The organism is Kurthia gibsonii (assembly GCF_006539985.1).
In the GTDB taxonomy this organism is placed as follows: domain Bacteria; phylum Bacillota; class Bacilli; order Bacillales_A; family Planococcaceae; genus Kurthia; species Kurthia gibsonii.
The window spans coordinates 1-43,700 of sequence record NZ_BJOB01000021.1; the positions used below are offsets into that span (position 1 = coordinate 1).

At 36.5% G+C, this 43,700-nt stretch carries 39 protein-coding genes and 1 pseudogene; 10 read left to right on the forward strand and 30 right to left on the reverse strand.

Annotated features, from left to right (window positions below; all coding sequences use genetic code 11):
- Positions 1–851: 851 nt before the first annotated feature.
- Positions 852–2,624 carry an oleate hydratase gene (locus KGI01_RS07940; protein WP_141274251.1) on the reverse strand — a complete coding sequence of 591 codons (1,773 nt, stop codon included), beginning with the start codon at positions 2,622–2,624 and terminating at the stop codon, positions 852–854.
- A gap of 339 nt (positions 2,625–2,963) precedes the next feature.
- Here KGI01_RS07940 and modA point away from each other — a divergent pair, with 339 nt between their 5' ends.
- Complete coding sequence (gene modA / locus KGI01_RS07945) at positions 2,964–3,752, forward strand: molybdate ABC transporter substrate-binding protein (RefSeq protein WP_141274252.1); 789 nt, start codon at positions 2,964–2,966, stop codon at positions 3,750–3,752.
- Between the two features lie 3 nt (positions 3,753–3,755).
- Positions 3,756–4,418, forward strand: coding sequence for a molybdate ABC transporter permease subunit (modB, locus tag KGI01_RS07950; RefSeq protein WP_068450283.1), 663 nt, complete (start codon positions 3,756–3,758; stop codon positions 4,416–4,418).
- 111 nt (positions 4,419–4,529) lie between these two features.
- On the opposite strand, the gene moaD is transcribed toward modB, so the two are convergent.
- The 5 genes from moaD to KGI01_RS07975 are packed head-to-tail and all read right to left on the reverse strand — an operon-like array spanning position 4,530 to position 8,031.
- A complete protein-coding gene (moaD, locus tag KGI01_RS07955) occupies positions 4,530–4,763 on the reverse strand; it encodes a molybdopterin converting factor subunit 1 (protein ID WP_141274253.1) in 234 nt (77 codons plus the stop codon).
- 1 nt (position 4,764) lies between these two features.
- Complete coding sequence (locus tag KGI01_RS07960; protein ID WP_068450279.1) at positions 4,765–5,229, reverse strand: molybdenum cofactor biosynthesis protein MoaE; 465 nt, start codon at positions 5,227–5,229, stop codon at positions 4,765–4,767.
- Positions 5,216–5,743 carry a molybdopterin-guanine dinucleotide biosynthesis protein B gene (mobB, locus tag KGI01_RS07965; protein WP_141274254.1) on the reverse strand — a complete coding sequence of 176 codons (528 nt, stop codon included), beginning with the start codon at positions 5,741–5,743 and terminating at the stop codon, positions 5,216–5,218. Before mobB ends, KGI01_RS07960 begins: the two co-directional genes overlap by 14 nt.
- Positions 5,710–7,002 (reverse strand): molybdopterin molybdotransferase MoeA, encoded by a 1,293-nt coding sequence (locus tag KGI01_RS07970; RefSeq protein WP_141274255.1) that lies wholly within the window; start codon positions 7,000–7,002, stop codon positions 5,710–5,712. Before KGI01_RS07970 ends, mobB begins: the two co-directional genes overlap by 34 nt.
- A 12-nt stretch (positions 7,003–7,014) precedes the next feature.
- On the reverse strand, positions 7,015–8,031 hold the full coding sequence (locus KGI01_RS07975; RefSeq protein ID WP_141274256.1) for a MoeB/ThiF family adenylyltransferase: 1,017 nt from the start codon (positions 8,029–8,031) through the stop codon (positions 7,015–7,017).
- Between the two features lie 95 nt (positions 8,032–8,126).
- On the opposite strand from KGI01_RS07975, the gene KGI01_RS07980 reads away from it, so the two are divergent.
- The 3 genes from KGI01_RS07980 to moaC are packed head-to-tail and all read left to right on the forward strand — an operon-like array spanning position 8,127 to position 9,676.
- Positions 8,127–8,621: a MogA/MoaB family molybdenum cofactor biosynthesis protein gene (locus tag KGI01_RS07980; RefSeq protein WP_141274257.1), complete on the forward strand. Its 495-nt coding sequence runs from the start codon at positions 8,127–8,129 to the stop codon at positions 8,619–8,621.
- Positions 8,618–9,190, forward strand: coding sequence for a molybdenum cofactor guanylyltransferase (gene mobA, locus KGI01_RS07985; protein WP_141274258.1), 573 nt, complete (start codon positions 8,618–8,620; stop codon positions 9,188–9,190). The genes KGI01_RS07980 and mobA overlap by 4 nt, the downstream gene beginning before the upstream one ends.
- 3 nt (positions 9,191–9,193) lie before the next feature.
- Entirely contained in the window at positions 9,194–9,676 is a 483-nt protein-coding gene (moaC, locus tag KGI01_RS07990) for a cyclic pyranopterin monophosphate synthase MoaC (protein ID WP_121177706.1), read from the forward strand.
- Positions 9,677–9,717: 41 nt separating this feature from the next.
- Here the strand turns inward: moaC and KGI01_RS07995 are convergent, their stop codons facing one another.
- From KGI01_RS07995 to KGI01_RS08010, 4 genes are read right to left on the reverse strand one after another with little or no spacing between them, the layout of a single operon-like run.
- Positions 9,718–10,500 (reverse strand): formate/nitrite transporter family protein, encoded by a 783-nt coding sequence (locus KGI01_RS07995; protein ID WP_141274259.1) that lies wholly within the window; start codon positions 10,498–10,500, stop codon positions 9,718–9,720.
- Positions 10,501–10,529: 29 nt separating this feature from the next.
- Positions 10,530–11,546, reverse strand: coding sequence for a GTP 3',8-cyclase MoaA (gene moaA, locus KGI01_RS08000; RefSeq protein ID WP_141274260.1), 1,017 nt, complete (start codon positions 11,544–11,546; stop codon positions 10,530–10,532).
- A gap of 30 nt (positions 11,547–11,576) precedes the next feature.
- Positions 11,577–12,377 (reverse strand): formate dehydrogenase accessory sulfurtransferase FdhD, encoded by an 801-nt coding sequence (gene fdhD, locus KGI01_RS08005; protein ID WP_141274261.1) that lies wholly within the window; start codon positions 12,375–12,377, stop codon positions 11,577–11,579.
- A gap of 13 nt (positions 12,378–12,390) precedes the next feature.
- On the reverse strand, positions 12,391–12,738 hold the full coding sequence (locus KGI01_RS08010; protein WP_068450260.1) for a Na-translocating system protein MpsC family protein: 348 nt from the start codon (positions 12,736–12,738) through the stop codon (positions 12,391–12,393).
- Positions 12,739–13,308: 570 nt separating this feature from the next.
- Between KGI01_RS08010 and fdhF the strand changes: the two genes are divergently transcribed.
- Genes fdhF through KGI01_RS08025 form a run of 3 tightly spaced genes read left to right on the forward strand, consistent with a single transcriptional unit; the run spans position 13,309 to position 17,789 of the window.
- The gene (fdhF, locus tag KGI01_RS08015; protein ID WP_141274262.1) at positions 13,309–16,245 is read left to right on the forward strand and encodes a formate dehydrogenase subunit alpha; all 2,937 of its coding nucleotides are present in this window, start codon (positions 13,309–13,311) and stop codon (positions 16,243–16,245) included.
- Between the two features lie 2 nt (positions 16,246–16,247).
- Positions 16,248–16,724, forward strand: coding sequence for a helical membrane plugin domain-containing protein (locus KGI01_RS08020; RefSeq protein WP_141274263.1), 477 nt, complete (start codon positions 16,248–16,250; stop codon positions 16,722–16,724).
- 18 nt (positions 16,725–16,742) lie between these two features.
- Complete coding sequence (locus KGI01_RS08025) at positions 16,743–17,789, forward strand: iron-sulfur carrier protein/transcriptional regulator SalA (protein WP_068450254.1); 1,047 nt, start codon at positions 16,743–16,745, stop codon at positions 17,787–17,789.
- A 49-nt stretch (positions 17,790–17,838) separates the two neighbouring features.
- Here the strand turns inward: KGI01_RS08025 and KGI01_RS08030 are convergent, their stop codons facing one another.
- The 6 genes and pseudogenes from KGI01_RS08030 to KGI01_RS08055 all read right to left on the reverse strand — a co-directional run bounded on the left by KGI01_RS08030 (position 17,839) and on the right by KGI01_RS08055 (position 23,644).
- Positions 17,839–18,132, reverse strand: a complete 294-nt coding sequence (locus KGI01_RS08030; RefSeq protein ID WP_141274264.1) for a hypothetical protein — start codon at positions 18,130–18,132, stop codon at positions 17,839–17,841.
- 105 nt (positions 18,133–18,237) lie between these two features.
- Positions 18,238–18,528: pseudogene (locus KGI01_RS08035) on the reverse strand (VOC family protein); the annotation flags it as partial.
- Positions 18,529–18,590: 62 nt separating this feature from the next.
- The gene (locus KGI01_RS08040; RefSeq protein ID WP_141274265.1) at positions 18,591–19,754 is read right to left on the reverse strand and encodes an iron-containing alcohol dehydrogenase; all 1,164 of its coding nucleotides are present in this window, start codon (positions 19,752–19,754) and stop codon (positions 18,591–18,593) included.
- A gap of 357 nt (positions 19,755–20,111) precedes the next feature.
- On the reverse strand, positions 20,112–20,618 hold the full coding sequence (locus tag KGI01_RS08045) for a VanZ family protein (protein ID WP_141274266.1): 507 nt from the start codon (positions 20,616–20,618) through the stop codon (positions 20,112–20,114).
- A gap of 234 nt (positions 20,619–20,852) precedes the next feature.
- The gene (locus KGI01_RS08050; protein ID WP_141274267.1) at positions 20,853–22,031 is read right to left on the reverse strand and encodes a multidrug effflux MFS transporter; all 1,179 of its coding nucleotides are present in this window, start codon (positions 22,029–22,031) and stop codon (positions 20,853–20,855) included.
- Positions 22,032–22,636: 605 nt separating this feature from the next.
- On the reverse strand, positions 22,637–23,644 hold the full coding sequence (locus KGI01_RS08055; protein ID WP_141274268.1) for a type II toxin-antitoxin system antitoxin SocA domain-containing protein: 1,008 nt from the start codon (positions 23,642–23,644) through the stop codon (positions 22,637–22,639).
- Positions 23,645–24,438: 794 nt separating this feature from the next.
- Between KGI01_RS08055 and KGI01_RS08060 the strand changes: the two genes are divergently transcribed.
- Positions 24,439–24,750, forward strand: coding sequence for a PadR family transcriptional regulator (locus tag KGI01_RS08060; protein ID WP_373863125.1), 312 nt, complete (start codon positions 24,439–24,441; stop codon positions 24,748–24,750).
- A gap of 1 nt (position 24,751) precedes the next feature.
- Positions 24,752–25,504, forward strand: coding sequence for a hypothetical protein (locus KGI01_RS08065; protein ID WP_141274270.1), 753 nt, complete (start codon positions 24,752–24,754; stop codon positions 25,502–25,504).
- Between the two features lie 231 nt (positions 25,505–25,735).
- Here the strand turns inward: KGI01_RS08065 and KGI01_RS08070 are convergent, their stop codons facing one another.
- The 14 genes from KGI01_RS08070 to rocF form a co-directional block, all read right to left on the reverse strand.
- On the reverse strand, positions 25,736–25,909 hold the full coding sequence (locus KGI01_RS08070; protein WP_121177751.1) for a Fe3+ hydroxamate ABC transporter substrate-binding protein: 174 nt from the start codon (positions 25,907–25,909) through the stop codon (positions 25,736–25,738).
- Between the two features lie 499 nt (positions 25,910–26,408).
- Complete coding sequence (locus tag KGI01_RS13975; protein ID WP_218026244.1) at positions 26,409–27,620, reverse strand: hypothetical protein; 1,212 nt, start codon at positions 27,618–27,620, stop codon at positions 26,409–26,411.
- A 125-nt stretch (positions 27,621–27,745) separates the two neighbouring features.
- Positions 27,746–28,402 (reverse strand): KwaA family protein, encoded by a 657-nt coding sequence (locus KGI01_RS08080; protein WP_141274271.1) that lies wholly within the window; start codon positions 28,400–28,402, stop codon positions 27,746–27,748.
- Positions 28,403–28,425: 23 nt separating this feature from the next.
- Positions 28,426–29,325 (reverse strand): Kiwa anti-phage protein KwaB-like domain-containing protein, encoded by a 900-nt coding sequence (locus KGI01_RS08085; protein WP_141274272.1) that lies wholly within the window; start codon positions 29,323–29,325, stop codon positions 28,426–28,428.
- Between the two features lie 45 nt (positions 29,326–29,370).
- Positions 29,371–32,481: a type I restriction endonuclease subunit R gene (locus tag KGI01_RS08090; RefSeq protein ID WP_141274273.1), complete on the reverse strand. Its 3,111-nt coding sequence runs from the start codon at positions 32,479–32,481 to the stop codon at positions 29,371–29,373.
- Between the two features lie 3 nt (positions 32,482–32,484).
- Complete coding sequence (locus KGI01_RS08095; RefSeq protein ID WP_141274274.1) at positions 32,485–33,729, reverse strand: restriction endonuclease subunit S; 1,245 nt, start codon at positions 33,727–33,729, stop codon at positions 32,485–32,487.
- Positions 33,719–35,239, reverse strand: a complete 1,521-nt coding sequence (locus tag KGI01_RS08100) for a class I SAM-dependent DNA methyltransferase (RefSeq protein WP_141274275.1) — start codon at positions 35,237–35,239, stop codon at positions 33,719–33,721. Before KGI01_RS08100 ends, KGI01_RS08095 begins: the two co-directional genes overlap by 11 nt.
- A gap of 171 nt (positions 35,240–35,410) precedes the next feature.
- Positions 35,411–37,201 carry a glutamine--fructose-6-phosphate transaminase (isomerizing) gene (glmS, locus tag KGI01_RS08105; RefSeq protein ID WP_141274276.1) on the reverse strand — a complete coding sequence of 597 codons (1,791 nt, stop codon included), beginning with the start codon at positions 37,199–37,201 and terminating at the stop codon, positions 35,411–35,413.
- Positions 37,202–37,664: 463 nt separating this feature from the next.
- Positions 37,665–39,017, reverse strand: a complete 1,353-nt coding sequence (glmM, locus tag KGI01_RS08110; protein WP_141274277.1) for a phosphoglucosamine mutase — start codon at positions 39,015–39,017, stop codon at positions 37,665–37,667.
- Between the two features lie 39 nt (positions 39,018–39,056).
- Positions 39,057–40,355, reverse strand: coding sequence for a CdaR family protein (locus tag KGI01_RS08115; RefSeq protein ID WP_170214758.1), 1,299 nt, complete (start codon positions 40,353–40,355; stop codon positions 39,057–39,059).
- Entirely contained in the window at positions 40,355–41,194 is an 840-nt protein-coding gene (cdaA, locus tag KGI01_RS08120) for a diadenylate cyclase CdaA (RefSeq protein ID WP_141274279.1), read from the reverse strand. The genes KGI01_RS08115 and cdaA overlap by 1 nt, the downstream gene beginning before the upstream one ends.
- Positions 41,195–41,357: 163 nt before the next feature.
- Entirely contained in the window at positions 41,358–41,966 is a 609-nt protein-coding gene (locus KGI01_RS08125; RefSeq protein WP_141274280.1) for a zf-HC2 domain-containing protein, read from the reverse strand.
- A gap of 11 nt (positions 41,967–41,977) precedes the next feature.
- Positions 41,978–42,541, reverse strand: coding sequence for an RNA polymerase sigma factor SigW (sigW, locus tag KGI01_RS08130; RefSeq protein ID WP_141274281.1), 564 nt, complete (start codon positions 42,539–42,541; stop codon positions 41,978–41,980).
- A gap of 116 nt (positions 42,542–42,657) precedes the next feature.
- Complete coding sequence (rocF, locus tag KGI01_RS08135) at positions 42,658–43,560, reverse strand: arginase (protein WP_141274282.1); 903 nt, start codon at positions 43,558–43,560, stop codon at positions 42,658–42,660.
- Positions 43,561–43,700: the final 140 nt, after the last annotated feature.

Below are 43,700 nucleotides of genomic sequence, written 5' to 3' on the forward strand. Positions count from 1 at the left end.
CGCTAAAAGACTTAAACTGATTGTTTTTTTATATAAAAAGCCTTATTTTAAATTACTTTTTAAAAATATCTTTTCTTGCTTATTTTTGAGATGAGATAGTGCATCTTGAAATTTGAGTAATGAATAGATTGCTTCTAATTTTGCTAAACTTATCTCCCCTTTTATTTAAATAGGTGTAAAGTGAATCGAAAAATCGCGAAAATTAGATTCAAGAGAAAACTCAAAAAACCTTGAATAATACCTTCCCAAATCACTTCACGAATTACATTTTTTACATCTCGAAAAAAACGTTGAATTCGTCCTTCTTTTTTCTGCATAGAATCTTCCTTTTTTAGAGATAGTATAACAAAAAGCAGGTGCAAAAGAATATGCACCTGCTTCACTTAACTATTTGTATTCTTCAAATTGCTTGTCAATTTTAGAGCTTCTTCTTTTTCATCATAACAATCATATTTTTGAATTTCATGTAATAAGCGCTTAAATTCATGAATGACTTTCTTCCCCTCATACCATTCCTTCATACGATGTGACTTATCATCTTCTTTATTCGCTTCTAACTTTTAAGTACTTCACCTAATCTCATTAATGTTTCCGCCATTTTATAAATCATTTTGTCTTTTTTTCTTCATAGTTTGTCATCTATAAAACACTCCTTCTAAGGCGGCTGCTTTTACGAAGATACTTAGCTCAGGATGTCCTGTTAAAACTAGTGTTTCAAAAGCCCGCACAACTCTTGCAATAACGAGATAAATCATAATTTTAGGGTAATTCTTCTTCGGATCATCAAGTTGTTTGATATACTGCGTTTTTGTGTCATTCCATCACTCCCGTCTATTTAAATATAAGAAAATCTATAGAAGTCCCGAATCTTCTAAAAGTTCTTCAATGAACGTATTTTTAATTTTCTTTAATTCATGCTTCGCCAACATGCCTTCTAAAATTGGAACTTTCATATCGCGAATACCTTTTTTATCATTTAAATAATAAGAGGCGCGCAGCAACATACGAATGTCATATGAAGAAGCGAATACTTCTGGTACACCGCGTTCAATATCTAAAAATGTGTAAACTGCTTCCATCGCTGTACGAACAGAATATTCTGTTGTAAATACCGTATCGCGTTCTGTTTCTGCAAAGTTACCGATGAACGCTAAGTTTTTAGATCCTTTGGGAACAACGAGTGGACGATCACCTAATGCACGTGGCATGAAGTAAGACGTAATATACGGCATGTAACATGGGACTGTATTACATGAATTACGTGCTAAATCTTCAATTTCATTCATCGGTACACCCATGTGGTATAACCATTCACATGCAATTTCCATACCTGTACATTCTGTAATTGGTTTTTTAATATAATTACCAGGTTGGTCTGAAATTAGTGCATATACCCAAACAACTAATTGGTCTTTTGGCTGTGCTTTAAAATGTGGTTGTCGATTTAATGTATAACTCATTTTCCAATTAGAGTCTCTAGCATGAACAATACCACCTGTTACAACTTTACCTGCATAGGGATCACGTTTACTAATTCTCTCAATATATGGTGCTACTTTATCATCTAATGTTGTAACGGTTGCTGATACAAACCAACTTGCTTTGGGGATATTTTTGTAGAATTTTTCAGGATATCCAAAGTCCGCATCCTGTGCAGCTAAATTTTTCCATAAGTCCCATCCACCGCTTGTTTTATGTGTTGGGGGTGCTGGTTCGTCTTGTGTTCCATATGTTGTACTATCTGTGATTGAACCATTCGTTACAAATACAAGGTCGTCTTCACTTAATTGAACGACTTGCTCTTCACCTTTTACTGTAAGGTGAAGTTCTTTTGCAACCTTCTCTAGACCACCTTTACTCATCATCACATTTTTCACTACTGTGTCATATTGGAAATGAACACCTTGTTCTTTTAAATAATTCATTAACGGTAAAACTAGCGATTCATATTGATTATATTTAGTGAATTTTAATGAGGAGAAATCTGCGAGGGCATCAATATGGTGAATAAAGCGCATGAGGTAGCGACGCATTTCCATTGCAGAGTGCCATTCTTCAAAGGCAAACATTGTGCACCAATACGTCCAGAAGTTTGATTCAAAAAACTCTTTAGAAAAAACATCTGTAATTTTTTTATTTTGTAAGTTTTCTTCTTTTTGAAGGCATAAATGTAAAATCTCTTTAACGGATTTTTCGCTTAACGTGAGTTGACCGTCTGTTGGGTAGCGTTCACCTTTTTTATGAATAATACGGCAATGAGATGAGTTTGGATCATCTTTATTCAACCAGTAGAATTCATCAAGTACAGAAGCATTCTCTACTTCAAGTGAAGGGACAGAGCGGAATAAATCCCATAAACATTCAAAATGCGCTTCCATTTCGCGACCGCCACGAATAACAAATCCAGCGTCAGGACGATCAATGCCATCCAATGAACCTCCTGGTATCGAGAGTTCCTCTAAAATATGAATACGTTCTCCTGGTACCTGACCATCACGCACTAAAAATGCGGCAGCTGCTAAAGATGCTAACCCTGAACCAACTAAATAAGCGGATACGCGATCGGCTCTTTCTGGTTTTCTCGGTCGTGCAAATGCTTCATAGTTACCATTACTTCTATACATAGTTGATTCCTCCCAAATTACATGTGTAGTCTTTTTGTAAAAAAAAACAGTCTACCAACTGCCTCTTCGAGTGACGAACAATCGGGCTGATTTTTGTCATTTAAAAACCAACCACTCTACCACAATCCGTTCCCCCTATTCCATAACTTTAACCATTTTTAGCCGGTTCAATTTTCCATATCCATTAAAAATTCACACCCTATTTAAAAGAAAAGTATTTTAGATTTTTTCATTTTAAAGAACCAAAATAAGAACCTTAAACTTCCTTTCATTTTTAGCGACAAATGATTATAATGGGGTTGTCTTGTTATAACGAGCTATAAAAGGAGTTCATTCATAATGAAAAAGATTTATAGTTTAGTTACAACCTTATTGTTACTCGCACTACTGACCGCTTGTTCGAATACAGAGACTTCGAAAGAATCTTCATCTAAGCAGCCAGTCGACCTTACTGTGTCAGCTGCCGCTAGTTTGCAGGATGCTTTAGTGGAACTTCAAAAAACATATGAGAAGGAACACACAGATGTCAACGTACAGTTCAACTTTGGTGGGTCTGGTGCTTTAAAACAACAAATTGCGCAAGGAGCACCTGTTGATGTATTCTTTTCAGCAGCTTCAGAACCATTCGATGCATTAGTACAGAGTGGTGATATTGAAAAATCCAAGCAAGTGAACTTATTAGCCAATGAATTAGTTTTAATTACACCAAAAGATACAAACAACAATATTCAGTCTTTTAAAGACTTAACAACAGCAAAAAAAATTGCACTCGGTACACCTGAATCTGTACCTGCTGGTCAATACGGTCGCGAAACGCTTGAAGCGCTAAAACTCTGGACACGTGTCGAGGACAAAATCGTCTACACAAAAGATGTACGCCAAGTCTTAACCTATGTAGAATCAGGTAATGTAAATGCTGGTCTTGTTTATGAAACAGATGCGCGTACTTCCGACAAAATTCAATTAGTTGCGACTGCTAAAAGTGATACACACCAGCCGATTATCTATCCTGTTGGCATCATTAAAGACAGTAAACACCCAAAAGAAGCACAAGCTTTTTATGATTTCTTACAAAGTGATGAAGCGATGAAAACATTCGAAAAATATGGGTTCAAAGGAGCGAAATAGTATATGAATACGGACATTTGGACGCCACTCAAGCTGTCGCTACAAGTTGCATGCATCGCGAGTATTGTCGTCCTTATTGTCGGTATTTTGCTAGGCAAATGGATGGCACATCGGCAGTTTCGCGGGAAGGTACTCTTTGAGACACTCCTTCTACTCCCACTTGTGTTACCGCCTACTGTTGTCGGCTTTTTACTCATTGTCATCTTCGGAAAAAATAGTTTTGTCGGTGACGCAATTGAATGGCTCTTTCACGCACCCATTATTTTCACGTTTTGGGCAGCTGTTCTGTCCTCAATTGTCGTCGCATTCCCATTAATGTATCAATCGACAAAAACAGGTTTTGAAGGTGTCAGTCGGGATATTGAAAATGCTGCGCGTGTAGACGGTGCAAGTGAATGGAAAGTCTTGCTATTCATCTCCATTCCACTTGCTGCAAAAGCTATTATATCTGGTGGCATTTTAAGTTTTGCGCGCGCACTCGGCGAATTCGGTGCCACATTAATGTTTGCAGGAAATATTCCTGGTAAAACACAGACTGCACCGCTTGCCATCTATACTGCAATTGACTCAGGGAACATGAGTGTTGCATGGACACTCGTCATTTGTATGGTAGTCATCTCATTCATCATGTTACTCTGTGTTCATCTCATTCGAGTTGATGCATAGATGAAACGTATCACTTTTTTTAGCGTTTGAAACAAAAAAACTGGAACCGCGTCAAAGCGCGATTCCAGTTTTTCTTATGTTTATATACATGCATGTCCTAGACTATTTTATTTAGCCACCACTAATCGGTGGTATAAATGCTACTTGGTCTCCTTCATTGACAATCGTTTGATCGCGCGCAAATTCTTCATTCACAGCTGTCATTACCTGTGCTAACGAGAGTAATGGATACTCTTTCTCTAACCAAGCTTTCACTTCTGCCACTGTTTTCCCTGCTAATGGCACTTCCATCTGTGCTTGCCCCATACTTTCTTGTAATTGTGCAAAGAATAAAATCGAAATCATCTTATTCTGCCTCCTCTGGTCGTCCGTTTGGATACGGTACATTTTCTAGTTGGTCGCCAATCCAAGCAGTCCCGTCTTCCCAATGTTCTTTTTTCCAAATCGGAACAATTTGTTTAATACGCTCAATTGCAAATTCATTCGCTTCATAGGCAACTTTACGATGAGGCGAAGATACTGCAATCACTACTGCAATATCTGAAATCGCTAATAACCCGACACGGTGTGTAATCGCTAATCGTACATCCGGCCACTGCTCTAAAATTTCACGTTCGATTTGTTCGAACATTTTAATCGCCATTGGTGCATAGGCTTCGTATTGCAGTGACAATGTTTTTTTCCCTTTTGTCATCTCTCGAACCGTACCGATAAATAATGTAACTGCTCCTGCATTACGATCCATCACTTTCGCACGCATCGCTTCTACATCGATTGGTTGGTCTACAATCTCAAACTTATTCTCCTGCATGTTCAAACCTCATTTCCTTACATAAAAATGCTAGATAATCCTCTTTTGCGTCAATTGAAAAAGTGGGATAGTTCGTTGGTAATTCACCTGTATAAGTCGGCCAATACAGAACACACATAATCTCATGTAACTCTGTCAATAACTCATAATCTTCTTCCATTTGTAAGATGACGATTTTTGGGTAGGAAGCATGTTTATACCCTTCAATTAAAATCAAATCAATCGGAAAATGCTGATATAAAGCAAGAATCTCCTCTAGATTCCAGTGGTCTCTTTTGGCACTTAACCGCAGAACTCCACCACCTTCTACTGCTGCGACTGCTGCACCTGCTCGTTCATGACGTGTGCTATCTTTTGAACTTTCTACATCAGGAATACCGCCATGACCATGATGTTTGATTGTCGCTACACGTAATTCAGTCGCAGTGGCTTCTCGAATGAGTTGTTCCATCAATGTCGTCTTACCGCTATTTTGATACCCTACAACTTGGAGTATTTTTTGATATTGTCCCATGGCCACTCACTTCCCTGTAAATCTTCTAACAGTAAAACATCTACTGGCATATCTTTTTCATAACCTCTCGAACCACCCGGTAATACGATGAACGCATTCGCAGTTGCTAAAGAAGATACCGCACTTGATTTATTAAAGCCAGATGGTGTCGCTACCAATTGACCATCATTATAATGAAGCGTCGCTCGAATAAAACGCGTGAATGGATTCGCTTTCGTAAAGTCCTCACCTAATATCGCTTTTTCTCTACGTAAATGTGGTGTTGTACTGCCAAAGCTTTTTCGAATAATCGGACGAGTGAATAATTCAAATCCAACATAACAAGCCGATGGATTACCTGATAAACCATAGAGTAGCTGACCATCTAAAGTTGCAACAGTTGTTACACTCCCTGGTCGCATCGCTACTTTATTAAATAGAACAGTTGCACCAATCGCTTCATAAATCGCTGGTAAATAATCGTAATCCCCAACCGATACACCGCCTGTTGTAATTAAGATATCCACTTGTGTTAAAGCTTTTTTCACTTCTTCAATGCATACATCTAAATCATCACTAAACTGCCCGAAGTATTTCGCAGTTGCACCTGCTCGCTCAATTTGCGCCATAATCATGTACGCATTACTATTACGAATTTTTCCTGCTTGAAGCGGTTCGTTTGGTTCAAGTAATTCGCTACCTGTTGCAATTACACCAACAACGGGCTTTTTAAAAACAGGTACTTCCGCATAACCAAATGTCGCGAGTAATGCGATTACACCTGGATTAATAAACTGTCCTTTTTGAATTAATACTTCGCCTTTTCGAACATCTTCACCTTGATATGAAATATTCGTGCCTGCTTCATACGAACGGTTAATCGACATATACGTTTGTCCATCTCGTACTTCATCTTTTGTTAGTTCCAACATCACAACAGCATCACAGCCTTTTGGAATCGGAGCGCCGGTCATAATACGCACTGCTTCAAATGCTTGTACTTCCTGTTCATACACAAAGCCCGCACCAATCTCACCAACTACTTTGAATGATACTGGTGTCTCTTTTGTCGCTTTTTGACTATCTACTGCTCGAATCGCAAAACCATCATAAGGAGAACGGTCAAAAGAAGGGACATCTTGGTCTGCAGCAAGATTTTCTGCCAAGAAGCGTTCATTCGCCTCTATAAGTGGAACCCATTCTACTTTTTCTGTATAGGCGTAGTCCATCACACGTTTAACTGCTTCTGAAACAGCAATCGGATTTCTTTTCTCTACCATATCAAACACTCCTCATCCTAATAATTGATAATAGATTTTTTTTGCTTGTTGCGGATCTTGTACCCCATGAATAACAACGCGACCATCTTGGAATAAGACAAAGCGATATGTATCCGTTTGATACGATAATAAATACGGATTACACTGCACATTCCCTTGTTTTTCAAGTTTAGACTGTAGTGCTTGAAAATCATATTGAATCGCTTTTGGCGGACGAATTTGAACTGCATCGCGCCCACATAAAACATCTAATTTCATTTGATTTTCGTACGCTAAATAAGGATGTGTCGCTTGTTCGCCACAGCATGGACACGCAGTATTTTGCATCTTCTCCACATTAATTTCAAAATGTTGATTTTGCCAAACATCGAATGTTTTATATTTGCGGTTCACTGCTTCTATATTCCCCGTCAATATTTTCAGTGTTTCAGCTACTTGGTATGCTGCTACAATTTGTACTGCTGGACTAATAATTCCTGCTGTATCACAGGTCATCGTTGTTTTAGGAATGACGTCAACTAAACAGTAAAAACAAGGCGTTTCGTCTGGAATAACCGTATAAGTTGCACCGTAACTACTCACACATGAACCATACACCCAAGGAATTTTATATTTAGCACTAATATCATTTAAAATAAAACGAATATCAAAATTATCTGTTGCATCAATTAAGACATCTACTGTTTCAACTAAGGTTGGCAGTAATTCGCTCGTTGCATCCGCAATATACGATTCAATTTCTACATCCGAATTAATCGCTTGTAAACGTGATTTAGCTGCAATCACTTTCGGAAGTTTTTCAGCTGCATCTGCTTCTGTATAAAGTTGTTGTCTTTGTAAATTACTCCACTCTACATAGTCGCGGTCAACTAACGTTAATTTCCCTACACCAGCACGCGTTAATGCCTCTGCACTCGCACTTCCTAATGCGCCCACACCTACAATTAGCACATGTTTTTCACTTAATAATTGTTGTCCTTTTTCACCAATTGGGCGAAATAATTCTTGTCTTGAGTAACGGTCATTCATGACGACTCGCCACCTTTCTCTTACAATTTTTGTTTGACGTTTTTATTTATAGCTTTATAATAAGATTCAAAATACGCACAAGGAGGTCGCTGTCTTTGCACCCTACACATCAAGAAGTAGCGATTCACGCAGCCATTTTAACGGTTAGTGATACGCGAACGAAGGATACCGATACCGGCGGGCAATTAATTCATACACTGTTACAAGATGCAAAATTTGAAGTTGCCGACTATGTAATCGAACGCGACGAACCCATTCAAATACTCGAGCATGTTCGCCAATGGTCTGCTCAAGAACACATCAATACCATTATTATTACAGGTGGTACTGGATTCTCACAACGCGACCAAACATATGATGCGGTTACACCTCTTTTTGAAAAAGAGATGATTGGCTTTGGTGAGTTATTCCGTTCATTAAGCTATGACGAAATTGGTCCAAAAGCGATGTTCAGCCGAGCTACTGCTGGTTGCTTTAAACAGACAGCCATCTATGTCATACCTGGTTCAAAAAATGCAGTCAATCTAGCCATGCAAAAACTGATTTTGCCTACTGTACAACACTTCGTAGGGGAGTTGCACCGGATATGAATATTGCTGGTGTCGTATTAGCTGGCGGACAGTCCTCTCGCTTTGGTCGTCCTAAAATGTTTGAACCCTTACATGATGTACCACTTTATCAATATAGTCTTCAATCCTTGAAAGAAAATCAATTGTCACGTTATATCATCGCAACAAATGATGATCTACTCCCCTTCTTTCAACCAGACGAACAATTGACATTTCTCATTGAAAAAACAAAACATCAAGGACCTCTTTTCGTACTACATGAACTGCTTCAAACATTCAAAGAAGTCGATTGGTTCTTTTTAATCGCGGCAGATATGCCTTATATGACAGCTGATTTTGTTCAAAAAATGTTGCATGAGATAGACGAATCATACGATGCCATCATTCCAAAACAACATGAACGCATCCAACCACTCGCTGGTTTATACCATCGAAAGATTTTAGAAAAAACCGCGGAACTCATCGCACAAGAGCGACGAAGTATGAAGGCTTTGCTCGACCTCATCCATGTCCATTACATCCCATTCTCGGATAACGAGCGTGTATTTACAAACATTAACTACGAACAAGATTTACCAAAAGGAGATTAACTTATGACAAACTTTACACATTGGAACGACGAAGGTAGACCGAAAATGGTCGATATTTCAGATAAAGATATTTCAAAACGCACAGCGATTGCACGCAGTACGATTACACTATCAGACGAAGTGTACGAAGCCATTCAAAATGGTGGTATTAAAAAAGGCGATCCAACACAAGTGGCACAAATCGCTGGAATTATGGGTGCAAAGAAAACGTCCGATATAATCCCGATGTGTCATCCAATTATGTTACAAGGTACAGATTTTACATTCGATTATCAAAAAGCAGAACAAGGCTATGAACTGCATATCGAAGTAGCAGTCAAATGTAGCGGTAAAACAGGTGTTGAGATGGAAGCACTAACAGCTGTTTCGATTGCGGCACTGACATTCTACGATATGTGTAAAGCAGTTGATAAATCGATGGTGATTAAAGAAACCTATTTAGTTCAAAAAACGGGTGGTAAAAGCGGCGTTTATAATCATCAATAAAAAGAGAGAGGCAAAGGTGAAATACCTTGCCCCTTTTTTATTTATTTTGTTGCTGCTTTTTTCTTGTTGTACGCTACAAAGTAGATTGCACCAACAAAGATTGCGCCACCCACTACATTACCTAAGAATGCTGGTACAACATTTGAAACTAAGTCTGCCCATGTTGCATGTCCTGCGAAAATAGCTGCTGGAATAACAAACATATTGGCAACAACGTGTTGGAAACCAAGTGTAACGAATGCCATGACTGGGAACCAAATACCGACAATTTTCCCGATGAAGTCTTGTGCACCGAATGATAGCCATACAGCTAAACATACTAACCAGTTACAACCGATTCCTGATACGAATGTATGTAGGAATGAATCCCCAATTTTAGCGTCTGCGACAGCAATTGTCTTATCTAAAAATGGACCTGTCTCTGTTAATCCTAAAAAATGACCGAAAGCAAATGCCACAAATAAAGCACCTAATAAGTTGGCTAGTGTTACCCAGAACCAGTTAATACATAATTGCGTGAATGTGATTTTTCTTGCGTATAATGCTAAAGGTACGGTCATCATATTACCAGTGATTAAATCAGCCCCTGCTAATAAGACAAGAATCAAACCAAGTGGGAAGACAGAAGCTCCAATTAATGTGATGAAGCTTCCCCACTCTGCTGGCATAGCTGCCATAACACGAATATCTAATAAAAATCCTAATGCGATAAATGCGCCGCCTAAAAAACCAAGAACGAGCATTTTTTTGATTGGTGATGCGACTTTCTCGACACCAACATTTACAGCAATTTCTGCGATTTCTGCAGGTTTATTAAAACTCATAACTTCTTACATCTCCTCAAATTTGTACATTATCCACCGATATGAGACATCTCGATTTTATGTTTCTTTCTCTCTTTCATCGTCTGCTCATTTCGTTCATCTGAATAACGATCGTTTCTGTTTTCCCAAACATGTGAAATCTGTTTTAATACGATTTCATCATCTTCTTCATTGCGAATTAAGTCTCGTAAATCCGTTCCTTTTGTCGCAAATAAACATGTGTATAACTTCCCTTCAGCCGAAATACGCGCACGTGAACATGTAGAGCAAAATGAGTCGGTAACAGATGATATGACACCAATCTCTGTCTTTTGATCTGCGTATTCAAAGCGGGATGCGACCTCCCCTGTATAGTTCGGGTCAATCGGTTGAATGGGCGAAAAAGCATTTACTTTTTCAACAATCTCTTTTTTCGAAACAACATCATCTAAACGCCAGCCATTTGAATTTCCAACATCCATATATTCAATATAGCGAAGAATATGTTGTCTCTCCTTGAAGAAAGCAGCCATCTGTTCAATATCTTGATCATTGACTCCCTTCTTCACCACCATATTAATCTTCACTTGAAGTCCTACTTCAGCGGCTTTTTCAATACCTTCTAAAACAGTTTTCACTCGACCACGTCGACCATTCATCTCAAAGAATCGATCCTCATCTAATGAATCCAAGCTAATCGACACTCTTTGTAAACCTGCATCTTTTAAAGGTTGGGCGAATTTTTTTAATAGTGTCCCGTTCGTCGTCATCGCAATATCTTTCACACCTTCTACAGCGTCAATCATGTGAATAAGTGTAGGTAAGTCTTTTCGTAATAAAGGTTCTCCACCTGTAATCCGAATTTTTTCAACTCCGAGCGATACAAATACTTTTACCAGTCTTTGAATTTCTTCAAAACTGAGGATTTTATCGTGTGGTAAAAAGGCATAATCAGGTCCAAATACTTCTGCTGGCATACAGTAGCTACAACGAAAATTACAACGATCTGTTACGGATATTCGTAAATCCCTAAGCGGTCTTTGAAGTTGGTCTTTAACATGATTCATATGAAATTCCTCCTTCTTTTTTCATCCAAATTAACATTCGTCTTGTAATTGAATGCGTTCTTGATGTGTATATACATTCATTCCCTCTTTTCGAATGAAGCCTACTGTTGTAATACCTAAATGGTCTGCTAATTCTAAAGCCAAAGCGGTTGGTGCAGATTTTGATAAGACGATTTCACAGCCAATTTTAGATACTTTCAGTAAAATTTCTGAAGAGATGCGTCCACTGAATACAATGATTTTATCTTGCATCGAGATTTGATTACGTAGGCAATAACCATAAATTTTATCGAGTGCATTATGACGACCGATATCCATACGACTTAACACGATACCTGAAGCATCACAGAGTGCAGCATTATGCACACCGCCTGTTTCCTGAAAAATTGTCGCATCATTTTGCATGTCATGCATGAGACGATGACATTCTTCTGGTGTAACGCGCACATGTACTTCTTCCATCTTCTTTGCCACTAAAGCGTCATTCGCAAAGACAAATCCTTGACGACTTGCACCACAACACGATGTAATGTAGCGCTTATTTTGCATCTGTTGGAAATATGGATTGACACGTTTTGTTTTCACATGAACGAACCCGTCTTTCTCTTGATGCCAAATTTGTTCAATATCATCAAAATCTCGAATGACACGTTCAGAAGCTAGGTAGCCAATAACCATATCTTCTACATATTCAGGTGTACAAACCATCGTGACAAATTCTTCTTGGTTTACTTTTACAGTAACCGCGTATTCTGTCACAATCGTATCTTCCATTTCTTCCGCATTATTTCTCACAATACGAAGAACATTTCTTTTTACTGTGTTTTCCATCTGGCATCTCCCTCTACTCCGTAATATTGTCCTCAAAGACAAAAACAGAAATGGCAATATCCTCTTCAATTTTAATATCAGAGAAAAGGTGAACAAGCTTAGAACCAACTAACTCCTCCATGCCATCAGGTGTTTTTTCAGCATATAAATCTTGAATCATCGAAGTTCTCGCAGCGTGAACCATTTTAAGTCCTTCTGGCGAATTTGCGATGAATTTTTCCGTTGGTGTGATATTTCCCACCAATGTCGATACTGCCATATTCTCCACAAAAACGGTGTGAATTCGTTCTGGACCTTTACCGAATAAATCCTTTCGTAGCTTACGAATAATATCATTAAACGCATGAATTTTTTGAGACATATTAACCATTCTCCTCACATGTTTTTACTTGATTTTACCATTTCAACGACGAGCCCACCCTTACAATTGGTTAATGATAAAGCAACTCCTCAAAAATTTAAAGAGCTTTTTTTATTGATAATAATTCTCAATAAAGAATATTTCTCGGATGATATTGTGTAATCGGATGAATAGGTCTATAATTGTGTCAGTTATATGGATTTTTCTTTTCGTTATGATTTTTGGGATTTTCTTATTCCATTCGAATGGGTAAATGCTATTTTTCTTAACGATGAGTTAAATCTAACAATTTAAAAAGTAGATTGGATTTTTAGCAAGAGATGCTAAGAATTTTATCCACCATGTCTAATCAACATACAAACATTTTGTGTGTTGATTCATGGTGGATTTTTTTTACAAAGTTTCGATACACAGATCATCACTTGTTTATTTATTTTGTGGAATTTAGGGAATAGAAATACATAACAAGATAAATTTTTAAAAAAAGCTCATTTTTTCTATTCTCTCATTTTTTTCAAAATGAACGCGCTGATGATAACGTATCAAAATACAAAACGGAGGAACTAGCCCATGACACAAATCAAAATTAACGGTTTGCCTTATGACGTTGAACCAGATGCAACGATTCTTGAGACAATCAATAAATACAACATCGAACATCCACAAGTATGTTATGTACCTTCAGTTGATCCCATTAAGACATGTGATACTTGTATCGTCGAAGTAGACGGTCAACTTGTACGCTCATGTTCAACAAAAGCGGTCGACGGTATGAACATTCAACTCGACTCCCCTAATGCTAAAGGTGCACAAACAGAAGCGATGGATCGTTTACTCGAAAACCATATGTTATATTGCACAGTTTGCGATAACAACAATGGCAACTGTACATTGCACAACACAACTGAAATGATGGGTATTGAACATCAAAAATATCCATTCTCTCCAAAAGAAGAACCAGAGAATGCAGTAGATAGCTCTCACCCATTCTACCGTTACGATGCCAACCAATGTATCGCTTGCGGTCAATGTGTTGAAGTATGTCAAAACCTACAAGTTAACGAAACATTATCACTGGATTGGGAAGCTGAACGTCCTCGTGTTATTTGGGATGAAGGCGTCGACATTAACGATTCTTCATGTGTAAGTTGTGGTCAATGTGTAACAGTATGTCCATGTAACGCACTAATGGAAAAATCAATGCTTGGTGAAGCTGGCTTCATGACAAGTATTAAACAAGATACATTAGAACCAATGATTGATTTAATCAAAGAAGTAGAACCAGGTTATAGCGGTATTTTTGCAATTTCTGAAATTGAAGCAGCGATGCGTAGTAAACGTACAAAGAAAACAAAAACAGTTTGTACATTCTGTGGTGTTGGTTGTTCATTCGAAGTTTGGACAAAAGGTCGTAAAATCTTAAAAGTTCAACCTTCTGAAGGACCTGTTAATGCCATCTCAACTTGTGTGAAAGGTAAATTCGGTTGGGACTTCGTCAACTCAGAAGAACGTATTACAAAACCATTAATCCGTAAAAACGATGAATTCGTTGAATCATCTTGGGATGAAGCACTTGATTTAATCGCTACAAAATTGGGCGGTATTCAAAAAGAACATGGTCCTGGCTCTGTTGGATTCATTTCTTCTTCAAAAATTACAAACGAAGAAAACTACTTAATTCAAAAAATGGCGCGCCAATTATTCGAAACGAATGATGTCGATAACTGTTCACGCTATTGTCAATCACCTGCTTCAGACGGTTTACAACGTACAGTTGGTATCGGTGGTGACGCAGGTACGATTAAAGACATTGCAAAAGCAGGCTTAGTTATTATCATTGGTGCAAACCCAGCAGAAGGACACCCTGTTTTAGCAACACGCGTAAAACGTGCACATAAATTACACGGTCAAAAATTAATCGTTTCGGACGTTCGTAAAAACGAAATGGCAGAGCGCTCAGACATTTACATGCATCCAAACCAAGGTACAGACCAAGTATGGTTAATGGCTGTTACAAAATACATCATCGACCAAGGTTGGCATGATGAAGCGTTCATCCAAAACAATGTGAATTTCTATGAAGAATTCAAACAAGTTCTTGATAAATACACACTTGAATACGCTGAAAAAGAAACAGGTATTTCAAAAGAGACATTAATCGAAGTAGCGAAGATGATTAAAGAAGCAGACGGTACATGTGTACTGTGGGGTATGGGTGTTACACAAAATAACGGTGGTTCTTATACTTCAGCAGCTATCTCAAACTTACTACTTGCGACAGGTAACTACCGTCGTCCAGGCGCAGGTGCTTATCCATTACGTGGTCACAATAACGTACAAGGTGCTTGTGATATGGGTACATTACCAAATGTATTACCGGGTTACCAAAAAGTAACGGACGATGCAGCGCGTCAAAAATTCGAAGAAGCATATGGCTCAAAAATCCCAGCTGAACCTGGTCGTACAAACATGGCAATGCTTGATGCGATTACAGATGGCGATATGAAGGCGATGTATTTAGTTGGGGAAGATATGGCATTAGTAGACTGTGATTCAAACCACGTCGATTATGTATTATCACAACTTGAATTCTTCGTTGTACAAGATTGCTTCCTATCACGTACAGCTCAATATGCAGATGTCATCTTACCAGCATCTCCATCACTTGAAAAAGAAGGTACATTCACAAATACAGAACGTCGTGTTCAACGTCTATATCAAGTACTTCCATCTCTTGGAGAATCAAAACCAGACTGGGTTATTCTACAAGATGTAGCACGTCGTTTAGGTGCTGATTGGAACTACAGCCATCCAAGTGAAATCTTCGCTGAAATGGCAAGCTTAACACCATTCTTTGCACAAGCAAACTATGACGTTCTTGAAAACTGGGGTAGCTTCTGTTGGGGTAGCCTAGATGGTAAAGATACACCACTTCTTTACGAAGATGGCTTCAACTTCCCAGACAAAAAAGCACGCTTCGCATTAAATGACTGGATTCCACCAGTAGAATATGAAGCACAATATGATTGCTTAATTAATAACGGACGTATTTTAGAACACTTCCACGAAGGAAATATGACGAATAAATCACAAGGTATTCAATCAAAAGTACCTGAAATTTATGTCGAAGTATCACCTGAACTTGCAAAAGAACGTGGTATTGAAGAAGGTGCATTACTTCGATTAGTATCACCAAATGGCGCACTAAAATTACCAGCGTTAATTACAGACCGTGTACAAGGTAACGAACTATTCTTACCGATGAACTCGACAAGTAAAGATTCAGCAATCAACTTCTTAACAGGTCAAACATTAGATGTGAATACATCTACACCTGCTTATAAACAAACAAAAGTACGTGTGGAAGTTTTAAAATCAAAAGGTAAATCACCGCTTCCAAGAACAAATCCACGTTCTAAAAAACGTCATCCGCAAAACGGTGTTGAAGTACAACGTAAATGGGATCGCCCAGGTTATGTACACTTAACAACGAACGGGGGAGAATAATTATGGCTGCACCAATTAATACGATTAAAAAACAAGTTCTAACAGAAGAACAAGTAACAGAACAAAAGCTAGAAAACTTAAAGCAATTAGTGAGCGAAAACGACAGTGCCATTCAACAAATCATGCAATTGATTGGTGAACTTGATTCAATCGGCGCTTTAGAGGCAGCAAACAAAATGCTTGAAGCAAAAGAAGACGTAGCAAATATCGCATTAGGTCAATTAACAAGTAAACCTGTAACGAACATCATCAATAACATGATGGGCGCTGCAGGGGCACTTGCCTCTTTAGATCCTGCTGTTACAACAAAGTTAGTAGCAGGTTTGATGAGTGGCGTGGACGAAGCGAACAAAGCAATCGCTGAACAAGATAAAATCAGCAAACTAAAACTCATCAAAATGATGAACGATCCAGATGTCAATCGCGCGATGAATTTCGGTATCCATTTCCTTAAAGGGCTTGGCAGTAATTTAAAATAGTAAGGTGGTATACCCCGTATGTTAACAAAAGAAAATGTGGTGAATGCATTAAAAGACGTGCAAGATCCTGAACTTCATAAAAGCGTTGTCGAACTAAATATGGTACGCAATGTTCAAATTGATGGTACGCATGTTTCGTTAGAAGTAGTGCTAACAATTAAAGGTTGTCCGCTAAAAGCTAAAATCCAACAAGACGTGGAAGATGCATTAAAAGCAATCGGCGCAACAGAAGTAGCATTACAATTCGGTACAATGACCGATGAAGAACGCATGGCTTTAACTGCTTCGTTAAAAACACAAAACGTCAACAAGCAAGGTATGCCGAAAATGTTAGAACCCGATTCAGGTGTACAATTTATCGCCATCACAAGTGGTAAAGGTGGCGTAGGTAAATCAACCGTAACGATTAACCTAGCGACTGCACTTGCGAGACTTGGCAAACGTGTTGGGATTGTGGACGCTGATATTTATGGCTTTAGTATTCCTGCTATGATGCGTACACAGCAAAAACCGACGATGATTGACCAAACAGCGATTCCTGTAGAAGTAGCAGGTGTTAAAATTATGTCGATGGGCTTCTATACAAAAGACAATCAACCTGTGATGTGGCGTGGACCAATGCTAAATAAATGGATTCGTAACTTCCTTGTAAACACACATTGGGGCGAACTCGATTATTTACTAATTGACCTACCACCAGGAACAGGAGATGTCGCAATCGATGTCGCGGCGATGATTCCACAAGCAAAAGAAATCATCGTCACAACACCACATAACACCGCATCATACGTTGCATCTCGTGCAGGTATGATGGCCATTCATACAAAACATGAAGTGTTAGGTGTCGTTGAAAACATGGCATACTTTGAAACACCAGATGGTCAAAAGAACTATATTCTAGGTCAAGGTGGCGGCGACAACCTTGCACGCTCACTAAAATGTGAGGTTATCGCACGCGTACCATTCGCAAAACCAGAAGAAAATCTTGGCTCATCGATTTACGATGAAGACTCTGTCGTAGGTGAAGTATTCACAAACCTTGCAGAAGACATCATTTATAGCTAATTTAAAAACAGGTTGGAACATATACACTATGCTTCCAACCTGTTTTTTATTATTGAATGTACCCTGCTTTTCGCAACACTTCCATGAAGTAAAAGCGATATGTGTTTTGAACAAAACTCTCAAGTGATAATCCTACATTCAATTGATATTTTGAAAAGATAAAGAAAAAGCGCTTATCCCATTTTGAACGTAACAGCACGCCCGCTTCCTCTCCGTACTTCTTTGTAAACTCCACAATGAGTGGTTCAATCATATGTGCACAATGCTCTTTTAAATTACCTAATGCATCCGCATCTTTATCTTGTTGGAACTGTTTAATCCATAGTTTTAACTGCTCATCCATACTAAAAAACATCCTTTTCTATCGAGTTTCTTCCTATTTAATATTATACTATTTTTCGATTGAGAAATCTGCTCTCACTGCTGTTTAAGTGTATGCCCATTAACAAACCCCAGTTAATTGCGTCTGTAGCTCTCTTACAAACTCAATCCCCTTTTCGTACATATCACGTACATCACGCTCAAAAGCATCCGTTTGTAAAAATAAAAAGACGCGTCCACCCGACTGTCATCCGATAAAAGCTTGCTGTTTTTCATTCGAATTAGGTGATGATACAACCGCCCAGCGCTTATTCTGCTCTGGTTGTTCTATATCTTCTACCAATGTAAAATGCAGTTTTTTTGTATAAAATGCAATCGCCTCATCATAATCTTTTACGACAAGTACGACATGTACAATCGATTATTTCATCTCGATTTTCCTATTAAAAAAGACTAAGGATTCCTCCTTAGCCTTCTCTCTTATAATGAACGCTTTAAAATTTCTTTTACGTCTTCTTTTGATAGTGGTACATAGCTACCGATTTTTTCAGCAACCATTGAACGCTCTGCCATTAAATCAAGCTGTGCATCATCAATATCAAAATCAGCTAATTTTGTTGGCGCACCAATTGAAGTCCAGAATTCTTGTAAAGCCGCAATCGTTTCTTTCGCAAGCTCTGCATCCGTCTTCCCTGTCGCATCTAAATCAAAGACATTCTTACCTAGTTGCGCTACTTTTTCAGGTTTTTGTTCGCTAACGAATGACATCCAAGAAGGGAATAGAATCGCTAAACCACCACCATGTGGAATATCATACACAGCAGAAACTGCATGTTCAATCATATGTGTCGCCCAGTCTGTTTTCACACCCATTGATAAGACACCATTCAATGCGAATGTACTGTTTAACATCATTACTTCACGATATTCGTATGAATGTAAATCCTTCACAAGTTTTGGACCTACTTCAAGTACTGTACGTAAAATCGACTCGCCAAAACGGTCTTGTAGCGGTGTGTTCGTTGACGCATTGAAATATTGCTCGAATACATGCGACATTGTATCGACAATACCATAAATTGTTTGATTCAATGGTACAGAATACGTCAATTCAGGATCTAAAATACTGAATTTCGGATACGTATAAATCGAACCGAATGAACGCTTATCATTCTCTTCCCAGTTTGTAATAACACCGCCACTATTCATTTCAGAACCTGTTGCTGCGATTGTTAACACTGTTCCAAAAGGTACTGCCGATGTTGGCACTGCTTTTTTAAGAATAATATCCCATACATCTCCATCGTAACGTGAACCAATAGCAATCGCCTTGGCACAGTCAATAACACTACCGCCACCAACAGCTAAAATAAAATCAAGTTCATGCTCTTTTACAAGATCAATCCCCTTTTGAACAGTTGTCAGACGTGGATTTGGTTCTACACCAGCAAGCTCAACTACTTCTTTACCTGCAGCTTGTAGATGTTTTATTACTTCATTATAAACACCATTCTTTTTAATACTACCGCCGCCATATAATAGAAGAACGCGTTTTGCATCCGTTGGTATTTCTTGATCTAATGACTGAATTTGCCCCTTACCAAAAACAATTTTCGTTGGGTTTTGATACTTAAAATTTTCCATGCATGTTCCTCCTTGGATTCATCTATCACTTTGAATGTACTTAGCTTACATTTTTTAACGCATGGATACAATTAATTAGCTCATTTTTTTAAAACGAGTGGTAATACATTTAGTACAATCATACACACCGTAAAAATCCAACACACTATATGCATAGTCGGAACTACATCTGCTAAGGCGCTCATATCATTGTGACTGATCCAATCTACAATCATCGTTATAAACGAACACAGAGTCAACGCAGTTGCTGAAAGTGCAACCCACATCGCTATGTAACCTCTCTTAAACTGTAAAAGCCTGATTACTGTTGCAACAAGCGCTATACTTAAAAAAATTATCCACATGAACAATCACTCCTTAACGTAACGAATGTTGCGTTGTTACACGATTTCTTTTCAATCTCCCTAAATATCGCTTCATAATCCAGTAGCACCCATAGCCGATTGCTCCACCAAGCGTATTTAATAGTAAATCATCCACATCAAATAATCCAAGCGTGAAAATATATTGGACTGTTTCATAGAATAAACTACACATAAAAGTTGTACCAATTACCTTCAGCCATGTTGGACGCTTGAAAATGAGTAGTCCCGCAAAGAAGCCAAATGGTACAAAACCAATAACATTCCCAATAAGATTACGCATCGCACTCAAAAATGTTGTTCCCTCTATTTGTATATACGATTGAATCGTATGGAAAGGCACAAGATTCACTTCTTTCAAAAAGAATAGCCCCTCCTCTTGAAACAACAATAAGCGCCCAATCTGACTGATACTATAATATTTCATCAGTAATTGATACGTTAACAATAGTAAATAGAGCAGAAAAATCCCCCATAAAATCCCCTTCATTGATTTTTGCATCTTACACCTCTTTATCTTTTATCTATACAATAGAACGCTTCACAAATGACAAAGTTACCATAAAAAGGATTATATACAAAAAATAATAGAATATATATGGAGAAAAAATCGTAGCGCTTATAAAGCAGCTTTGGACAAAACATTTCACTTCTTTTTTAGCGTTCGCAAAGAAAAACTGGAACCGCGTCACAGCGCGATTCCAGTTTTTCTTATACTTATATTCTCTTTTTACGCTTAGATTTTTCTCCAAACTTGTAAACTGACTATGAATAAAACGAGACTAATGAATATAAAATAGAAAGGCATTGCAAGTAACGTACCATTATGCCAGATGCTCATGCCATAAACCACTAAGCTAACTACTAGATAATAACCTAGACTGAATAATGCACTTGCTGAACCTAATACATCTTGAAAGTCGACTAATGCGAGACTTAAACAATTCGGTAGAGCTGTTCCCATACCAAATAACAATACAAAAATACTAATGAGCATCGCTGACATCTGAATTGTTGTTGGTAATAAAACAACACTCGCTGAGAGTACCGCACCTAGTAACGTAATCGCTATACCTAACAAAATGATTTTTTCAGGCACAACTTTAGAGACTAAATACTTAGATAGATAAGCACCCGCAATGGTAGCACAGGCTACAAGAATACCCAACAATCCATAAGACATACTCGTCAATTCAAATAACTGTGTAAAAATAAAAGGTGCTTCTGTATAGTAACTAAACAATAAACCATTGATCCCACCAATTAAAACACCATAATACCAGAGACGTGAATTTCTCCACATACGCGTTATGATTGGACGAATTGGTTGTATCGTTAAAGGTAATTGAACCGTTTCTGGCAGACGGAAAAAAACATAACAAAAAACAAAAATGCTCATGAAAATTAATAAAACAAATACCCATTTAAACCCTACGTAATAATCTGTAAAGCCACCAATTAATGGACCGATTGCAGGTGTAAATGCTAAAGCAGCAGAAATTTGTGCAAAGCGCTGATGACGTTGCACCCCTGAAAAACTCTCACGCAAAATCGTTTGCGTAATAACAGAGCCCACGCTTGCTCCAAATGCTTGAACAAAACGCGCAACGAGCAATACATCCATTTCCTTCGCTAACAAACAAAGTACACTACCCACAAAATAGAAAAATAATCCACACAGCATAGCTTTACGTCGTCCAATCCAATCAGACAAACGCCCAAAAAAGAATACACCCAATGCAAAAGCTACAAAATATATACTCATGACTAGCTGCACATCACTCATAGAAACTACAAAAGCACTTGCAACAGCTAGCAATGTCGGACTAAAAATCGTTTCACTAATCTGCGGAAAACCCACTAATATCGTTAATAATACTAAACTCGGTACATGATTTCCGATGTTTTTCTTCAAAATAAATCTCCCCTATAAAATCATTTTTAGGTTGAAAGAAAAACATCGTAACTTGGGAAATGGTGGCTTCACGAGCTTAATTCTCTCTAAATCACTCATGAATTCACTTCCTTTATAATACGGTTATTATAACAGTTATACATTTTATATAGTTATATTCTTTTTTTGCAATACACTTACCGCATGCGATGAATAAACTACTAATAAGAGAATATATTTTTATATTAAAAGATTACTTCTCTTAAATTATTTTCAACATTATATTCATTTGATATGAAGTAACATTTATAAATGGTCTTGAATGATTTTGAATATAAAAAATCCTTTAGACCAATATAGCCTAAAGGGTTTGATGTAGCTTTAGAAGAATGTTTGTTCAAAAACAACCCATAGACCATAATTTAAGCTAAATTAAAAGAGCCCGTTTTGAACAGTTCAACTTTATTTCAAAGCTACAACACTTTCGTTAGGTGACAACATTCGAAAAGATCCAAATAAGAATCCCGCCCAAATTATCATAATAAAAATTATATTTTTCTTCTTACGAAATATTAGATCCTCCATAAAGTTTCACCTTCTTTTTCTTATTAGATTAAATAATTTATTTAGCAGGGGGTTTTTTTAAATAAGTCCATGCTATAGCTTTTCAAATCATTAGGATTTATAAGATTATATTTTTCTTTGACTTCTCTAAAATAGGTTTCTATCAAATCTTTAGAAATCTTATCATAGCTGTATTCATCTGGTTTTAAATTTTTACGTGTTGTAGACCATGGACGTTCTGAATGTGTCATTTGTTCTAATGTTTTTCCGCTGTAGCACCCAAAATACTTAACAACACAATCTAATAATTCTCTTTCTTCCGTAGATAGAGAGAAATTATCTTTCTCTAATTTCACTGTATCAATTACATTATGTCCATATTCACGATATTTATAATAAGTTTCTCGATAGACTGGACCATGAACCCAGGCTTCACAATCATCTTTAAATAAAAATTTTCCGTTGAAAACTTTATTAAAAGATTGAGAATAGTATAGAAGCTTTTGAAGCGATAACGGCGTGACATCTTCACACTTTAAAAGAAGATATCTTATGACACTATCAATCTTCTTCTCAGATTTAGGTAGTTCAATACGTAACTCTTTTACTGCAACTTTACTTTTTCTATAGGCTACATCTGTTAATTGATTTTTACCTTTTTCTAAGATGTTATGATATTTACGAGAATCATCTTTTATTGAATTAAGCATAGAAAGGTATTCTTTTACAGGATATTGTTCCACATTGTAATAACGGATTATTGTGGTTTCTGACCAACCTAAAACCTTAGCTAAAGGTTGTTTACCAATATTATATTTTTCCGTTATTTCATCAATTAATTTTTTTACGGTCTCAGTACGTGCGAGTGTATATGCTGCTTTCATTTTATCAATATTAGCGTCATGAAGTTCTGCAACGTATAGTTCTTCATGGCAATCTGAATTTGGACATTTAGCAACTGTTGCTAAATAAGTGAATTTTATTCCCTTAATTTCAGTAGTTATTTTTTGCTCAGCTGTTTCAAATACAACTAAATCACGACATTGCTCGCATAGCGCTGTATTATGCATAGATATTCTCTCCTGTTTGGTGGTAACTAAAGTTGTTAACCAGAAAACACCTTAACATAATTAAGGCGTTTTATGGTTAACAACTAGCAATCAAAATAATAAGACATTGGTTTTTCGGCAGGGTGACAAGAAATAACATATGCTTCGTCGTTAGATGAAGTAGTTATTAAATTTATTTTTATATAAAGTTCTAACTCCTGATCTTCCCCATTAATATCTGTCAATGTAGTTTCTTTTTTGAAAACATATAACATTTCATGAGCGAATATAGGGTTAGAATTTTGCACGACTTCAGAGAAATCTTTAGGTACAAGACTTAAAAGAAGTTTTTTTAAATCCGCATCTTTCAACCCGAATTCAGATACGAAAACTGAATTTTTCTCTCGTGTTTTCCTATCCAAACATATGGTGAAGCGTGAAGATTCTTTGATACAGATAAAAAATTTTTGTAAATAAATATCAATACTTTGTTCTGTTTCTTGCCTACCTATAACATCCCCCCTTACACAAACTTTTATTTAGGAACGTTATTTAGTTTTGTTTTGTATACTTTATAAATCTTTGGTTCATTAAAATCCCGTATTGTGAAAGGGAGGTTTTTTTAATGTTCCAGAATTGATCCATTTAATGAATTAAGATTTCTAAGCAAAATAGGGAGGCTTGTATCTTACGATTATCTTCGGTATAGAAAAAGTTTTAAAAGTCCAAACACTATCTTGCATTGCACTATATTGTAATGTAAGATAGCTGTAACAAGCATATGGAGGTGAACAACCTTGTCCACAACTAGTCAAATGTTAAAGGGGCTATTAGAAGGCAGTTTACTGGCATTAATAGCAAAAAGGGAAACCTACGGATATGAAATTACTGAGAAATTGAAAGAACACCATTTTGCAGTTGTTAGTGAAGGAAGTATTTATCCTGTATTAATTCGATTGCAAAAAAACAACTTTGTAACGGCTGTCCAAAGACAATCACCAAGTGGACCTAAAAGGAAATATTATTCGATTACGACAGAAGGACAAGAAGAATTAGAAAGGTTTAAACAGCATTGGAATAAGGTTTCATCTGGAGTATCTTCACTATTAGAAGAGGAGGAAAAATGAAATGTTATCAAAACAAGCAAATCAATTTATCATTGAACTAAAAATGTACTTGATGTCAAAAGGAAAAAATGACCACGAAATTAATAGCGTGATAGATGAACTAAGCGACCATTTACTTCAAGCAGAAGCAGCAAGGAAAAATATTAAGGATATTATTGGGGATTCTCCACGTGCATATATGAAAAGCATTGGTCAAGAAATGGGGTTTGATATAAGAGAGTTTTTAATTTTAACCCCAATGACCGCTTTATTATTAATTGCATATGTTTGTTTTTCTCCTGCGATTCTAGGAGAGTTTTCACTATCTGAAATTGGGGTGTTCGGAGTCATTGCTGGGATTGTTTTGTCACTAATTCTATATGGATTTCTGTTAGTGAGAGTCTTGCCAAAAATGTTCTATTCTAGATGGTTTTACTTAATTATTGGACTAGCTTATCTGCTTTTGACGGGCTTTTTCGTTCTGGTGTATTTATTTGACAAAGAACCCTTTTTTATAGCCACTCCATTACAAAATAATTTAATTCTATTAGGATGTATTCTTATTTTTATTATTTGGTCCCTATACTCAAAGATTTGGACTTCTATTATTATTCCGATTTTCATCTCAATTGGACCAATTGCTGAGCGTTTCATTCCTGAAAATATTAACGAGGATCCATTTTATATTACGCTCGCTACTATATTTAGTGTTCTTTGTCTAATCGTACTATTTTATTTTATATTTAGAAATGGTAAAAAGAATTCTGTATCTTAAGACAGTAAATATCAGTTACTAAAATTTAAGTGTTTTTTTATAAAAGCTACATATTAACTGAAATGAAACCTCCATTTTTATAAATTTCCACTAAAATGGAGGTTTTGTAGTTAGTGATTCCCTAACTTTGATTTGGGAATGTTTTTTTGTTCTACTCTGTTTATTTTATAAATTGTTGATATACCAATCTTGGAACTAATTTTTCGGTTTAAATATTTAAAAGCGTAATATTTAAATGTTATTTTTAGTTGAACATTCTTTACAGATAAATTTGCCTTCAAGATTTAAATAAGCCTTAATTTCAGTAAACCCTTTTCTTTTTGGATATTTTAGTTGTACAAATACTTCTTCATCACCTTTAATTTCTGTATTACACTTCATACATTTTGGAATTATTAATGGCATCATATTCCCTCCAATTTTCATCAATACTATATCTATAATTTATTACGATTGAGATGTACAAACGTTTCATTTCTAAGATAATTTTAGTTCCAAAGCGTCGTTTGGTAGTATTTCTTTACCAAATGTTATTCAATAATATGGCCCTTTAATGAAATAACTTTATTATCACTTACCAGATTCTTAATCCACAAGAAAAACCGAAATTCCTTCTTTATAGAGATAGGAAATTCCGGTTCATCTTTTTTATAAACGGTTAAACTTTTTTCAAATTAACAATAATTGTTGGTTTGGAATAAAGTTTGATTAAAAGTATGCTGCAAATGTTGATTCTATAGATAGAAGAAACCCACACATTTTGAACAAAGATTGATCAAAATATATAGGTTTCATATTTAAGCGGATTTAGTTTTTATAAAAAAGATTGATTAAAACTAGTTATATGACCATTAAATTCTGTACTTAGCAGCACACTTCCAAACCTATAATGTTGGTTTTTCAGCTATCTAAAATCTTTTGTTGGAACTTCTGAAAAGCCCAGAGTAGATATTTGCATAATGGAATTAAACAAAACTTCACTTATAATAGACTGTGGAACATCGATGCGTCTACTATATGCTTTTAAAGTCCAATTTTCTGCAACTGCACGCTCTCCTTGTAACTCACAAGAGGCGATTACTGAATTTTGAGCATGAATTTTAGTTATTTCCTTCGCTTGATAACGTCTTGTACTATTAGCCACAGCTCTATAAATAATATTATAGATTTGACCGATTGAAAATTGATCTAGTAAATTCTCTAAAACTCGATATGTTTTCTCTCCTGGAGTAAAATTATATCCGACTTTCCGCATCTCATATAATAGATACTCTTCACTTTCTTTCAGCGCTACTTTCTTCCACATCTCGTAACAAAATTCTTCATCGAAAATTTCTGGATTAGGATACATTAACCTCTTAATCAACGCACCATAGTCTCCATCCTCTGAAATCACATTAATTTCGTATTTAGCGTCATATATTCGATAAGTTACACCTTCCGCTCCTGTTTCATCAACCCTTATATCAAAAGCATCTAACGAAGACTCCCTACTTACTTTTATTATCTTTCTGGCTACTAAAGTTTTTATTATTTCTTGTACAAACTTTTCTGTTGGAGCCAAAATTCTATCTATCTTCCCCAATGGATTGATAATACTCATATCTTCTGATAGTGAGCATCGAAGAAGTGCACTCATATAAAGTCTGTCTTCTAGAGTTAGATTATCTTCCAAGATTTTTAGAACTTCATTACTTTCCAAAGCGTTTTGAACTTTTTCTATTTTCTCTTGTAACGCTTTTTTTAGTTGTTCTTCTTTTTCTAAAAACATTACCTTGTGCTCTGCTTTACATAATCGACAATTACAAAAACGCTTGTTTTTATCATGGCCACACTGTAGACAATTTACTTTTTCCTTTTCATACATGCTTGATTTCGATTTGAATTTCACCACTAATTGGCATCCACATTTTTCACATTTTTCATCCACAAATTTTGTCGGGAAAGTTTTAATTAACGTTGATGGCGTTGTAGAAATTTTGTATTCATCCAGTATATCTTGAATTTTTTCATTTCTATAGTATTTTTCAATGACTTCTACAATTTGTTCATTTGATAAATGTTTTAAATTTTTATTAATATTATTAAAATTTATACTCTCGATAGATATTCGCACTAAAGTACCTCCATAAAAACATCTGTTCGTTGAAATTATTATATGCGATTAACTATACCAAGTTCAATTAATTAATGGCGTCTCTAGTGAACTTTCTACAAGTATAAAATGACTATCGATTAAAACTATTTTTTCTTTCTAGGTAGATAAATATATAAATTTAAAGATTTAACGAAGCTTCTTATATCATATTCTTCATTCTTTTCAAAAATAAAGTTTCTAGATGTTAAAACTATCATTTTCATTCTTCTATTAGTTTCAATATATTGAAGCCTACCAAACAACAAAATAGGTAGATTTAAATAAAACAAACCGAATCGTTTAATAATAACTATTACAACAGCGATGATTACGATTATTACCAACGTACTCACAGACTCATTTACAGTAATAAAAGGTAAAATGAAGAGGCCTACGTATTCTAATGATTTTTCTTTTCCCATATCCTCATTATGTATTTCTTTTATTTTAGAAATTGGATTTTTTGTACTTTCCACCAGCTTTTTATAATTGTTCTGTATGCTCCGCAAATAAAGGAATAAAAAGAGGAGTTGTAATATTAAAAAAATCGTTACCAAAATTAAATTTGGTTTATAATTCAAAAATACTATTGTTATAGCGGGTATCAAAGAGGAGTATATCCACACAATTTCCGTAAATATCTTACTAACATTCTTTAAGTAAATAGATACAATCATAAATATACCGAAAATTAGAATCATCATATTCACATTAACTAAAAAATGAATATTATCTATTAAAAAAGATCCTATTGCGTTCATCTATAACTCCCCTTTCATACACATTATAGTCTAACTAATTGTTGAGTTTCTATAGATTCCCGATCAATTATTAACTCTTGATCTTTCGTAAGAATTACTTGATCGAAATTATTCACCGACACTTTTCCAGATATTAAGAACAATAAAATATGACTATGTTTTGGTGCTCTAATTTCAAATTGGTTATTTATAAAATAAATTTCTTTCCTCTCCAACCTTGCAATTAAATCACTATTAGAAGTAATTTTATCAATATTGAAAGTATTTAATTGAGTAAACAGCCTATTGTATTTCTTATTATTAATTTCGTTATAAATTTCCTCGAAATTTGAAATAATATGGCTATTTTTTATTTCAACTATTTTTTCACTTCTAACTCTATTAAAGTAGGCTTCATAATTACAAATTTTTTCGAATCTTGAACTATTTTGTATAATTACCTTATCTTCTAATAAATTAAAATAGAAATCAAAGTTCCCATCAAGCATTAATAATTTTTTATTTGTTTTATGAAGAGTTTGTTCGGTAAATTCTCCTATTAAAGAGCTCTCTGATATGAGTTTATTTCCATCAAATTGCTTAATAAATATTTCGTTATCAATTTTATATATCATCAAAGAATATTTCGAGCTATCTCCTATATTGTGTATCGTGTCAATCTCATCCGAAAAATCTTGGAAGTAATCAAAAATCCCTTTGAAAAATTCATTATTTTCTTTCAAAAATTCGATTGCTATGGTATCTATACACTCTCGATCCTTAACTAATGGATTATATTCTCTAAATGTTAATTTGTTTAAACCTTCTTTTTTATCATTAACTTCTGACATTAGTGGTTCAATCAGATCCTTATTCAAATTTTCAAATACAAAAATTTGATCATTAACTTTAGATGAATTTTTTTTATATAAATAAATTTCCACGTTCGATACCCCTTTAGTTTTAGATTATAGCCAAAATTATTCTCTTTACAACTCCATCGCCAATTGCTCTGACATTAGCTCTGCTTGTTCAATTACTGTTTCTACTGCCTGTTTACTGATTTCTGGTGGGTAACCGTATTTCTTCAGTAAGCGTCGTACGATAACACGCATTTTTGCACGTGCTGATTCTCGTAAGTTCCAATCAATACTCATATTCTCTTTGATGGACTGAGTTAATTCATGTGCAATAATTTTCAATGTATCGTCACCTAGAACTTGTTCAGCTGTATCGTGTGAAGCTAAAGCATCATAAAAGGCGATTTCTTCTTTAACCATGCCATTTTCTTCGCCACGTTTATAGGCGTCGTCCATCTCTTTAGCTAACTCAATTAATTCCTCGATAACTTTTGAGGTTTCAATCGTGCGCTTATTATATTTATTCAGCGAGTTCGCTAGCATTTCAGAGAACTTGCGGGCTTGAATTAAGTTACTACGTTGTACACTGCGTACTTTACCATTCAGTAAACGATTCAATAACTCCACTGCCAAATTCTTTTGTGGTAATGCTCGAACATCCTCTAAAAATTGATCAGATAAAATCGAAATATCTGGATTCTCTAGTCCAAGCTCTTTATAAATATCAATGACATCTTCAGAGATAACTGATTTTGAAATCAATTGATTAATTTGTGCATCCATTTGAGTAGCTGTTTTCTTTTTGCTACCATCACCGATTGTTTTCACAATACTCGCTTTTACAGCTTTAAAGAAACCAATTTCATCGTTTAATTCCTCTGCCTCTTGTGTCGTCGCACATAAAGCATATGCTTTCGATAATTCCGTTACGGTATCTAAAAAGCGTTTCTTCTCTTCCTCACCTAAACCAATAATATAATCCATCGTATTGACAATTGCTTTAATGCGTTGTGATGATTTTTCGGATTTAAAACCTGAGTAATCATGACCATGTAACATTTCTAAAATAAGCTGATGTTTTTCTAACATGACATCTACGGCAAGTGCTGTATCAACACCAGCTGTTTCGCGGTCACTATCTGTATATTGCTTCAATGCTTGTTTTAAATTATCGGCAATCCCAATGTAATCAACAACTAAGCCACCTGGTTTATCTTTAAATACACGGTTTACGCGTGCAATTGCCTGCATTAAGTTATGACCTTTCATCGGCTTATCAATGTACATCGTATTCATCGCAGGTACGTCAAACCCTGTTAGCCACATATCTCGTACAATAACGATTTTTAATGGATCATCATTATCCTTCATGCGACGAGCTAAAAATTCACGACGTTTTTTATTACCGATAAACGGCTGCCATTCTGCAGGATCACTCGATGAACCTGTCATTACAATTTTAATAGCACCTTTGTCGTCATCATCTGAATGCCAATCTGGGCGAAGTTTAATGATTTCTTTATATAAATCAATCGCGATACGACGTGACATGACGACAATCATCGATTTACCAAACATTCCTTTTTCACGTTCTTCATAGTGATGAACTACATCCTGTGCCATTTTTTCAACGCGTGAACTTGCACCAGCGATTGCTTCTAAACGTGACCATTTTGACTTTAGTTTTTCTTTTGTTGATAATTCTTGATCTTCTGTAATATCTTCATAATCTTCATCAATCGCTAATCCCTCTGGTAACTCTAGAGGAATAACACGTGACTCATAAAAAATCTTAACTGTCGCACCATCTTCTACAGCCTGTGACATATCATAGACATCAATGTATTCACCAAATACTGCTGGTGTATTGCGGTCTGTTGATTCTACTGGTGTACCAGTAAATCCAATGAATGAAGCATTCGGCAATGCATCACGAACATATTTCGCATAGCCATACTTCACTTCACCTTCGTGATCTTTCTGTTGTGATAATGCTGCACCGAAACCATATTGTGAACGATGGGCTTCATCTGCCATGACAATAACATTTGTACGATTGGTTAGACATGGCATTTCACCTGTTTCTTCATCAGGTGAGAATTTTTGTAGTGTCGTAAAGATGATGCCTCCTGATTCTACATTTAATAATTCACGTAAAGATTCACTAGACTGTGCTTGGCTCGGTGATTGGCGTAAAATATCCTTCGACATTGAGAATGTTTTATACAGCTGATCATCTAAATCGTTACGGTCTGTTAAAACGACTAAAGTTGGATTATTCATTGTTTTAATTAACTTACCGGCATAGAACACCATCGATAAACTTTTACCAGAACCTTGTGTATGCCAAACGACACCAATCTTATGATCACCATCTTCCGCAGTTGCTACTTGTGCTTTTTCAACTGCTTTATTCACCGCATGGTATTGGTGATAAGCAGCTAAAATTTTGAATGTATTTTCACCATCTGATTGGAATAAAATAAAGTTTTGAATAATATCCAGTAATCGACGAGGTTCTAACATGCCATTAATCATGACTTCTAGTTGAGGTTCAGCAGGACTTGCTAATGAAGTGCCGTCAACAGTACGCCATTTCATAAAGCGTTCTTCATTCGCTGTAAGAGAACCTACACGCGCATTAATACCGTCACTCGTAATTAAAAAAGCATTGTAACGGAATAGTGTTGGAATCGCTTGTTTATACGTTTGAATTTGATTATATGCGTCTGAAATATCCACATCTTCATTTGTCGCATTTTTAAGTTCCATCACAACAACAGGTAACCCATTCACAAAGACCAATACATCCGGACGTTTATTGGATTGTCCTTCAATAATCGTAAACTGATTCACTGCCATAAAATCATTGTTTTTATAATTTTCAAAATCAAATACATAGACAGAAACAGTTGGATTATATCCATCTGTTCCTTGTACTTGTATCTCAATACCATCGGTTGCAAGTTTGTGAAATTGTTTGTTGTTTAGCGTTAGATTTGGTGAGGCATTGGCGATGATCTTTTGAACAGCTTCTTCGATAATTGAAAGTTCAAGTGTTGGATTGATTTTACGTAAAGCTTCACGTAAGCGATCAACAAGTACAACATCTTGGAAACTTTCCCGCTCTGGATTTTCACCATCTGGCGCAATATCTGGACCTTCGACAATGTCATACCCTAGTTCTTCCAACCATTCGAGTGTTGCTACTTCTAGCTCGGATTCATTGTATTTAAACATGTCTTACACCTCCAAGTCATCAGGAATTTCGATTTCACCTGATAGTAGTTTTGGTAAGAGGGTGTCGCGGAGTTGTTGAAGAGTCTCACATTCTTTATATAAATCTTTTATTTTTTCTGATATTCCAACAATTGTAGAGCCGTATAACTTCATAATTTCTCTACTTAAAGGGAATTTATAGCTTAAAGCGATTGTAGGAGTTACCCTTTGTCTGCTATTAGTTGAACCTGTCGCATTAGATATCAAATATTCATTGAAAGAATTAGACTTGCAGAGACTGTAAATGAAACTGTTTTCTTCTACTGTTTTACTTTGTAATACAACAAATTCGCTCGATGCAACATTTATCATCTTCTCATTTATATTTGTTAGCCAAATACGTGGTGTCTTGGGATTCATTTTAGAAAAAACAACACAGTTTTCTTCTATTATCCACTTATTACTTTTAATTGTTGAAACTTCATCCAAAGTAGGCAATTGATTTTTATCAAAAGCTGGTAAACTAAAATGTAAAACCTCAGTTACCTCTGTTTTAGAAGGATTAAAAGTTTTCTTTAGTAAAGTTGTAATATCAGATAATTTTAAAATATCCCACCCTTTAGGTATCTCCCCTAACTCACTTTCCACCATTTCTCCACCACTTGATTTATACGGTTTTCCTTCTTCATTTGGAAATTCGAAGTCGATGAACCAGTGTTTGAAAAGGATTTGAGAGATTTGTTCTAAATTGTGAATAGTATCATTATTTGCTTCAATTTTAGAATCAAATAGTGATAAGAAATATCCTATTTTCTTTTGGTCAAAAATATTAGGTAAAGACATTGAATACTCTAAAATAGCTTCCTTCTGGGCTCTTTGCCTGCCAGAAGTTCCAGTCATTGATTTAATAGTGGCATCTCTCACTTTTGGATGACGCATTAAATAATATATAAATTGTGGATCTCCTTTATTTTCTTTTGCTCTAACAACAAAAAACTCTGTTGAACCAAATGCAACTTCATCGTCTGCTAGAATATCTACATAAGCCGTTTTGCCATTTTCTAAACAAGGTGTAATACGTGCTACAAGAGTATCTTTGTTTTTAAATTTTGAGCCACTTTTAAATTCTGATAACTCATAACCTTTTACCTGTTTTACATATTCAGTTAAATGCTCCATTGCAATTTTTTTAGTTACAGTACCTTTTTTTAATGTCATCCTTGGATTTATTTCAAGAATATTTTTTAATTGTTGTTCTTTAAATCCCATACCCAATACCACCTAACGCTTTACGAATCTGTTCTTCTAACTCTTTAGATTTCGCAAATTGCTCAGATAATTCTGTTGTTAAACGTGTCATTTTCTCTTCAAATGGCTCGCCATCATCTTCTTCAGCTGCTAAACCCACATAGCGTCCAGGCGTTAAAATATGATTGTTTTCTCGTACTTCTTCAATTGTTGTCTCTTTACAGAATCCAGCTACATCTGCATATTCAATTTCTTTTGTACCACGCCATGCATGGAACGTACCAGCAATTTTTTGAATGTCTTCATCACTAAATTCTTTATGTGTACGGTCAGCCATATGTCCTTCATTACGTGCATCAATAAAGAGAATTTTATTATTGCGTTCACGTTTACCAGTTTTTGCTTTGCTTTTTGACACAATCCAAATACAAACTGGGATTTGTGTTGAATAGAACAGTTGTCCAGGCAATGAAACGATACATTCTACTAAATCATTTTCAATCAGCTTTTTACGAATTTCACCTTCGCCACCTGAGTTAGAAGACATCGAGCCATTCGCTAAAACGAAGCCTGCTGTGCCTGCTAGCGCCAATTTAGAAATCATATGTTGAATCCAGGCATAGTTGGCATTACCTTCTGGCGGAATACCATATTGCCAACGTACATCATCTTGTAGCTTATCGCCGCCCCAATCTTTAATATTGAATGGAGGATTCGCCATAATATAGTCTGCTTTTAAGCCTTTGTGTAAATCATTTAGGAATGTATCTGCATGATGAGGTCCGATATTACCATCAATACCACGAATCGCTAAGTTCATTTTACAGAGCTTCCATGTTGTCGGGTTAGACTCTTGACCATATACAGATAAATTATCAATACGACCTTGATGTTCTTTAATGAATTTAGACGATTGTACAAACATACCACCTGAACCACAGGCTGGATCATATACACGTCCTTTATATGGTTCTAACATTTCGACAAGTAATCGTACGACTGAAGATGGTGTATAGAATTCACCACCATTTTTACCTTCTGCACTTGCAAAGTTACTTAAGAAATATTCATATACACGTCCAATCACGTCTTTTTCTCGGCTATCTTCATCCCCAACTTTGAATGAGAACAAATCGACTGTTTCACCTAGACGTGTTTTATCTAATTCTGGGCGTGCAAATGCTTTAGGTAATACACCCACTAATGATGGATTTTCTTTTTCAATTGCGACCATTGCAACATCGATTAATTGACCGATTTCGGGTTTTTTCGCATGATCTTTAATGAATGACCAACGCGCTTCTTTTGGTACAAAGAAGATATTCTCCGCAATATATTCATCACGGTCTTCCTCATCAGCCCATTCATCTTCTTTTAATTCTATATATTTTTCTTCAAATGCATCAGACACATATTTTAAAAATAATAAACCTAATACAACATTTTTATATTCACCAGAATCCATTGATCCTCGTAATTTATCTGCCATCTTCCATAAATTTTCTTCAAAACCTAAGTTTGCTGTCGCCATGTTGTTTCCTCCTACTATCTGCTAAATCTATATACCTATTATATCAGTTAATTTATAAATACAATGACCATTTACAAATTATTGTATAAAAGTAGTTTGATTTATTAAATATATGACAAAACCCCTATGAATGAAGTGAGCTTACTTCATTCATAGGGGTTGAAAATATTTCTACTCCACTGTCACACTTTTCGCTAGGTTACGTGGTTTATCCACGTCACATCCGCGTTGTAGGGCTGCGTAGTAGCTGATTAATTGTACTGGGACAACTGCTGCTAGTGGTGATAGTAATGGGTGTACGTGCGGGATTGTGATGGCATCGTTTGCTTCTTCCATGCCTTCCATTGAGATGATGCATGGGTTTGCGCCACGTGCTACGACTTCCTTCACGTTACCGCGTAAATTCAGTGCGACTTCTTTTTGTGTCGCAAGTGCGATGACAGGTGTGCCGTCTTCGATTAAAGCGATTGTACCATGCTTTAATTCACCACCAGCAAATCCTTCTGCTTGAATATACGAGATCTCTTTTAATTTTAGTGCGCCTTCCATACTCACATAGTAATCCATGCCACGTCCGATGAAGAATGCGTTACGTGTTGTTGCTAAGAATGATTCTGCTAGTTTAGCAAATTCTTCTTTGCGATCAATAATTGATTGAATCGCATTCGCCGCAATACCTAATTCTTTCTTCAACTCGATTTCTGGTTGGTCTGCCACAACATACGCTGTAATCGCTAATACTGCAACTTGTGCTACATAGGCTTTTGTTGACGCTACTGCGATTTCTGGACCTGCATGTAATAATAATGTGTAGTCGGCTTCACGTGATAATGTTGAGCCTGGTGCATTCGTCATCGTTAATGCTTGATAACCTAATTCTTTCACCTTCACTAATACTTGGCGGCTATCTGCTGTTTCACCTGATTGTGAGATGAAGATGAATAATGGTTTTTTCGATAGTAATGGCATGTTATAGCCAAACTCACTTGCAATATGCACTTCTACAGGGATTTTGGCAAGCTTTTCAAAGTACTGTTTACCGATTAATCCTGCGTGGTAGCTCGTACCTGCAGCAATAATATATAGACGATCTGCTTCTTGAATCGCTTGTTGAATCGCTGGGTCAATCGTTAATTGACCTGCTTCATTTTCATACTTCTGTGTAATGCGACGAACGACTGCTGGTTGTTCATCCATCTCTTTTAACATGTAGTGTGGGTATGTGCCTTTATCAATATCGCTCAAATCAAGTTCTGCTTTATACGGTGCGCGTTCTACAACGGTTCCGTCTAACTTTTGGATTTGAATTGAATCTGCTGTCACGATCACCATTTCTTTATCATGTAATTCAATAAATTGATCTGTTACGTGTAACATCGCCATAGCATCTGATGCCACAACATTGAACTGTTCGCCAACACCTACTAATAGTGGGCTACCTTTTTTCGCTACATAAATGACATCTGCTTCTTCTGCATCTAATAAAGCTAACGCATAAGAACCTTCTACTAATGTTAGTGTTTTACGGAAAGCTTTTGCTGTGGTCATACCTTCATTTGAAAAGTGTTCAATTAATTGCGCAATGACTTCTGAATCCGTATCACTCGTCATCGTTACACCTTGTAAATATTCATCTTGTAATAAATGATAGTTTTCAATCACACCATTGTGTACTAATGTAAAACGTTTTGAAGCACTTTGATGTGGGTGTGCATTCACATAGTTCGGTACACCATGTGTCGCCCAACGTGTATGTCCAATTCCTGTTGTTGCATCTACTGTCATGTCCACGACATCACGTAAATCTGCAATACGTCCTTTTTCTTTGAATACCTGTACGCCCGCTGCATTCTCTACTGCAATACCCGCTGAGTCATAACCACGATACTCTAATTTTTCTAGTCCCTTCAACAAAATTTCCTTTGCATCTAGTTGACCAATATAACCTACGATTCCACACATATTTAATTCCTCCGATATTTTGCAAATTATGAAAAGAGAAAAAGTCCATAGCAATGAAAGTTCGCATAGAAATTCCCTTACGAACAGTTTCTCTATCTCTCTATGATTTGCCATTTCATCTCTTTGTCTAGCGAATCACTTCACTATTTTAAAGATGAACTTACGATCGGGCTGTCGACCGGGAGGCATCCGCCGAAACTTTCGATACTCCTCCACCTCGTCTACTGAAGATACTTGTCGTCCGATTTCTTCAGTACTGGCGCTATAACTGTTTTTCCGATTTACGCTTCTACACAATCCTCCTCAGCAAATTATCAGAACTATATCATAAACGGTAAAACGATATACGTCAATTTAAAACAGGTAGATATCATTTTATTTATATAATATTCCCAATTTCCCAGGAAATAAACACGAAAAAAGACAGTGTCGGCTTATTTCCAACACTGTCTTTTGAATGATGTTATTCAGCTAAACCCATTTCAGCTTTTACCACTTCTGCAATGCGTTCGCAATATGCGTCGCATTGTTCTTTCGTTGAAGCTTCGACCATTACACGTACAAGCGGTTCTGTACCTGATGCACGTACTAACACACGTCCATCGCCATTCATTTCCGCTTCTACAGCCGCGATTGTTTCAGCTACTTTTTCATTTTGTGTCACAGCATGTTTATCTGTTACACGTACATTGATTAATTTTTGTGGGAAGATGGTCATTTCAGCTGCTAATTCTGATAAGCGCTTACCTGTCATCTTCATTGTGTTCACAAGTTGTAAGCCTGTTAATAAGCCATCACCTGTCGTATTGTAATCAAGGAATACGATATGTCCAGATTGCTCACCACCGACATTGTAGCCACCTTCACGCATCGCTTCTACAACGTAACGGTCTCCTACTTGTGTTTGAATACTCTCTATTCCTTCTGCTTCCAGTGCTTTATAGAAGCCCATGTTACTCATCACCGTTGAAACCACTGTATTCTTGTTTAAACGACCTTTTGCATGATGATATTTTGCACAGATATACATAATTTGATCGCCATCTACAATCTGTCCTTTTTCATCGACTGCAATTAGGCGGTCGCCATCACCATCGAACGCTAAACCGACATCAGCACCCTTTTCAAGCACGAATTCAGCTAATGCTTCTGGATGTGTTGAACCTACGCCGTCATTAATATTTAAACCGTTTGGTGAAGCACCCATTGATGATAAATCAGCTTCTAGGTCAGCATATAAATGTGTCGCAAGTGATGACGTTGCACCATGTGCACAGTCAAAAGCAATATGAATATTTGAGAAATCTTCATCTACTGTTTGTTTTAAGTACTGGATATATTTAAGTCCACCTTCAAAGTAGTCACTCACAGAGCCTAAATCAGCACCTGTTGGACGAGGTAGTGTATCTTCATCTTGATCTAAAAGCGCTTCGATTTCCGCTTCTTGTTCATCTGATAATTTAAAACCATCTGGACCGAAGAATTTAATCCCATTATCTTCTACAGGATTGTGTGATGCTGAAATCATAACGCCTGCATTTCCACTCATTGCGCGTGTTAAATAAGCAACGCCCGGTGTACTAATAACGCCCAAACGCATAACCTCAGCACCAATTGAGATTAGCCCTGCTACTAATGCACCTTCTAACATCTCACCTGAAATACGCGTATCGCGACCAATTAATACCTTTGGACGTTCTGTTGCGTCTTTTGTTAAGACATATCCTCCAAAGCGACCTAATTTAAATGCTAACTCAGGGGTTAGCTCACTATTAGCGACGCCACGTACGCCGTCTGTACCAAAATATTTACCCATTTGATTTTTTCTCTCCTTCAAAACCATTCCTCATATACGTTAGTCTTGTTTCGTAAAACGAACTTTTATTTGATCTAACGACGGAGTCAATTCTATACCTTCTGAACTCTTTACTTGGATTGGTAGCTCTTGTATCCCATCATCAATTTTACTTGCATCAGCAAATGCTTGAATATCTGCTGTCGTCAGAGCTGAAATTAATTTAGAAGCGCCTTTTGCTATCACATTAATTTGCCCTGATGATGGTGTAATAAATTCTGCACTATAATCTGTAATATTCATGCCTTGCAACTTCACATTTATATTTTTAAATGTTTTTTCGACGTCTTCCGTTGCAGTATCTTCTTCAGCTTTTTTCGCTGTATCTGTTTCATTTTTGTTTTTCGCGCTCGTCTCATTTTCTTTTGATACTTTTACGCGTACATCAACTGCTGCAAATGATAAATCTGCTACACCTGTAGGTTTTTCGAGTGTTCCTTTTATAGTTGTCGTCTTTTTCAAGCCTTCTACATCTGCATTTACAACAACCTGTTGTATTTTTTCTAAATTACCACGTGAACCATATATAAGTACTTTATCAGATTTAGGGATTACACCATCAACTGTATAACCTTTTGCCGGTTTTCCTTTTTGGTTTACAACGAGTGGCACTTCTTTACTATACTCAGATAACTCAACTTTTACTTTAACGGTTTTTGGTTCTACGTCAACATTTAAAATATTCATATTGCGGTCAAAGATTTTAATTCCCGCTACCTTTTCGAATGTCTTATCTGCATCTTTACTCGCTGAGACCGTCGCTTTTACATACGTAATGCGATCCATGGCGCTCTTTGCACCAGATACAGTTACCGTTTCTGGCTCTGTTGTCATGTTTTTCACGTATTTTGTATCTGCAAGCTGCCCTTCATTAATTTCAGGTTCAACTTTCACATCTTTTGTAATACGTTCTTCTACATTTACTTTTGCTGTTTTCGGTTCGACTTCTACAGCTAGTTTATCAGAGAATCCTTCAGGTTCAAACTTAACGACATGCGTTCCCGAAGGCTGATCTTTGATATTCGCAACCACTTTAATATTACGACCTGTTTTCGTTGTGATAACAATGCCTACAGGACCGCTAATTTTAACATCAACAGTCTGTGGTACGCCTGTGACAACAAAGTTATTATCATCGTATCGTAATTCAACAGGAACATCACGCAAAACTTCTTCTTTAATACCAGAGTTCGTCGAATCAATCGTATTACCGCTCGGTCTCACACTAAAAAACATTAAAATAGCTAGAGCTAAAGCTGTAATACGAAGCATCCAGGGGTTATCAATAAATTTATTCACTATTTTTTGCCCCCTTTCCATGACCAACGCGTTGTATTTTTCTCTGCCGTATCACCGAACCAAGCATTACGCAAACGTTGTTCAAACTCCTCCATTGAAAGGTCACGATGTAATTCACCGTTCACTGTTAAACTAATGCCACCTGTCTCTTCTGAAACAATGACAGTTACTGCATCTGTTACTTCACTAATTCCGATTGCTGCACGGTGTCTTGTTCCTAATTCTTTTGAAATGAATGGACTCTCTGATAGCGGTAAATAACACGCTGCCGCTGCAATACGATTCTTTTGAATGATAACTGCACCATCATGTAATGGTGTATTTGGAATGAATACGTTAATCAGTAATTCTGAAGAAATATCTGAGTTCATCTGAATACCTGTTTCAATGTAATCATTCAAACCCGTATCTTTTTCAATTGAAATCAATGCACCAATACGACGCTTCGCCATATAGCTAATTGATTTTGTCATCGCACTAATTAAACGACCCCGTTCCTCCTCTTCCTGCATACCACTTCGAGCAAAGAGCTTTCCGCGCCCTAACTGCTCTAGCGCTCGACGAAGTTCAGGTTGGAAGATAATAATAATTGCTAAAAAACCATAATCGATTACTTGATTTGTCATCCAGCCTAACGTTGTAAGCCCTAAATATTCTGTTATAATTCGAATAATAATAATGACGAAAATACCTTTTAATAATTGAACAGCTTTTGTGCCCTTAATTAATGTCAGTATTTTATAAATGACGAACCAAACAAGTAAAATATCTAAAATATTTAGAAATGTCCTTACAAGTTGATTCTCTGTTAAATTCGTTATTTCATTAATAAATGTCATGTGGAATCCCCCACTTTTCTAGCGCGTACGTATAGTAATAAGTATAGCATAACATACCCCGTCCTCGCCTTTTTCAAGCCAAAAAAGGATAGAATTTACTTATCATATAGCCTGATATTCAAAAGGACGGAAAAATGCAGCTGCAAGTTTCCGTCCCCTTTAGTTATTCGAATGTGAATAGCTTTTTTGTGCCGTCTTTGATGGTGTACCATAACCATTCAAATGTATCATCAATTTCTTCAATCTGGCCTGTTACATTTGCAGTAGAAGCCATGTACTTTCCGTTAATAACGGTGACATCACCTTCCACCTTTCCATCAATGACTAAATCACCATTCGTGACAACGATATCCCCTTTTACCGTTTGTCCTGCCGGTACAGTCACGCGATCTCCTTCAACAACCATCCCCGGATGTTCTGTTACAGAAAATGCTGAGCGGTCATTGTATCCTGATAATAAAGAAGCACTCATTAAAATCATAAATAGTGCGGCTGCGACAAGAATCGGATGCCTTCTCAACCATCGCTGCACACCTGATTTTAATTTTGGCTTTGGTAATCGGAACATAACGCGCTCTGTAAATCCTGCTGGTACAGGCATCGCTTGTAATGTTCCCACTAAGTAAACGACACGATTTAATTCATCCATATGTCGTTGACAATCCGGACATGTCTGTAAATGTTCAGTAAGCACTCGATCATGCTCAGAACTAATTTCTCCATCTAAACGCTCATGCATATAGTGGACAATCTCCTTTGGACATGTGTGCATCATGCTTCCCCCTACACGTCACCTAACTGCTTACGTAACGCTTCTCGCCCTCTGTGTACACGTGTTTTCACAGTACCTAGTGGTATTTCGAGAATATCGCTAATCTCTTGCAGCGGTAACTCCTCAATATACTTTAAAATAACGACCGTACGATATTTTTCTGGCAATCGACCAATTTCGTAATGAATACGTTCTTTTAACTCCATACGTTCTACTTCTTCGTCTGGTAGCCGTTCTTCTGACGCAATTTGCGAATACATATCTAGTCCTTCAGTTCCCGGTACTTCGGCATCTAAGTAATAGTCCGGTTTCTTCTTTCGCAAACGGTCAATACAGAGATTCGTCGCAATACGAAACAACCATGTTGAAAATTTTCGCTTCGGATCAAATGTATGCAAGTTTATATATGCGCGCACAAATGCTTCCTGTGCGATATCTTCAGCTTCTTGTTGATTCCCAACAATACGATAGCATACGTGATAAAGACTATGCTGGTAAGAGTTCACAATGTCAGAATACGCATTTTGATCGCCCTTCAGCACCTGCTTTATTCGTTTGTGTATTAACGTGTCCATTGTGATGTTCCTTCCAACTAAACTGTACTTGATATACGTTTTATTCCATCATATAGTTTCAAAAATCGAGTACGTATATTATTGTAACATGAAGAAGGGGGGTATGACTTTTCAAACTATACCAGTGACTCACCTAATAGCGAACCCATTAAGCCTACAGCTACATTTGCTGTTGCATTCTTCGTATCTAAAACAGGATTCACTTCTACAAACTCAGCTGATGTTAACAGGTTCGACTCTTGTAACATCTCCATCGCTAAGTGACTCTCACGATATGTAATACCTCCTGGTACTGGTGTCCCTACACCTGGCGTATACATCGGGTCTAAACCATCTAAATCTAAAGATAAATGCAAACCATCAATTTCACGAGAACGTAGGTAAGCAAGTGCATCTTCCATAACAGCTGCCATTCCTAAACGATCAATCTCATGCATTGAATATACTTTAATGCCTTTTTCTTTAATTAGTTCGCGCTCTCCTTCATCTACCGATCGTGCACCAATAATTACTAAATTTTTCGGATCAATCTTCGGCTGCTCCCCACCAATATGCGTTAGCTTTTCATTTCCTAGTCCCATTGCTACTGCAAGCGGCATACCATGAATATTTCCTGATGGTGATGTTTCAGCAGTATTCATATCCGCATGTGCATCATACCAAATCACACCTAGATTTTTATAATGCTGCGCAAGACCTGCTAATGTTCCAATCGCAATACTATGATCGCCACCTAATACAAGTGGGAATTTTTTATGTTCAACTGCTGTCGCAACTTGTTCTGCTAATTTTGTACATGCTTCTACAACTGCGCCTAAATTACGCAATTTCGGATGTACTTCTAGTTTGGCTGCGTTTGGCACGTAGATATCCCCTTCATCTACAACTTCATGTCCTAATGCCTCTAAACGCTCTACAGCACCTGCATAACGAATAGCACTCGGTCCCATATCTACACCTCTACGCATTTGACCAAAATCGATTGGCACACCAATCATTGAAATATTTAATGTTTCCATTAAAACAACCCCCTTTGTTAGTTGTTTCTATTGTAAACATGTTTATGCACATGGTTCAACTGCACATGAATTCGCATAATTATTCAAAAATAGCTATTTAAAGAATAGATTTTCTAAATGAAAACCCTGTCTTTGTTTGG

Bases quoted from the DNA above. Each gene is read 5' to 3' on its own strand.
- fdhF (WP_141274262.1), top strand. From the start codon at position 13,309: ATGACACAAATCAAAATTAACGGTTTGCCTTATGACGTTGAACCAGAT.
- KGI01_RS08010 (WP_068450260.1), bottom strand. From the start codon at position 12,738: ATGTCTCAAAAAATTCATGCGTTTAATGATATTATTCGTAAGCTACGA.
- KGI01_RS08060 (WP_373863125.1), top strand. From the start codon at position 24,439: ATGTTAAAGGGGCTATTAGAAGGCAGTTTACTGGCATTAATAGCAAAA.
- rocF (WP_141274282.1), bottom strand. From the start codon at position 43,560: ATGGAAACATTAAATATTTCAATGATTGGTGTGCCAATCGATTTTGGT.
- KGI01_RS08095 (WP_141274274.1), bottom strand. From the start codon at position 33,729: ATGGGATTTAAAGAACAACAATTAAAAAATATTCTTGAAATAAATCCA.
- KGI01_RS08020 (WP_141274263.1), top strand. From the start codon at position 16,248: ATGGCTGCACCAATTAATACGATTAAAAAACAAGTTCTAACAGAAGAA.
- glmM (WP_141274277.1), bottom strand. From the start codon at position 39,017: ATGGGTAAATATTTTGGTACAGACGGCGTACGTGGCGTCGCTAATAGT.
- KGI01_RS08080 (WP_141274271.1), bottom strand. From the start codon at position 28,402: ATGAACGCAATAGGATCTTTTTTAATAGATAATATTCATTTTTTAGTT.
- glmS (WP_141274276.1), bottom strand. From the start codon at position 37,201: ATGTGTGGAATCGTAGGTTATATTGGTCAACTAGATGCAAAGGAAATT.
- fdhD (WP_141274261.1), bottom strand. From the start codon at position 12,377: ATGGAAAACACAGTAAAAAGAAATGTTCTTCGTATTGTGAGAAATAAT.
- mobB (WP_141274254.1), bottom strand. From the start codon at position 5,743: ATGGGACAATATCAAAAAATACTCCAAGTTGTAGGGTATCAAAATAGC.
- KGI01_RS08100 (WP_141274275.1), bottom strand. From the start codon at position 35,239: ATGGCGACAGCAAACTTAGGTTTTGAAGAAAATTTATGGAAGATGGCA.
- moaA (WP_141274260.1), bottom strand. From the start codon at position 11,546: ATGAATCATGTTAAAGACCAACTTCAAAGACCGCTTAGGGATTTACGA.
- moaD (WP_141274253.1), bottom strand. From the start codon at position 4,763: ATGATTTCGATTTTATTCTTTGCACAATTACAAGAAAGTATGGGGCAA.
- KGI01_RS08070 (WP_121177751.1), bottom strand. From the start codon at position 25,909: ATGCCATTAATAATTCCAAAATGTATGAAGTGTAATACAGAAATTAAA.
- KGI01_RS08025 (WP_068450254.1), top strand. From the start codon at position 16,743: ATGTTAACAAAAGAAAATGTGGTGAATGCATTAAAAGACGTGCAAGAT.
- mobA (WP_141274258.1), top strand. From the start codon at position 8,618: ATGAATATTGCTGGTGTCGTATTAGCTGGCGGACAGTCCTCTCGCTTT.
- KGI01_RS07995 (WP_141274259.1), bottom strand. From the start codon at position 10,500: ATGAGTTTTAATAAACCTGCAGAAATCGCAGAAATTGCTGTAAATGTT.
- KGI01_RS08040 (WP_141274265.1), bottom strand. From the start codon at position 19,754: ATGGAAAATTTTAAGTATCAAAACCCAACGAAAATTGTTTTTGGTAAG.
- sigW (WP_141274281.1), bottom strand. From the start codon at position 42,541: ATGGACACGTTAATACACAAACGAATAAAGCAGGTGCTGAAGGGCGAT.
- KGI01_RS07940 (WP_141274251.1), bottom strand. From the start codon at position 2,624: ATGTATAGAAGTAATGGTAACTATGAAGCATTTGCACGACCGAGAAAA.
- KGI01_RS08045 (WP_141274266.1), bottom strand. From the start codon at position 20,618: ATGCAAAAATCAATGAAGGGGATTTTATGGGGGATTTTTCTGCTCTAT.
- KGI01_RS08030 (WP_141274264.1), bottom strand. From the start codon at position 18,132: ATGGATGAGCAGTTAAAACTATGGATTAAACAGTTCCAACAAGATAAA.
- KGI01_RS08055 (WP_141274268.1), bottom strand. From the start codon at position 23,644: ATGCATAATACAGCGCTATGCGAGCAATGTCGTGATTTAGTTGTATTT.
- moaC (WP_121177706.1), top strand. From the start codon at position 9,194: ATGACAAACTTTACACATTGGAACGACGAAGGTAGACCGAAAATGGTC.
- KGI01_RS07975 (WP_141274256.1), bottom strand. From the start codon at position 8,031: ATGAATGACCGTTACTCAAGACAAGAATTATTTCGCCCAATTGGTGAA.
- modA (WP_141274252.1), top strand. From the start codon at position 2,964: ATGAAAAAGATTTATAGTTTAGTTACAACCTTATTGTTACTCGCACTA.
- cdaA (WP_141274279.1), bottom strand. From the start codon at position 41,194: ATGACATTTATTAATGAAATAACGAATTTAACAGAGAATCAACTTGTA.
- KGI01_RS07960 (WP_068450279.1), bottom strand. From the start codon at position 5,229: ATGCAGGAGAATAAGTTTGAGATTGTAGACCAACCAATCGATGTAGAA.
- KGI01_RS08065 (WP_141274270.1), top strand. From the start codon at position 24,752: ATGTTATCAAAACAAGCAAATCAATTTATCATTGAACTAAAAATGTAC.
- modB (WP_068450283.1), top strand. From the start codon at position 3,756: ATGAATACGGACATTTGGACGCCACTCAAGCTGTCGCTACAAGTTGCA.
- KGI01_RS08090 (WP_141274273.1), bottom strand. From the start codon at position 32,481: ATGTTTAAATACAATGAATCCGAGCTAGAAGTAGCAACACTCGAATGG.
- KGI01_RS08125 (WP_141274280.1), bottom strand. From the start codon at position 41,966: ATGCACACATGTCCAAAGGAGATTGTCCACTATATGCATGAGCGTTTA.
- KGI01_RS07970 (WP_141274255.1), bottom strand. From the start codon at position 7,002: ATGGTAGAGAAAAGAAATCCGATTGCTGTTTCAGAAGCAGTTAAACGT.